Source organism: Erwinia sp. INIA01, assembly GCF_025947915.1.
GTDB classification, from domain to species: domain Bacteria; phylum Pseudomonadota; class Gammaproteobacteria; order Enterobacterales; family Enterobacteriaceae; genus Erwinia; species Erwinia coffeiphila.
The window spans coordinates 115,344-173,014 of sequence record NZ_JAPDNC010000008.1; the positions used below are offsets into that span (position 1 = coordinate 115,344).

Annotated in this window: 51 protein-coding genes and 1 tRNA gene (2 of these 52 cut by a window edge); 34 read left to right on the plus strand and 18 right to left on the minus strand. The window is 51.8% G+C overall.

What is annotated here, in order from left to right:
• Positions 1–343, minus strand: partial view of a kdo(2)-lipid A phosphoethanolamine 7''-transferase gene (gene eptB, locus OMR58_RS15290; RefSeq protein ID WP_264546331.1) — the start only. It extends 1,358 nt beyond the left edge of the window; 343 of the gene's 1,701 nt are visible here — the first part of the coding sequence; it begins with the start codon at positions 341–343; its stop codon lies beyond the left edge, outside the window.
• A 256-nt stretch (positions 344–599) separates the two neighbouring features.
• On the opposite strand from eptB, the gene OMR58_RS15295 reads away from it, so the two are divergent.
• Positions 600–1,181, plus strand: coding sequence for an HD domain-containing protein (locus tag OMR58_RS15295; protein WP_200560656.1), 582 nt, complete (start codon positions 600–602; stop codon positions 1,179–1,181).
• Positions 1,182–1,330: 149 nt separating this feature from the next.
• Positions 1,331–1,939 carry a hypothetical protein gene (locus tag OMR58_RS15300; RefSeq protein ID WP_200560657.1) on the plus strand — a complete coding sequence of 203 codons (609 nt, stop codon included), beginning with the start codon at positions 1,331–1,333 and terminating at the stop codon, positions 1,937–1,939.
• Between the two features lie 193 nt (positions 1,940–2,132).
• On the opposite strand, the gene OMR58_RS15305 is transcribed toward OMR58_RS15300, so the two are convergent.
• The 6 genes from OMR58_RS15305 to fepB form a co-directional block, all read right to left on the minus strand.
• Positions 2,133–2,567: a CaiF/GrlA family transcriptional regulator gene (locus tag OMR58_RS15305; protein ID WP_200560658.1), complete on the minus strand. Its 435-nt coding sequence runs from the start codon at positions 2,565–2,567 to the stop codon at positions 2,133–2,135.
• Positions 2,568–2,749: 182 nt separating this feature from the next.
• Complete coding sequence (locus OMR58_RS15310) at positions 2,750–5,944, minus strand: autotransporter outer membrane beta-barrel domain-containing protein (protein WP_264546332.1); 3,195 nt, start codon at positions 5,942–5,944, stop codon at positions 2,750–2,752.
• A gap of 577 nt (positions 5,945–6,521) precedes the next feature.
• Positions 6,522–8,630, minus strand: coding sequence for a TonB-dependent receptor (locus tag OMR58_RS15315; protein WP_200560660.1), 2,109 nt, complete (start codon positions 8,628–8,630; stop codon positions 6,522–6,524).
• Positions 8,631–9,001: 371 nt separating this feature from the next.
• Positions 9,002–10,051 carry a FecCD family ABC transporter permease gene (locus OMR58_RS15320; protein WP_264546333.1) on the minus strand — a complete coding sequence of 350 codons (1,050 nt, stop codon included), beginning with the start codon at positions 10,049–10,051 and terminating at the stop codon, positions 9,002–9,004.
• Positions 10,048–11,058, minus strand: a complete 1,011-nt coding sequence (locus OMR58_RS15325; RefSeq protein ID WP_264546334.1) for a FecCD family ABC transporter permease — start codon at positions 11,056–11,058, stop codon at positions 10,048–10,050. The genes OMR58_RS15320 and OMR58_RS15325 overlap by 4 nt, the downstream gene beginning before the upstream one ends.
• On the minus strand, positions 11,055–12,020 hold the full coding sequence (gene fepB / locus OMR58_RS15330) for a Fe2+-enterobactin ABC transporter substrate-binding protein (RefSeq protein WP_105593676.1): 966 nt from the start codon (positions 12,018–12,020) through the stop codon (positions 11,055–11,057). Before fepB ends, OMR58_RS15325 begins: the two co-directional genes overlap by 4 nt.
• Positions 12,021–12,159: 139 nt before the next feature.
• Between fepB and OMR58_RS15335 the strand changes: the two genes are divergently transcribed.
• From OMR58_RS15335 to OMR58_RS15345, 3 genes are all read left to right on the plus strand, one after another.
• A complete protein-coding gene (locus OMR58_RS15335; protein WP_105593675.1) occupies positions 12,160–13,464 on the plus strand; it encodes an NtaA/DmoA family FMN-dependent monooxygenase in 1,305 nt (434 codons plus the stop codon).
• 126 nt (positions 13,465–13,590) lie between these two features.
• Positions 13,591–14,571: a metallophosphoesterase gene (locus OMR58_RS15340; protein WP_200560664.1), complete on the plus strand. Its 981-nt coding sequence runs from the start codon at positions 13,591–13,593 to the stop codon at positions 14,569–14,571.
• Between the two features lie 56 nt (positions 14,572–14,627).
• On the plus strand, positions 14,628–16,064 hold the full coding sequence (locus OMR58_RS15345; RefSeq protein WP_444861320.1) for a DNA cytosine methyltransferase: 1,437 nt from the start codon (positions 14,628–14,630) through the stop codon (positions 16,062–16,064).
• Between the two features lie 96 nt (positions 16,065–16,160).
• Here OMR58_RS15345 and OMR58_RS15350 read toward each other — a convergent pair whose 3' ends face one another.
• Positions 16,161–17,411, minus strand: a complete 1,251-nt coding sequence (locus OMR58_RS15350; protein WP_264546335.1) for a flavin-containing monooxygenase — start codon at positions 17,409–17,411, stop codon at positions 16,161–16,163.
• A 323-nt stretch (positions 17,412–17,734) separates the two neighbouring features.
• Here OMR58_RS15350 and OMR58_RS15355 point away from each other — a divergent pair, with 323 nt between their 5' ends.
• The 4 genes from OMR58_RS15355 to argE are packed head-to-tail and all read left to right on the plus strand — an operon-like array spanning position 17,735 to position 21,438.
• The gene (locus OMR58_RS15355; protein ID WP_200560667.1) at positions 17,735–19,141 is read left to right on the plus strand and encodes a purine-cytosine permease family protein; all 1,407 of its coding nucleotides are present in this window, start codon (positions 17,735–17,737) and stop codon (positions 19,139–19,141) included.
• A 56-nt stretch (positions 19,142–19,197) separates the two neighbouring features.
• Complete coding sequence (locus OMR58_RS15360; protein ID WP_264546336.1) at positions 19,198–19,626, plus strand: RidA family protein; 429 nt, start codon at positions 19,198–19,200, stop codon at positions 19,624–19,626.
• The gene (locus OMR58_RS15365) at positions 19,623–20,297 is read left to right on the plus strand and encodes a DUF1028 domain-containing protein (protein ID WP_264546337.1); all 675 of its coding nucleotides are present in this window, start codon (positions 19,623–19,625) and stop codon (positions 20,295–20,297) included. Before OMR58_RS15360 ends, OMR58_RS15365 begins: the two co-directional genes overlap by 4 nt.
• Positions 20,290–21,438 (plus strand): acetylornithine deacetylase, encoded by a 1,149-nt coding sequence (gene argE, locus OMR58_RS15370; RefSeq protein WP_264546338.1) that lies wholly within the window; start codon positions 20,290–20,292, stop codon positions 21,436–21,438. The genes OMR58_RS15365 and argE overlap by 8 nt, the downstream gene beginning before the upstream one ends.
• Before the next feature lie 17 nt (positions 21,439–21,455).
• Here the strand turns inward: argE and OMR58_RS15375 are convergent, their stop codons facing one another.
• Entirely contained in the window at positions 21,456–22,364 is a 909-nt protein-coding gene (locus OMR58_RS15375; protein ID WP_200560671.1) for a LysR family transcriptional regulator, read from the minus strand.
• A gap of 225 nt (positions 22,365–22,589) precedes the next feature.
• Between OMR58_RS15375 and OMR58_RS15380 the strand changes: the two genes are divergently transcribed.
• Positions 22,590–23,780 carry an MFS transporter gene (locus OMR58_RS15380; RefSeq protein WP_264546339.1) on the plus strand — a complete coding sequence of 397 codons (1,191 nt, stop codon included), beginning with the start codon at positions 22,590–22,592 and terminating at the stop codon, positions 23,778–23,780.
• Positions 23,781–23,923: 143 nt separating this feature from the next.
• On the opposite strand, the gene OMR58_RS15385 is transcribed toward OMR58_RS15380, so the two are convergent.
• Complete coding sequence (locus tag OMR58_RS15385) at positions 23,924–25,375, minus strand: DASS family sodium-coupled anion symporter (protein WP_444861321.1); 1,452 nt, start codon at positions 25,373–25,375, stop codon at positions 23,924–23,926.
• Positions 25,376–25,528: 153 nt separating this feature from the next.
• A complete protein-coding gene (locus OMR58_RS15390; RefSeq protein WP_200560673.1) occupies positions 25,529–26,869 on the minus strand; it encodes an MFS transporter in 1,341 nt (446 codons plus the stop codon).
• Positions 26,870–27,198: 329 nt separating this feature from the next.
• Here OMR58_RS15390 and OMR58_RS15395 point away from each other — a divergent pair, with 329 nt between their 5' ends.
• Positions 27,199–28,452: a PAAR domain-containing protein gene (locus tag OMR58_RS15395; RefSeq protein WP_234471866.1), complete on the plus strand. Its 1,254-nt coding sequence runs from the start codon at positions 27,199–27,201 to the stop codon at positions 28,450–28,452.
• Positions 28,445–28,834, plus strand: coding sequence for a DUF943 family protein (locus OMR58_RS15400; RefSeq protein ID WP_264546340.1), 390 nt, complete (start codon positions 28,445–28,447; stop codon positions 28,832–28,834). Before OMR58_RS15395 ends, OMR58_RS15400 begins: the two co-directional genes overlap by 8 nt.
• Positions 28,835–28,940: 106 nt before the next feature.
• On the opposite strand, the gene OMR58_RS15405 is transcribed toward OMR58_RS15400, so the two are convergent.
• Positions 28,941–29,035, minus strand: a tRNA-Sec gene (locus OMR58_RS15405).
• A gap of 176 nt (positions 29,036–29,211) precedes the next feature.
• Here OMR58_RS15405 and OMR58_RS15410 point away from each other — a divergent pair.
• Entirely contained in the window at positions 29,212–29,754 is a 543-nt protein-coding gene (locus OMR58_RS15410; RefSeq protein ID WP_200560675.1) for a cysteine hydrolase family protein, read from the plus strand.
• Position 29,755: 1 nt separating this feature from the next.
• Positions 29,756–30,679: a GlxA family transcriptional regulator gene (locus OMR58_RS15415; RefSeq protein ID WP_200560676.1), complete on the plus strand. Its 924-nt coding sequence runs from the start codon at positions 29,756–29,758 to the stop codon at positions 30,677–30,679.
• On the opposite strand, the gene OMR58_RS15420 is transcribed toward OMR58_RS15415, so the two are convergent.
• Positions 30,676–31,671 (minus strand): acyltransferase, encoded by a 996-nt coding sequence (locus OMR58_RS15420; protein ID WP_200560714.1) that lies wholly within the window; start codon positions 31,669–31,671, stop codon positions 30,676–30,678. The genes OMR58_RS15415 and OMR58_RS15420 overlap by 4 nt on opposite strands.
• Positions 31,672–31,915: 244 nt before the next feature.
• On the opposite strand from OMR58_RS15420, the gene glyQ reads away from it, so the two are divergent.
• From glyQ to OMR58_RS15435, 3 genes are all read left to right on the plus strand, one after another.
• Entirely contained in the window at positions 31,916–32,827 is a 912-nt protein-coding gene (gene glyQ, locus OMR58_RS15425) for a glycine--tRNA ligase subunit alpha (RefSeq protein ID WP_105593659.1), read from the plus strand.
• Positions 32,828–32,836: 9 nt separating this feature from the next.
• On the plus strand, positions 32,837–34,906 hold the full coding sequence (gene glyS / locus OMR58_RS15430; protein WP_200560677.1) for a glycine--tRNA ligase subunit beta: 2,070 nt from the start codon (positions 32,837–32,839) through the stop codon (positions 34,904–34,906).
• Between the two features lie 133 nt (positions 34,907–35,039).
• Complete coding sequence (locus OMR58_RS15435) at positions 35,040–36,086, plus strand: NAD(P)-dependent alcohol dehydrogenase (protein WP_200560678.1); 1,047 nt, start codon at positions 35,040–35,042, stop codon at positions 36,084–36,086.
• 49 nt (positions 36,087–36,135) lie between these two features.
• On the opposite strand, the gene OMR58_RS15440 is transcribed toward OMR58_RS15435, so the two are convergent.
• Positions 36,136–36,432: an HTH-type transcriptional regulator gene (locus tag OMR58_RS15440; RefSeq protein WP_200560679.1), complete on the minus strand. Its 297-nt coding sequence runs from the start codon at positions 36,430–36,432 to the stop codon at positions 36,136–36,138.
• A 453-nt stretch (positions 36,433–36,885) separates the two neighbouring features.
• On the opposite strand from OMR58_RS15440, the gene OMR58_RS15445 reads away from it, so the two are divergent.
• Entirely contained in the window at positions 36,886–37,599 is a 714-nt protein-coding gene (locus OMR58_RS15445; protein ID WP_200560680.1) for a DUF3053 domain-containing protein, read from the plus strand.
• A 112-nt stretch (positions 37,600–37,711) separates the two neighbouring features.
• On the opposite strand, the gene OMR58_RS15450 is transcribed toward OMR58_RS15445, so the two are convergent.
• The gene (locus OMR58_RS15450) at positions 37,712–37,993 is read right to left on the minus strand and encodes a hypothetical protein (RefSeq protein WP_200560681.1); all 282 of its coding nucleotides are present in this window, start codon (positions 37,991–37,993) and stop codon (positions 37,712–37,714) included.
• 700 nt (positions 37,994–38,693) lie between these two features.
• Here OMR58_RS15450 and OMR58_RS15455 point away from each other — a divergent pair.
• The 14 genes from OMR58_RS15455 (at position 38,694) to OMR58_RS15520 (ending at position 54,127) form a co-directional block, all read left to right on the plus strand.
• On the plus strand, positions 38,694–40,622 hold the full coding sequence (locus OMR58_RS15455; RefSeq protein WP_200560682.1) for a PTS mannitol transporter subunit IICBA: 1,929 nt from the start codon (positions 38,694–38,696) through the stop codon (positions 40,620–40,622).
• An 88-nt stretch (positions 40,623–40,710) separates the two neighbouring features.
• On the plus strand, positions 40,711–41,859 hold the full coding sequence (mtlD, locus tag OMR58_RS15460; RefSeq protein ID WP_264546341.1) for a mannitol-1-phosphate 5-dehydrogenase: 1,149 nt from the start codon (positions 40,711–40,713) through the stop codon (positions 41,857–41,859).
• An 83-nt stretch (positions 41,860–41,942) separates the two neighbouring features.
• Positions 41,943–42,488, plus strand: a complete 546-nt coding sequence (gene mtlR, locus OMR58_RS15465; protein WP_200545941.1) for a mannitol operon repressor MtlR — start codon at positions 41,943–41,945, stop codon at positions 42,486–42,488.
• 72 nt (positions 42,489–42,560) lie between these two features.
• Positions 42,561–42,923 carry a YibL family ribosome-associated protein gene (locus OMR58_RS15470; RefSeq protein WP_200545905.1) on the plus strand — a complete coding sequence of 121 codons (363 nt, stop codon included), beginning with the start codon at positions 42,561–42,563 and terminating at the stop codon, positions 42,921–42,923.
• A gap of 540 nt (positions 42,924–43,463) precedes the next feature.
• A complete protein-coding gene (locus OMR58_RS15475) occupies positions 43,464–44,000 on the plus strand; it encodes a fimbrial protein (RefSeq protein ID WP_200545906.1) in 537 nt (178 codons plus the stop codon).
• A 79-nt stretch (positions 44,001–44,079) separates the two neighbouring features.
• Complete coding sequence (locus tag OMR58_RS15480; RefSeq protein WP_200560684.1) at positions 44,080–44,610, plus strand: fimbrial protein; 531 nt, start codon at positions 44,080–44,082, stop codon at positions 44,608–44,610.
• 117 nt (positions 44,611–44,727) lie between these two features.
• Complete coding sequence (locus tag OMR58_RS15485; RefSeq protein WP_444861323.1) at positions 44,728–47,253, plus strand: outer membrane usher protein; 2,526 nt, start codon at positions 44,728–44,730, stop codon at positions 47,251–47,253.
• Positions 47,254–47,266: 13 nt separating this feature from the next.
• Positions 47,267–47,998 (plus strand): fimbria/pilus periplasmic chaperone, encoded by a 732-nt coding sequence (locus tag OMR58_RS15490; RefSeq protein WP_200560685.1) that lies wholly within the window; start codon positions 47,267–47,269, stop codon positions 47,996–47,998.
• Positions 47,999–48,040: 42 nt separating this feature from the next.
• Complete coding sequence (locus OMR58_RS15495; RefSeq protein WP_264546343.1) at positions 48,041–48,688, plus strand: fimbrial protein; 648 nt, start codon at positions 48,041–48,043, stop codon at positions 48,686–48,688.
• A gap of 19 nt (positions 48,689–48,707) precedes the next feature.
• Positions 48,708–49,214 carry a fimbrial protein gene (locus tag OMR58_RS15500; RefSeq protein ID WP_200560686.1) on the plus strand — a complete coding sequence of 169 codons (507 nt, stop codon included), beginning with the start codon at positions 48,708–48,710 and terminating at the stop codon, positions 49,212–49,214.
• A 14-nt stretch (positions 49,215–49,228) separates the two neighbouring features.
• A complete protein-coding gene (locus tag OMR58_RS15505) occupies positions 49,229–49,795 on the plus strand; it encodes a fimbrial protein (protein ID WP_200560687.1) in 567 nt (188 codons plus the stop codon).
• Positions 49,796–50,256: 461 nt separating this feature from the next.
• Complete coding sequence (locus OMR58_RS15510) at positions 50,257–50,886, plus strand: helix-turn-helix transcriptional regulator (protein ID WP_200560688.1); 630 nt, start codon at positions 50,257–50,259, stop codon at positions 50,884–50,886.
• 11 nt (positions 50,887–50,897) lie between these two features.
• Positions 50,898–51,410, plus strand: coding sequence for a hypothetical protein (locus OMR58_RS15515; RefSeq protein WP_234471869.1), 513 nt, complete (start codon positions 50,898–50,900; stop codon positions 51,408–51,410).
• Positions 51,407–54,127 carry an FKBP-type peptidyl-prolyl cis-trans isomerase N-terminal domain-containing protein gene (locus OMR58_RS15520; RefSeq protein ID WP_264546344.1) on the plus strand — a complete coding sequence of 907 codons (2,721 nt, stop codon included), beginning with the start codon at positions 51,407–51,409 and terminating at the stop codon, positions 54,125–54,127. Before OMR58_RS15515 ends, OMR58_RS15520 begins: the two co-directional genes overlap by 4 nt.
• 73 nt (positions 54,128–54,200) lie before the next feature.
• On the opposite strand, the gene OMR58_RS15525 is transcribed toward OMR58_RS15520, so the two are convergent.
• Positions 54,201–54,461 carry a FaeA/PapI family transcriptional regulator gene (locus OMR58_RS15525; protein ID WP_200560690.1) on the minus strand — a complete coding sequence of 87 codons (261 nt, stop codon included), beginning with the start codon at positions 54,459–54,461 and terminating at the stop codon, positions 54,201–54,203.
• Between the two features lie 367 nt (positions 54,462–54,828).
• Between OMR58_RS15525 and OMR58_RS15530 the strand changes: the two genes are divergently transcribed.
• Entirely contained in the window at positions 54,829–55,677 is an 849-nt protein-coding gene (locus OMR58_RS15530; RefSeq protein WP_264546345.1) for a winged helix-turn-helix domain-containing protein, read from the plus strand.
• A complete protein-coding gene (locus OMR58_RS15535) occupies positions 55,674–56,156 on the plus strand; it encodes a hypothetical protein (RefSeq protein WP_200560692.1) in 483 nt (160 codons plus the stop codon). Before OMR58_RS15530 ends, OMR58_RS15535 begins: the two co-directional genes overlap by 4 nt.
• Before the next feature lie 65 nt (positions 56,157–56,221).
• Here OMR58_RS15535 and OMR58_RS15540 read toward each other — a convergent pair whose 3' ends face one another.
• Entirely contained in the window at positions 56,222–57,223 is a 1,002-nt protein-coding gene (locus OMR58_RS15540) for an ABC transporter permease (RefSeq protein WP_105593636.1), read from the minus strand.
• Positions 57,220–57,671, minus strand: partial view of a sugar ABC transporter ATP-binding protein gene (locus OMR58_RS15545; protein WP_264546346.1) — the 3' portion only. It continues 1,054 nt past the right edge of the window; 452 of the gene's 1,506 nt are visible here — the last part of the coding sequence; its start codon lies off the right edge, out of view; its stop codon occupies positions 57,220–57,222. The genes OMR58_RS15540 and OMR58_RS15545 overlap by 4 nt, the downstream gene beginning before the upstream one ends.

The following is a 57,671-nucleotide window of genomic DNA, read 5'->3' on the forward strand; positions in this document are numbered from 1 at the left end:
ACAAATCAACATCGGTAGTCATGACCGATGCGACAATCCCATAACCAATAACAACGTTGAAGAAGGTCATGTAATAGCTGGCCGAAACAGATATCAGCACCAGCAGGGTCGCGGTAACGCGATAGAACCATTTCCCACCCAGCGACAGCAGGCGCATCAGGAAGAAGGTGAGCAGAACCGCTGCGGTCACTTCAGCCAGTGCGGAGAGCCACTGCATAGGTTTAAAACTGGAGAATAGAGGGTCAAAACGTCGGTAAAATACTGAAATGTTGAGGAAAATACCGATATAAACGGCCAGCATCAGAGATAACTTTTGCTGGGTAAGCATTCTAATATAATTCATTGGGATTTTAGTCCTGGCGTGACCTAAACAATTTCTATACACATTCTGAACATTTATCAGACCCTGGTGCTGTCAGAGAGTTCGGAAAAAACCTATAAACCTAAATTCCCTTTTATAAACAAACTATTCTTACAGCATAAATGCCGACACAGATGACCATGGCCGATCGTTAACCATGCTGCGCGATGGCATTCTGTTAACTAACCATTCAGCCGATGCAATCGCCTCTTTTCGAAGCCAATCGGGGAAAATAACAATGCATACACTCGAAGAACGTGCCCGGCGCTATGCGACTAAAGCGCATGCGGCGGCTGGGCAGAGACGCAAGTATACCGATGAACCCTATATCGTCCACCCCGAAGCGGTAGTGGAACTGGTTCGCAGCGTTAGTGATGATGAAGAAATGCTGGCTGCTGCCTGGCTGCATGATACCGTTGAAGATACTCCCGGCACACTCGGTGATATTAAAGCGCGTTTTGGTGAACGGGTCGCTGCACTGGTTTCTATGCTCACCAACAGTGGAAATCTTCCCGGCCAGAACCGTGCCGCGCGTAAAGTCGCTCACTTTCGTCATACGGCTGAGGCGTCACCTGATGCCCAGACGATAAAGCTGGCCGACATTATCGACAATACCCGTTCCATTATTCATTTCGATCCGCATTTCGCCCGTATTTATCTGGTGGAAAAGCGCGTGCAGATAGCCCTGCTGACCGCTGGGAATCAAACGCTATGGCAGTCCGCCAATCAAATTATCGAACAGGGTATCCATCAGCTTGGCCAGCCACCTTACAATGTCCCCGCCAGCTGGTTTGTTCTTCAGGAAGCAAAATATCGGTAAGTATTGATAACCAGCGGACACAGGTTCTGTTTCTAAGCAGCCGGCTACCCTGGCATTCTGTGCCATTGTATGGTCCACGGCATAGAATGCCAGGAATCAAGATTTCACATCCTTATAATTGCCCGGAGATTAGTTTACCGGGGGCAATAATGTCTGAAGATCTGCTTACAATTAGAAATAAAATTGGTGTTTTTTTTATCTTTGCAGTATTTCTTAGTGCGATGATGGGGTTAGTCTTTATTGATGTAGTCTGGATGAGTGATGAGGTGCATGAAGCTTCATTTACGGAAATCACTCAGGAAGTAATACTGGGTGTGATCGTATTTTTGTTTATTCTTCATGCGAGAGATTCTGTAGATCAGCAGCCGATACGAATTCTGGTCGCTGGCTTTTTTGCCTGCATGTTGATTCGTGAGCTGGATTTTTTGTTTGATAAAATCAGCCATGGAAGTTGGTTTTGGTTCGCTCTGGCAGTAACGTTTGCTTCACTTATCGCTGCGCTCAGGCACCCTCGTTATCTGGTTTCGGGCCTGGCTGATTTTATGCGACATCCCGCGTGGGGAATGATGGTGGCCGGTATGCTCACTATCCTGGTGTTTTCACGCCTGTTTGGTATGAATGAGTTATGGCGGCATCTGATGCCAGACGGTTATAATCGCACGGTGAAAAACATGGCAGAAGAAGGGAGTGAACTGCTGGGATATACCCTGTGTCTTTTTGCCACGCTCGGGTATTTATTCACTGAAAAGAAAAAGTAAAAGAAAGATTGATCGCGCAATTAAGATGGTTTTTTAAACATGTTGCTTGTTAAATGTGCGATCAATTTTATCAGTGTAAACTTTATTGACTTGAACTGTAATTATCAAAAAACTCATATGAATTATGTTTTTTAATAATATACAACTATAAAATAGTGATAAATTTTCAATAAAGAACAAAGTAAGTTTATTTTTATGTCGCAAGCTGTTGAGTGTTTGCCAGGCATTCACTCCTGGTCTGACGATAGATACCTGATTGAGCCTTTACTTTTGATAATTTTTCAGTTTTACCTGAAATTCTAACCTCCTCAACCTTAATCTGATGGCATAAGCGGCGTGTACCCTGAACTTTTACCTTTCTTGTCTGGCAGATTATGACTTCTGCCTTGCGTAAAATATAAGATAATTGAAATGATGCCCGGCGCTCGGTAATGGCAAATACGGTAGAGACTTGTTTATGGCCAATCCAGGTTTTCTGCATCAGACCCCACAGTGCAATCAGGACATACAAAGGTTGATCTGCGTATTCGCTCAATTCAGCGGGTATGCGACCACCGTCATGATTACTCTGTTTTACAACCTTTGCTGTCCCATTACGCGGAGAAGTAACGTTTTCGAATTTACTCATAATCATGCCGTCCCTGTTAGATAAGAAATGTACAATGCTGATGAGATTCAAGGCTCATTTTTTTTATGTGAAAACGGGAAAAATGGGCAAAGAGTTTTTGCCCAACCCGCAGTGACACAGAAAAAATAGCTATGTGTAGCTAGAAAATATTTCCCCATTGCGATGAGCAATGGGGAGAGGTTTTACCAGGAGTAATTCACGCCCACATTTGCCTGCCATGGACGTTCAAGATTATCCCCAGTGGTGTAGTTGAAACTGGCATAACCACCCACATTCTTCATCAGCTGAACTTCTGCACCGCCGCCAATTTGGAATGCGGCGCCATCGATGCTGTTATTCATAATAACGTTGTTCAGCTTCATTTCATTGCTATCAGCAAATTCGTTGAGAGCGGCCAAATGCAGATAAGGTTTGATATAACCCTGGTTCAGATCGAACGTATAACCAACATCCGTACCGATTTCACCTACCACTGATTTGAAATCATCACCATTAACAACCATACCGTTATTCATGGTGTAGTGCGCGCCGTCAATGGCACGACCGGTCGCTTTGACGTACGGTTCAGCAAAGTAACCGCTGTCTTCCCAGGTGTAACCCAGTTTCATACCCAGGCCGTAGCCGTTGGTAGAAAAGTCAGAACGTGAACGCTGCCCATCCAGGGTACGGGCATCACCGCTGTTGCTGAAATGGTTATACTGCGCCGAGGTATCAACAAAGATGCCATTTTCGAAGCGACGGGACAGATAGAACTGTGCGCCGTAGCTATCCAGGTCGCCACTGCTGTTCATCACATTAAGGTCTGAACGCGCTGACGAGAACGCCAGGCCGGCCAACCAGCTGCCGCCGTTTTTCGCATCGAACAGGTTATCAACGCCCAGCATAACGCCGTTGGTGTCTAACTTATATCCCGCGCCGGCTGATGTCGTATTGTGATTTTTTCCACCGAAGTAAGAGATCCATACACCACCGTCATCCCTGGCGTGGCGTGAAGCATTCATATGCAGGTTTAGTGCATCGGACTCCATGCTGGCAACGTTAACCTGCGCGGCTGCCATGCTCAGTGCTGTTGCTGCGCTGTTTGACAGATGGCCGTTATTTTTAAAATAGACGTTACGCTCATCGTGTACTTTGTCATTCAGGATATCCTGAACGTCGTACTGGTAGACACCCAGCTCGGTGCGACCCGTGAAGTGTGCATCGCTGCCTTTATCCAGATAGTTAACGAAGCTATGAGGATTTACGCCGTTAATGCGGTCGCGATCGGCAACGTAGCCGTCTTTAACATAAGGTTCGACGCCAGAGTTAGCGATTTCCAGGTGGTATTCCCCTTTCGCTGTGCCTTTGACCTGCACTGAGCCATACGCGTAATCGCCACCCAGATTAAGCAGAGGTTCAGCCACGGCTTTACCGACGGTGATTACCGATGCCTGATAATGGCCCGTACTGTCTTTGTCCTGGTTCAGATTGCCATGAACAACAACGCGCGCAGCGCCGAGGTCTTCATAGCGTCCGCGATCGCCCAGGGTTGGGGTATCGTCTGCCAGATTGATCAAGTTCAAAGAGGAGGCGGACAGATTCATATCGTGTACGTCGCTGATTGCCAACCCACCGTCAGCTGTTGCAGCAGCGTTCCACACCGCACCATTTTTGACGTTGATGCCCGGGTTCCATGAAGAAACCAGGCTACCGTCAGGGCGGCTCACGTTGGTGATGCCGCCCACTTTACCGTTCAGCGTGCTGTGATTCAGGCTGACGTTGACCGGTGTCCATGCATTGCTGGCATTAGCCAAAATGGTATTACTAACGCTGCTTACGGCATTGTTATAGATAGAGGTTGCAGACAGTGAGGCATCGATTGCACCCTGGCCCAGAATAACCGGCGCATTAGCATCTGTTACGTCAGTCAGCTGCACAACGTAGCCGGTCGTACCGCGTGCGGTGATATCCCCATTCAGCACGGTATTATTGGTCAGATTTAGCGTCGTGCCGTTGTGCTCACGGTCCATCACCTGTGGGTTCGTAATGCTGGCACCGCTTGCTACATAATCGCCGGTCTTTGCATCGCGAACCACGGTGACGTTGATCGTCGGAATATAGCCATCATGGGTCAGATTGACGTTACCATTCAGCGTTGAGTGATTCACATCTACGCGGTTAGCATGGCCGGACAGGTTCAGTGCGGAACCGGCGTTGTTTACCCCTCCGGTCAACGTTGAGTTATTGGCCACCGACACGAATAAACCGGAACCGGAGATGGCCACTGCGGTTGATTTGCTATCAGCGTCGCGGCTGTAGTTGCCGTTATTTTTATGGCTGCCGTCATAATTATCGTCTTCACGAACGGCGGCAATGTTTTTAGCCGTAATCTGAGCATTGTCTAAAATAACGTTTGGTGCCTTCGCCACCTGATGGGTCAGCGTTTGACTGGCCGCAATATGATTGCCTTTGCTGTCAACGGCATAATTTACGCTGCTGCTGTTAATACTTAAGCCGGTTGCGGAAGGGCGTTGGGTATAGACATGCTCTTCCCCGGATACATTCCCTGATGGATTAACCGCTACGGAATCCGTATTGAGCGTGTTATCGATAGTGGTGTTTTTAATGATCAGAACATCGCGAGCGCGGTCATGGGTGGCGCTTTCCTGCAGATTACCGTCGACGGCGACTGCTGCGACACTTTGATTCAGACTTTTCACCTGGGAATAAATAGCCGCATTTTGCAGGCCAAAAACACCGCCGGTGCTAGCGACTGGTTCGATATAAACATCAGAGTTCCGGTCAAGAACAATCGCTTTACTGACGGTTAATGGAATTTTATTTCCGGTAGTATCGAGCACAAAGGTGCCATCGGATTTTTTCTGATACTGAATAGCGCCGCTGGCATCACGCTGATAAATCGTTGCGGTTTGCGTTTTCTGATAACGATTATTTGCGGTGCCCATTTTCAGGCCTTCAACCACACCAACCGGAACCGAATAACCGTTCGCTGCTGTCGCTTTTGCCAGGCGCTCACCGTGAACGGCGCGCTGATAGTCTTCGAAAATAATATAGTTAGCATCACCGGGCAGGCTGGGAACGGTGGCATTAAGATACGCTTTGTAGCCGCTGCTGTTTACCAGTGCGTTAAAGCCTTGAGTATCCGTATTAATCGCAACCCATTCACTGCCGGTCACGGTGTTATTAATAATGGGCAGGTCGCTGCCACCAATAAATACGGCACCACCACCGGTATAATGTCCCTGGGTGTTATGGCTCAACGCGGCTTTGTCTTTCACTGCGATGGACGATGACGCGGTGGCGGCAAATGCTGGAGTACTAAGGCTGACGATGACTGAGGCCGCCAGGACACTCAGCTTAAAACTGTTTTTTTTCATCACTGCAATTCCTTTTATAATAAACAATTAAACAGTTCGCCTCACTGGCTCCTGTTTTACTTCATTAATTTTTAAGCATAAAATCTCGCGCCAGAAATAAATGAAATTATCTCAGCGAAAACTAATTACAGAATTAACTCAGAAGAAAATAAATTCCTTCAAATCATCCCCCATAAAAATTAACTGAATATTACAAATCCTGTTGATTGCAGCTAATAAGAGTAAAGCAAAAAATAGTTATCATCTTGATAGAAATCTCTTATCGATGCGATGAGGGAATATGAATGATAAAATCAACCTAAAAATCACTAATCAGACGTTTTTTATGAAAATGATATTAAGGTCTCATGGCGGTAAATTAATGAAATTAAATATCGAATTGGCGTTGATTTAACGGTTTCTTTGTTGTTCTCGGCGGTAAATTCACTCTTTTTTATGCGGTTACGATAGTCTGATTATTTTAAATAATCGGTTAATGAAAAAAGATTTCAACGGGAGGGGTGTTTTTCGGAGGGGGAGAGGTGAAAAATGTCGGAGAGTCAACAACTCCCCGACATCAGGGTATGCTCTAAAAATATTAGAAGTTCAGTTCCAGCGTGGTTCCAATTGCGCGCTCACGAAGCGTAATTGGCGTATTTCTGTCGTTGGCGCTAATACTCAAACTGTGATCGTTATCAAATAAGTTCTGCGCATACAGCGTCGCGCGACCATATTTGAAGGTATAAGCCAGCTGCGCATTAGAAACCCAGTATGGGGAAATCCGGCCACGATTGTCATTATCATAGGCTGAGTAATAAGATCCGCTGAATTTCACGTTACCGCTCAACTCAACGCCCGGCAGCAGCATATATTTCGCGCCCACGTTAGCCGTATAGCCCGGTGCTCGTGGCAGAACATTGCCTTCGTTGGTGCTGCCGTTAAACTCTTTGATCTTGGTTTTCAGCAGGCCAACGGAGGTATTCATTTCAAAATCAATGCTCGGCTTCCAGATAGCGCCAAACTCTGCACCATAGGTCACCACTTTGTCCGCATTGTCGATAATCGATGAGCCTGATGACAGCGTATACGGCAGCTGCATGTTTTTGTAATCGTTATAGAACACGTTACTGGTCAGATCGAGGTCGGCCGCATCAATGTGGTGACGGGTATACAGTTCATAGTTCCAGACGTATTCCGGATCGTAGGTGTAGGTGACCACCGGCGTGGCGAAGGTGATGCCCGCACCACCGGCGTTATAACCGCGAGCGATTTTGGCACCGAAGGTCTGGCCTTCGATCGGCTTCCATGCCACGTCCAGTTTCGGCAGGAAAACGTTGTAGGTTTCATCGAAATTCACTGCGGATGCACCACCGCTACCAACGCGGCGGCGATGCTCGCGTTCCAGGCGGCTGGAGGCGGTGACATCAACCTGTTCGGTCAGCGCATAGGTCAGTTCGGCGAAGGCCGATGAAGTTTTGGTTTCATCCTTGAAGAAGCTGCCGCCGTAAAGGTACACATCCTCATCCTGGCTGGCGGTGAAGTAGTTCAGTCCGGCCAGACCGCGCCAGACGTTATCTTCGGTGGCAAAGTTCACCAGTGGTGACATCTGGAATTCATGGCCATCGACGTTAGCACTGACGTTGCTGGCGTAGGTATGGCGATGCTGATTGAACGCGGTATACAGCGCTTTGTTCGACAGACGCAGCTGTTCCGACTGATCCCAGGAGATATCCCAGATCGTGCTGTTGTACTGATTCTGGAAGACCGGACGGCGGCGATCGTAGCGGGCAACGGTGTTGGTTTCCGGGCTGAGCGCTTCGTTCTGTGGTGCGATGCTGTCAAAGTGGTTGACTGTCAGCTTGGTGCTCAGTTCGCGTAGCGATGACGGGTTATACAACAGCTTCATACGCGCGGTATTGGTTTCAACCTGCTTCACTTTCCCCGGATAGGGATCGTAATCAATCAGGTCGACGGTGCTCTGGCGGCGCTGGCGATCGAGGCTGACGCGGAAGGCCAGTTCATCTTCGATCAGTGGCCCGGAAACCATGGCGGCTGTTTGCGAGGCGTGTTGATTACCGATACCGCCTTTTACCGCACTTTCCCATTCAAACGACGGATCGCGCGTGGTCATTACCACCGCACCGGCAATGGCGTTACGTCCCTGCACATAGCTCTGTGGGCCGAGGAAAACTTCGGTACGGTCCACATCCCACAGCGACTGGCTGCCGAATGCCATTTCGTTATAGCTCAGCGAACGGCCATCGACGGACATGTTGATACGCGGGCGTGAACCGGTGAAGAATGCGGTCGCACCGGTTGCCGGACCGGAACCGTCCAGGCCGCGAATGGTAGGCAGATCGTTACCCGGGCCCACATCGGTAATGTTCGGGATCATCTGCATGATGTCGCGAATTTCCACTGCGTGCGGCAGGGAATCGATTGCGTCTTTGTCGTAAACTTTGACGCTGGAGCCGGTGTCATAGATCGAGCGGTTGGTCTTCTCACCGGTGACGATCATCGTGTTATCAACGGCGGTTTCGGTTTCTTTTTGATTACCTTCTGCCACTTTGTCATCAGCCACTTTCTCTTCAGCTGCCGCGGCATTACCTGCGCCTAACACGCATAAGCCAATTAACAGCGATGAAAATGTCCGTTTGAAAACCCGTCCTGCTTCGGGCTGACGTTGAGCCTGAGTCTGCTCGGCCATGTGTCTTTCTCCTTTCCCAGATGCGCACTGCTTTTATTGTTTTTACGAGGGTGAAACGACAATAACATTCACATTACTAATGACTTTATCGGCCATCCTGGCTTTTGGTTATGTAATACCTACGCTGACTTTCTGCGAAAATAATAGTCACGCTGGTAAATTATGCTTTTTAACCATGATGTTAACGCGCCATCAAGAGATTCAGCTGAGAAGTGGTCACTATGAGGTAAGTAATACCGCGCTAAAAAATCGTCAAAAATAATAATGATTTGCACATGTTAATGCAAATCATTATCAAATGTAACAAAAGTAAATTTTGGTTTTATATGCCGGGGAATGATTCTGTTGCAGTTATTTGTACTGGAGATGGTTTAAATTTGTCGGGTACGGGTCAGCAGCCAAAGCAAATAGATCCCGCCAATAATTCCGGTCATGCGTCCAACGGGAACGGTGATCCCTACAGGCATTAGCTGGGTGAATAGATCGGCCAGAATCAGCAGGCAGGCACCCATTAATGCGGCCCCCATCACCGGCACTCCCCGCCCGGCGGTCAGGCGAACCACCAGTTGTGGAGCGGCCAGCGCCACAAAGGCTATCGGTCCGGTAGCGCTGGTTGCCACTGCCGCCAGCATTACGCCGGCAAACAGCATCAGTAAGCGCATACGTTCAACCGGAACGCCTAACTGACGGGCCAGGTCATCGCCCATCTCCATTAAATTCAGACGATGTGCCCCAAGCAGGACCAGCGGCAATAGTACGATCACACCGACAATCACCGGAATAGCATGATCCCAACTGCGTGCGGCGGTAGTACCTGAGAGCCACAGATTTGCCATGATGGAATTATCGAGATCGCCTTTAACCAGCAGTAATCCGTTGAATGCACTGAGGATCGCGCCTACGCCGATGCCGGTAAGAATCAGCCGGTAGCCCCGTACCGCGCCTCCCTGGCGTGCCAGCAGGTAGACCAGCAGTGCCGTCAGCATCCCGCCCGCCAGCGACCAGATCACGACCTGTAGCGTTCCGCCATCAAACAGCACAATCTGCATGATAGCCCCGCTGGCTGCCCCCGTGGTAAAGCCGATAATGTCAGGCGAACCCAGCACATTGCGTGAAATCGACTGGAAAATTGCCCCGGAAACACCGAGTGCCGCCCCGACAAATAGCGCCACCAGTACTCTCGGCAGGCGAATATTGCGGATAACGTGGCCGAAAATCCCCTCATCACCGCTGCCGGACAGTGCAGCAAGCACCTGCGGAATGCCAATCGGCAGGCGGCCGACGGTCATGGCGTAACAGCCCAGTATGAGCGCCAGCACCAGCAGGCAACAACACACCAGCAGATTGCGCAGTGACAAGCGGAGTGAAAACCGTCGCCACTGCCAGACGCGGCCCGTAATCGGCAGATCCTGATACTTCATGCCTGTACCCTCTTCCAGCGTCTCACCAGCCAGATAAATACCGGTCCGCCAAGCAGCGCGACCATAATGCCTACGCTGACTTCTCCGGGATATCCCACCAGACGCCCAAGCGTATCTGCCGCCATCACCAGAATGGCCGAAATCAGCATCGCCCAGGGCAGCAGCCAGCGGTGATCCGCGCCGGAAAATGCCCTGGCGAAGTGCGGCGCGGTCAGTCCGATAAACCCGATCGGTCCGGCGGCGGCGGTTGCCGATCCTGCCAGCAACACAATCGACAGCGCCGCCAGCAGCCAGATGCGCAGCGGATTCACTCCGAGGGATTTGCCCAGGTCGAGGCCGAGAGCCAGCGTATCCAGTGCCGTCGCAAGGATAAGCGCCAGCACCACGCCGGTTAAAACCAGTAATGACACTGGCAGCAGCACCACATAGCCTCGCCCTTGTAATGAGCCGACAACCCAGTGGCGAAACTGGTCAAATACGGCCTCATCGCTATTAACGGTAATCAGCTGAGTCAGTGCCAGCATCACAATCGACAGCGCAGCCCCGGCCAGCACCATCCGCACCGGGTTGTTGCCGCGCAGGCCACCCAGTGCACATACCGCACCGCCGGTCAGTGCAGCACCTCCCAGGGCGAACCAGATGTACTGATTGATATCGGACAGCCCGAGAAAGGCGATCGCCATAACGCTGGCGAGCGTGGCTCCGGCATTCACGCCGAGGAGACCCGGGTCGGCCAGCGGATTGCGGGTTAGCGCCTGCATTACCGCACCGGCCGCGCCCAGCGCCACACCGACAACCAGCCCGAGCAGCGTGCGCGGTACCCGTAAATAGTGCACCAGCAGATGTTCACTATTACGTGGATCAAAATGTACCAGCGCCTGCCAGGTGGTCGCAGGCGAAATCGCCCGGGTGCCGATAAACATGCTGCAGATGGTCAGTAAAACCAACAGCAGCATGCCCCAGAGCAAACCGCTGCGGCGAAAATCCGGACTGAAAAGTTGATTCATTGCCCGCTGGCTGCCGGGGTTTTAGCGAAGTTTTTCACCACGTCACGCACAATCTCACTGGCACTGTAGTAGTCAATACGGAAGGAGTTGATCCCCAGACTGTAAACCCGCTTCGTTTGCACCGAAGGCAGATTCGCCAGCATCGGATCGCGAAGAAAAGCATCGACCCGCTCCTGCGGCGCGCGCAGCAGGAAGGTGGTGGCCGCAGTCAGCTGGGTCAGATTCTCGTAGGTTGCCCAGACAAAATCATTCTGCGCTTTGACCGTGGTTTGCCAGGCCGGGTTCGGATCTTCCATTTTAAAGCCGAGTGATGCCAGCAGGCTGCTGTGCACGCCTCTTGCCGTCGCGATCGGATTAGGGATACCGGGGCCGTTATAGCTGATGATATTGGCCTGGCCCGGCGGGACGGTGATTTTTTCCCGCGCCTGCTGCACGAGGCTGTCAAACTCGCTGATACGTGCGCTGGCTTCTTTTTCCAGTCCGCTGGCTTCACCGAGCAGCGTCGCCAGTTCCTGCCAGGTTTGTCCACCGTAGTCAACGACGATCGTTGGTGCAATCTGGCGGAAGTCTGCCAGCTGCGCCTTGGCGGAATCCGCTCCGCCCGTGGAAACCACAATCAGATCCGGGGTGACTGCGTACGCCTGTTCCAGATCGACGGTGCCCGCCGACCACAGTTTTTCCAGCTTGCGCTCTGCCGCTACCGGCTGCCACTGCGCGTACCAGTCGCCGTTCACGCCGGTGGCGCTGCCCGCCAGCGGCGCATCAATGGCCAGCAGCGTACCCGTCACGGTGACCGATGTGGAAAGAATACGCTTTGGTTTCGCCGGGATGGTCGTGGTCGTGCCATCCGCATTGTGGAACTGGCGCGGCCAGCCTTTTTCACCTTCAGCCTGGCTGGAAAAAGCCGTTATCAACAGCACCAGAGATAATAAGTATCGCAAATTTAGTTTAATTTTTTTCATATATCCCTTCATTTGTAAGGACTATTTTGCACAGCACACGCTGCCCTGCGCCATTGCGTATTCATAAAACGACGGGCAGTATATTCCGCACGCACATCCACAACAACATCAGTAAATGCAAGGATATAAGGAGAATGGAGTGAATAATAACAGGCAGCTCTGCGTCGGGTTATCGCTTGCTGTAACCTGGCTAACCGGCAATGGATGGCGCCGAAATGACAGTGACGTAGAGTCAATTTACTCAAGCGAATTTTATGTTGATATCGCCCGGCGCGCCGAAGCAGCAAAGCTCGATTTCCTGTTCCGTCCCGATGCGATGTGGCTATCACGCCAGGCTGTGGTTGAATCTCCAGCCTTCAGCAGCGTTGATCCTACTCTGCTGATGGCATCCATTGCCGCGCACACCAGCCGCATCGGGCTGGTTTCCACCGCCTCAACGACGTTTATGCCGCCCTACGTGGTGGCGCGCCAGTTCCAGTCGCTGAACCAGCTCAGCCGGGGCCGCGCAGGTTGGAACGTGGTGACCTCACTGGCCGGGAATCTGAATTTTGGCCTCAGCGAAATGCCTCCGTCGGCGCAGCGCTATGCTCAGGCGCTGGAATTCACCGAGGTGGTGCGCAAACTTTGGCGCAGCTACCCGGCAGAGGCGCTGCGCATCGATCGTGAAGCGGGCGTGTATGCCGATTTTGATAAAGTGGTGCCGATCGATCATCAGGGTGAGCACTTCAGCGTTCAGGGCCCGCTTAACGTGCCTGAATGGGACGGTCCGCGCATTCCGCTGTTCCAGGCGGGGGCTTCCGATTCCGGCCGTGACTTTGCAGCTCGTACCGCCGATGCCATTTTTGCCGCTACGCCTGATATCGCTGCGGGCGTAGAGCTGCGCAACGATCTGCGGCGCAGGGCGGTGGCGCACGGGCGCAGCGCTGATGATATCCGCCTGATGCCGGGCGTCAGTCTGTATCTGGGCAATACCCGGGAGGAGGCGCAGGAACTTTACCGTGCCACGCAGGAAGGGCTGGACCCGGAGCGCAAATTCGCCCGCGCCAGCGAGCTGCTCGGCATTAACCTGCGCGAGCTGTCGCCGGATACCCGTATTACGCCGGACATGCTGCCACCACCGGGTAAAGTGTTCAGCCAGACTCACGCCAATCTGCTGCGACGGCTGATCGAGCGCGAGCAGCCGCTGCTGCGCGATCTGATGACGCGGCCGGAGGTGGTTGGTTCCGCCTACTGGCAGGTTATCGGCACGGTGGAAGATGCGGTACGCGAAATTCGTGAACGCTTTGAGGCCGGTGCGCTGGACGGTATCATCGCCATTCCGGGCGGCTCGCCGGGCTGTATGGATCTCACCCTCAGCCAGCTGATGCCGCGCCTGAGTGAAGAGGGCCTGCTGCGCCGCGAGTATTCATCCACAACGCTGGCCGGGCATCTTGGGATTGGCTGAGTGTTATCGGACTGTCGCTTCCCGGCAGTCCGTTTTTTGTCGTATAAACGTCACGTTTCGGCAATAAAAACGTCATTCCGCACGGCGAGGATAGGGCTCTTATTTATTGCCTGGATCTGCTGCACGATGTCCCTTAAAACGTTGCCAAATCCGCTTTCCCAGCCGCAGCGACTGGCGCTGGGCGAGGCCGGAATTCTTTATCAGCCCCCTGCCTTACGCTCGCCTAACCCCGCCGACAGCACCCTGCGATTTGGCTTGATTGCCGATCCTCAGTATGCGGATGCCGATCCCGATGTGGAAAATAACCTCTATTACCGCCACGGGCTGTGTAAGCTTTCCTCGGCCATTAGTGCGCTGAACGATCTGTCACTCGATTTTGTTGCCACCCTGGGCGACCTGGTCGATCGCCAGTGGTCAAGCTACAGCGAGCTGCTGCCGCGCTATGATGCCCTGCACCATCCGCATGTCGCGGTGATCGGCAATCATGATGCGCAGGTGATTTCCGAACATCTGGCCGCGCACACTCCGCCGCTGGGCCTGCCGAAAAGCTATTACCACTTCCGCCTCAGCGGCTATCGCTTTCTGGTCATCGATGGCAACGACATCAGCCTTTACTGCAACGCGGGCAACGGTGACGATCTGCAGCAGGCTCGTGAACAGCTTGATGAACTGATTGCGCAGCAGCAGCCGCAGGCCCAGCGCTGGAACGGTGCGGTCGGCGAGAAGCAGCTGGCGTGGATTGAGCAGAATCTGCAACAGGCGCAGGCGCTGGGTGAAACGGTTATTGTGTTTGGCCACTATCCGCTGGCTCCGCTAAAAAAACACATTCTGTGGAATGGTGAAGCGGTGGCGGATCTGCTGTGCCGCTATCAGGTTCGCGCCTACTTCGCCGGTCACGATCACCGTGGCGGCTACTACCGACGTGGAAATACCGATTTTATTACTCTGAAAGGGATGCTCGACGGCCCGGATAACGTGCCTTTTGCCGTTGCCGAACTCAACGGGAACAGGCTTATCATCACCGGTTTTGGTGGTGAAATCAGCCGTATTCTGCCACTAAGCCACAGCGAGCCGCTGCACGAGGTGGATAGCGAGAGCCGTCTGTAAAATCCGGGTCAATTATGTGATAGCCTGTCACGAACTTAACCCGGAATATTATCGTCATGAAAGAATTACCGCCTGCCGTGCAGCCGCTGATGGCCGGTTCCCGTGAAGGATTACAGGCCCGCATCGCGGAAGATCTCGCACTGCTGCTGCGGGTGTTGGAAATTTACGATCGACGGACCGTTGCCGAACATTTGCAATCGGTCGGCGGTGACGGCTGGACGCGTGAGTCGGTAAGCTGCTGGATAAGCGGAAAATCCGCCGCACAGGCATTAACCGCAGCGGAAGTCAGCGCGCTTGAGGCCATGCTGCCGCAGCCACCGTCGCATCATCCCCACTATCCGTTCCGCTTTATCGATCTCTTCGCCGGTATCGGGGGTATTCGTAGCGGCTTTGAGGCGATTGGCGGTCAGTGTGTGTTCACCAGTGAGTGGAATCCGCACGCGGTAAGAACCTACCGGGCTAACTGGTTTAACGATGAGCACGAGCACACGTTTAATACTGATATCCGTAAGGTCACGCTGAGCGATAAACCCGAGGTGGCCGAAGCGGAAGCCTATGCCCATATCGATCGGCAGATCCCCCAGCACGATGTCCTGTTAGCGGGCTTTCCCTGCCAGCCGTTCAGCCTGGCGGGCGTCAGCAAAAAGAATTCCCTCGGCCGCGCGCACGGTTTTGAATGTGATACGCAGGGCACACTGTTCTTCGATGTGGCGCGAATTATCGCCGTCAAAAAACCGGCAATCTTCGTGCTGGAGAACGTAAAAAACCTGAAAAGCCACGATAAAGGCAAAACGTTTCGCGTAATTATGCAAACGCTGGATGAGCTGGGCTACGACGTCGCTGATGCTGATGTTAACGGTGCGACCGATCCCAAAATCATCGACGGCAAACATTTTTTACCGCAGCACCGCGAGCGTATTGTGCTGGTGGGATTCCGCCGCGATCTTGGCCTGGCAAAAGACTTTACCCTGCGCGATATTGCGAAGTTCTATCCGCCGCAGCGCCCCGCCTTTGCCGATCTGCTGGATAAGCAGGTTGAGAGCAAATATATCCTGACGGTAAAACTGTGGGAGTACCTCTACAACTACGCGAAGAAACACCAGGCTAAAGGGAATGGTTTTGGTTACGGACTGGTGTCACCCGCCGATCGGCAGGTTGTTTCGCGCACCCTTTCCGCGCGTTACCACAAAGATGGTTCTGAGATCCTGATCGACCGGGGGTGGGATAAAGCGCTGGGCGAGAAAGCGTTCCACGATGCAGCCAACCTTGAACACCGCCCGCGCAGGTTAACGCCGCGTGAGTGCGCTCGCCTGATGGGCTTCGAAAAGCCGGGGGAAAAGACGTTTCGTATTCCGGTGTCGGATACCCAGTCCTATCGTCAATTTGGGAATTCGGTGGTGGTGCCCGCTTTTGCTGCCGTGGCCCGGCTGCTGGAGCCGGTGATTTTGCAGGCGGTGAAGAAAACTCGCGCTGCGGAGAAAACGGCGGGATAAACGGCCGGAAAGCGGGGGGCATCCCCCTTTCCGGCAAGCGCTATCTCATCTTCATCGTGGTTCTGGCGTTATGCTTTTCGCTTTGGCTGCAAGGGCTTACTGCCAGGTAAGGTAGTTGCGCTGAATGGCAATCTGGTCAGCGATATATTTGGCGTCGTGCCATACGCCCCAGATAAATGACGAACCGCGCCTGGAGAGCCACGGTAAACCGAGGAAATAAACCCCGGGTTCCGATGATACGCCGCGCTGATGCTGCGGTTTGCCCTGTGCATCACAGGCATTAACGTTCAGCCAGCGATAATCCGAGGTAAAGCCCGTCGCCCAGATAATCGTGGTGATGTTGTTTGCGGCCAGATTCAGCTGTAGATCCGGTGAGGTCATACAGGCAGGCGCCGGGCGAATGATCCGCGCCTGCGGCTCTTCCGGAAAATCCTGACCATTGCGTGTGACCCACTCATCTGCAGCATCAAGCAGGGAGAGATAGTTTTCATCCCCGCGCACGATGTTCTGCGCCAGATCGTTTTCAAATTCCACCACACCGTTGGCAAAACGCTTCGTGCGGCCAACCAGCCTGACCCCTTCCTCCGCCAGCTTGCGGAAATCAACCGTATGGCCGCCGTTTGCGCCGCTGACGGCGATCGTCACGTGTTCTTTACCCGGCTCCGTGGTCGCTTTATCCCACAGGCCAAGCACCCCTAACCACCAGCAAAAATCGCGCCCGCGATAGCTGCGCGGCGGCCGGTCGTGCGGACCAACGGAAAGATAGACTTCTTTCCCGGCGCGATTCAGTTCCTCGGCGATCTGCACACCGGATGAACCCGCACCGACAATCATCACGGCTCCATCCGGGAGCTGCGCGGGGTTGCGATAATGTGCCGAATGCAGCTGCGTCAGTTCTGCGGTCTGCGGTGCAATGGGCGGAATGGCCGGGCACTGGAACGGGCCGGTAGCCACCACCAGATGGCGGGCTTCAAACACCCCGGCGGAGGTTTCTACACGAAAGCCGGGCTTGCCAATGTTGCGATCGACCCGCCGTACCTCTACACCGGTGCGAATGGGGGCATTGAAGCGGCTGGCGTAGGTTTCCATATAGTCCGCCACGCGCTCTTTAGGTACAAAGCCATCAGGGCTGATACCGGAAAACTCCATGCCGGGAAAGCGATCGTGCCAGGCGGGGCCATTGGCGACCAGTGAATCCCATCGGCCGGTGCGCCAGGCTTCAGCAATACGATTTTTTTCTAACACAATGTGGGGGATGTCCAGCCGCGTCAGGTGTTCGCTCATTGCCACACCTGCCTGACCGGCACCGACAACCAGCGTATCAATGAAGGTTATTTCTGGCGTCATCTCTCTATCCTCAGGCTTATGGAATCGTCAAATGCAGCCTAGGGAGCGAATCAGAGACGGTAAAATATTATTAAGTTCATCATTGACGATAAATTAACGATTCAGGCCGCGGGAGTTCGTTCCTGCTCAATGTTATCCATATGTCTCAAGTGTTGAAATTTCGTTAAATCACCACTGGTTTGCCCTGCCAAGTTTTTTCATTCTCTCTGACCATAAACTTACTAATTTACCCGTCGAAAAAAGAGTGCGCATTATCGCCTCAATAAAAAAACGATGCGTCGACGCCTCGAAATCCCCTGCACTTTCTGACATTGGAGCCTGCTATGTCGCCAACAGAAACATCGCCCCCGCTGATTGAGAAACACACTATTGGCTATGTTCCCCCGGCCGATCGTCACGGTAAAACCCGCGATCTGTTTACCCTGTGGTTTGGCGGAAATATCGCTCCGCTGCCGATTGTCACCGGCGCACTGGCCGTTCAGCTGTTTCATCTGAACTTGTTGTGGGGCGTGGTGGCCATTCTGGTCGGCCATCTCGCTGGCGGTGCGCTGATGGCGCTGCACTCCGCACAGGGGCCGCAGATGGGGATTCCGCAAATGATTCAGAGCCGTGCGCAGTTCGGCTCGCTGGGTTCCTTGCTGGTGGTGTCGATTGCCGGAGTAATGTACGTCGGCTTTTTTACCTCGAATATCGTCCTGGCCGGTGAGTCGCTGCACGGCATCGCTCCCGGCGTACCGCTGCCGGTCGGGATTGTTATTGGTGCCGTGGGGTCCGGGATAATCGGCATTATCGGCTACCGGTTTATCCACGTGCTGAACCGCATCGGGACCTGGGTGCTGGGGATCGGTATCGTGCTGGGCTTCGGCTATATCTTTAGCCATATCCATACGGCGGATTTCCTGACGCGCGGCGGATTTTCACTTTACGGCTGGCTGGCAACGGTATCGCTGGCGGCACTGTGGCAGATCGCTTTTGCCCCCTATGTTTCCGATTATTCCCGCTATTTGCCGGAAAATGTGTCCGTAGCAGGTACGTTCTGGGCGACTTACTGGGGATCGACGCTCGGCTCCAGCCTGTCATTTATCTTTGGTGCCGTGGCGGTGCTGGCGACCCCGCCGGGCCTGCAAACCATGGACGCCGTCAGGGCTGCCACCGGTGCGATTGGGCCACTGATGCTGGTGCTGTTTCTGCTGAGTGTGATCAGCCATAACGCCCTTAACCTGTACGGCGCGGTGATGTCGTTAATTACCCTGGTGCAAACCTTTTTCTGGCGCTGGATACCCGGCAGTAAAAGCCGGGCCGTGCTGTCGGCAATCGCCCTGGTGATCTGCTCGGTGGCGGCGATCTTTGCCTCGGCGGATTTCATCAGCCACTTTGTGGATCTGGTTCTGGCGCTGCTGGTGGTGCTGGTGCCCTGGACTGCGATCAACCTGATCGATTTTTATGCCATCCACAAAGGCAACTACGACATTAGCTCCATTTTCCAGGTGGATGGTGGGATTTATGGCCGCTATAACCCGCAGGCACTGCTGGCTTACGGCATCGGCATTGTGGTGCAGATCCCCTTTATGAACACCCCGCTCTATGTTGGCCCCGTTTCCGCGTGGATTAACGGCGCGGATCTCTCCTGGCTGATCGGCCTGCTGGTGACCTCACCGCTTTATTACTGGCTGGCCAGCCGCAACAGCGCGTATCGCCGCAGGCAGCAGAGCTACTGCCGACCCGCCTGAATTTTCCACCGGCCGCGTTATGCGGCCCCATTTACCCGTTTTACAGGAGTTAAAAGATGAGCAAACCGACGCATACCCGTATTCGCATGTTCAATACCAAAGTGACCTATCCAAATCAGAGCTTGGATAACGATCTGTGCCAGGCGGTACGTGCAGGTAATACCGTTTACGTGCGTGGCCAGGTGGGTACCGATTTTTCCGGGGCGCTGGTGGGGCTGGGCGATCCGCGCGTGCAGGCGGAGCAGGCGATGAAAAACGTGAAACAGCTGCTGGAAGAGGCGGGAAGCGATCTGTCGCACATCGTCAAAACGACCACGTATCTTATCGATCCCCGCTACCGTGAGCCGGTCTATCAGGAAGTCGGAAAGTGGCTGAAGGGCGTTTTCCCCATCTCTACCGGGCTGGTGGTGTCTGCACTGGCGCAGCCGCAGTGGCTGATGGAAATTGATGTCATAGCCGTTATTCCGGATGAGGAGGCGCTGTGACCTTCTCAATCGCGGCACGCTGTAGTGAAACCGGGCAATTTGGCGTGGCCGTCAGCTCCTCCAGCATGGCGGTGGGTGCCCGCTGTCCGTGGGTACTGAGCGGGGTCGGTGCAGTATCCAGCCAGAACATCACCCTGCCCGCTCTTGGCCCGGAAATCCTCGCGGCACTGGATCAGGGGGCGACCGTGTCGCGAGCGTTAGATGATGCGCTGGCCCGTGACGCACACTGCCAGTATCGCCAGGTGACGGTGATTGGGCGCGATGGCCACACCGCCATATTTAGCGGCAGCCAGACGCTGGGTGTGCATCATGCGGTTCAGGGGAGAGCGTGCGTGGCTGCGGGAAATATGCTGGCAGGGAAACAGGTGATCGTCGCTATGATCAGCGCATTTGAAAAAAGCCAGGGTTCACTGGCAGAGCGCCTGATCCTTGCGATGGAAGCTGGGCTGGCGGAGGGAGGAGAAGCTGGCCCGGTCCATTCCGCCGCGCTGAAAGTGGTGGGCGATCAAAGCTGGCCGCTGGTTGACCTCAGAGTTGACTGGGCGGATGCTGCTCCATTGGCCCGGCTGAACGATCTCTGGCGCGCCTGGCAACCTCAGGCGCAGGACTATCTGACGCGAGCACTCGATCCGCGCCAGGCCCCCGGCTATGGGGTTCCCGGCGATGAGTAGCCCGGTACGCGATTTACTGGCGCAGCTGCTGGCGTTCGATACCACCAGCCGTGAATCCAATCTTGCACTGATTCACTTTGTTCAGAGCTGGCTGGCGGAACACGGCGTGGCATCCCGGCTGCTGTATAATGACAGCGGCAGCAAGGCGAATCTCTACGCGGTGATTGGCCCCGATACAGCGGGTGGCGTGATGCTCTCCGGCCATACCGATGTGGTGCCGGTCGAGGGTCAGACGTGGAGCGTGCCGCCGTTTGCGCTGACGGAACAGGAAGGCCGCTATTACGGGCGCGGTAGCACCGATATGAAGGGATTCCTCGCCTGCGTGCTGGCCTCGGTTCCGGCATTTGTTGCCGAACCGCTGCGACTGCCGCTGCACCTGGCATTCTCCTACGACGAAGAGGTCGGCTGCCTGGGCGTGCGCAGCCTGGCGGAGCTGCTGGCTGATGCGGCCAGTAAACCGACGTTGTGCATTATTGGCGAACCCACTGAAATGCGGCCGGTTTACGGCCATAAGGGCAAAGTGGCGATGCGCTGCGACGTGCGCGGCCACGCCTGTCATTCCGCCTACGCACCGCAGGGGGTGAATGCGATTGAGTATGCTACCCGGCTGATTACCCGGCTGATGGATGAGGGTGACCAGCTGGCTGAGGTGCAGGACAGCCGTTTCGATCCGGCATTCAGCACCCTGCAGGTTGGTACGATTTCCGGCGGCACAGCGTTAAATATCGTGCCGCAGTCCTGCCAGTTTGACTTTGAAATCCGCCATCTGCCCGATGCCCCGGCTGACGCGGTCATTGAGCGGATCGCACAGTATGCGCAGTGCGAGCTGTTACCCGCTATGCGGCAAAAAGCCGACGGCTGTAGCATCACCTTTCAGCCGCTCAGCCAGTATCCCGGTTTGCTGACCGATCCCACGTGTCGGTTCGCCAGCCTGCTGGCCGAATGGTGCGGCTGCGACCGTTTCAGTACCGTTGCTTTTGGTACGGAAGGCGGATTATTTCAACAGGCGGGTATGACTACGCTGGTTTGCGGTCCGGGTAGTATGGAACAGGGGCATAAACCGGATGAGTTCATCAGCGTGGAACAGATCGATGCCTGTATGAAAATGCTGGGTAATCTGACCCAATGGCTGCGCGCCTGAACGGCGCGCTGATCCGTTTACAGCATGCCCGGTAGTTCGGCTTTGCAGTATTCCACGAACAGTCCGGCGGGTTTGGTCAGCCGATCGCCAGCCAGCCAGGCGGCGGCCAGCCCGGAACCCTCCACCTCATCTTTCAGCTCCACCATGGCCAGCGGCTTCCCGTCGTAGCTGAACTTGCCGCTCGGGCGGGTTACCAGCACGGCAAAACCAAAACCGTGGCCAACCATACCGCGCACCATTTCAATCGATGGCGAGCTAAAGACAATATCCGGCGTGATGCCTGCGCGGGTAAACAGGCTGATAAAGTAGTTACGGCTGGGCTGTACATCCAGCAGGATCATCGGTTCATCGGCCAGTTCAGACAGGGAAACCGCACTCTGCTGCGCCAGTCGGTGCGCCGCAGGCAGCAGAATGTACGGTTTCCTTGGTGCGACCAGCGGTTCCACGCTCAGGCTGTTGTCGAGATCGTGCTGATAGAGCAGCGCCACGTCGAAGCGGCCTGCGGCCAGTCCCTGCAACAGTTCGTGCTGCTCGCCGTCGCGGATCATAATCTCCACGCCGGGATACAGAGCCTTAAAGCCGTGGATCAGCTTTGGCAGAATCAGTGGAGCGACCGTTTCAAAGCAGCCGATATCGATTTTACCCGCCACAATGTCCGTATCGGCCAGCGCATTTTGCTCAAACTCATGGGCCATTCGCAGCAGCCTGACCGCCTTACGATGAAAACGGGTACCGGAAGGCGTTAGCGACACGCCCTGTGCGTGATGGCGAATAAAAAGCTGTACGCCAAAGCTCTCTTCCAGAATCTTTATTGCCGTTGAGATCGACGGCTGTGCGATAAATAACTTGCGGGAAGCTTCCGCCACGCTGCCACATTCAACCGTCGTGACGAAATACTTCAGCTGGCGCAATGTGTAGTTTGCCATAGACCATCCTTATTCGTTCTCAGGATCATATCCGGCAAAATGGCGGCGATAAAGCGTTTATCTGTGTTGAACTTCACGTATTTTGCAGTCAGTTTTAGCGATTTGTATGAGTGCGTGATTGTCAAGGACAACTCCTGACATTGCGGCGGCGGCGACATTATTGTTATCTGATAAGCGGATAAATCATGCCCGGGACTGGGCATTTAACTTGTGCAAAGAGACTCAATGAACGCTGAAATAACCCTGCCCCTGCGGCAGCAGAATAGCAATATTCTTCGCCTTGCCACCGCTCAGGCGCTGGCGGGTGCGAATGCGGTGGTGTTCTATACGACGGGGGCGATTGTCGGTAATAGCATTGCACCGGACAGCACGCTGGCTACCCTGCCGCTGACGATTTTTGTGCTGGGGATGGCCGCCTGTATTTTACCGCTCGGCGCGTTTGCCCGAAAATATGGCCGCAGAGCGGCCTTTCTGCTGGGCACCGGTACCGGGGTGATCACCGGCCTGGCCGCCGCACTGGCGGTGGTCATAGGTTCGTTCTCTCTGTTTTGCCTTGCCGCGTTTATGGGCGGAGCCTATGCGGCGGTGGGGCTGTCATTTCGTTTTGCGGCCACCGATGGCGTGGGCAAAGAACGGCGGGCACGGGCGCTTTCGCTGGTGATGGGCGGCGGCGTGGCGGCGGGCGTTATCGGCCCGATGCTGGTGACCGGCACGATGGATCTCTGGCCGCCGCATACCTTCGCGGTGACCTTTATTGCCCAGGCGCTGGTGGCTGCGATTTCCGCGCTGGTGCTTTCCGGCGTGAAGTCGGCCGAGCCGGTGGCGCAGAATAAAGCTGGGGCCGCTGGCCGCGCGCTGGCTGAAATTATTCGCCAGCCGGGTTTTGCCCGCGTGGTGTTTACCGGCGCGGTTGCCTATATGGTGATGAACTTTCTGATGACCGCCGCACCGTTGGCGATGCATATGCACGGCATCTCTCAGGAGGCATCTAACCTGGGCATCCAGTGGCACGTGATTGCCATGTACGCGCCGGGTTTCTTTACCGGCGGGCTGATTAGCCGCTTCGGTGCTTCTCGCGTTGCTGCTGCGGGGCTGGTGATTACGGCTCTTTCTGTGCTGGCCGGGCTGGCCGGAACGGAGATCGTACATTACTGGGTGTCGCTGATCCTGCTGGGCGTTGGCTGGAACTTTGGCTTTACCGGTGCTTCCGCGCAGATCGTTGATTTCCATCGCCCCGAAGAGAAAACTCAGGTGCAGTCGCTGAATGATTTCATCGTCTTTGGCGTGATGATTATTGGTTCATTTTCTTCCGGCGCGCTGCTGCATCTTTTCGGCTGGAATGCCGTACTGTGGGGATCGCTGGTGCCGGTAATAGTGGCGCTGCTGACGCTGATATCGATAAAAAAACTAGGATAACCAGGCATATACGGATAACGATTAAGTTGCAGACAGGCAGACAGGCAGACAGGCAGACAGGCAGACAGACAGACAGACAGGCAAGGCAGACCGGCGCTCAGCAGCAGACAGGCTGAGCGCCTGCCCGCTGGCGAACGTGAGTATTACCAGATGCCCACGATTTTCATCCATGCGCCGCCGGCCAGCAGCCAGATGGCGATAGACACGATCGATACCAGCAAGCTGACGCCCCACCACTGGCCGGTAGAGTTATAGCCGGAGCCGAACAGTGCCGGGCCGGGGCCGCCGGAGTACTGGGTCAGGCCCATCGACAGATTGGAGGTGTAGCCCAGCGTCAGCGCGGCCAGCAGCGGCGGCACGCCGACCGAAACGGATACCGCCAGGAAGGCCAGATACATCGCTGAAATATGCGCCATCGCCGAGGCAAAGAAATAGCGGGTGTAGAAATAAACCAGAATCAGCACCAGGAACACCAGCAGCCAGTCAAAGTGGCCGATGTAGCCCACGATGCCCTTAGAAATCCAGGCAATCATGCCGTATTTGTTCAGGGCGTTGGCCATCATCACCAGCACAGCGAACCAGAACATCGTATCCCACGCCGTTTTCTCTTCAATAATGTTCTTCCACGACATGATGTTGGAGAGCAGCAGGATCGCCAGGCCAATAAAGGCTGACAGCGTGGCGGGGATCTGGAAGAAGATATCGCCCGCGGTCCACAGCACGATCAGCAGCACGAAGTCGAACGCCAGAATTTTTTCGGCAAGGGACATCGGACCCATTTTGCGCAGTTCTTCCCGCGCGATGCCCGGTATTTCCGGCGTTTTTTTCAGTTCCGGTGGATAAATATAATAGAGGCACAGAGGAATAATCAGCAGCGTCAGCAGACCGGGTACGATGGCACCTAAGAACCAGATCCCCCAGTTAACCTGAATCCCCTGGCTGGCAGCCAGCTCGGCAATCAGCGGGTTCCCGGCCATCGCCGTCAGGAACATTGCGCAGATAATGGCATCAATCTGCGAAACGCAGATCATCAGAAACGCCCCGGCCTTTCTGGCCGTTGGCCCCGGCTCGGACTGGTATGCGGTAGCAATCGACTGGGTGATGGGATACATAATGCCGCCGCCGCGCGCCGAGGCGGAAGGAATGCCCGGGCCGAGTACCATATCGGACAGTGCCAGACCGTAAGCCACGCCGAGCATGCTGTGCCCGCATTTCGAGATAAACCACAGCGCGATGCGTCTGCCCAGCCCGGTTTTAATCACCGCGCGGGAGATAAACATGGCGATACCGATCAGCCAGATCGTGCCGTTGGCAAAGCCGGACAGCGCGGCTACTTTGCCGCTGCCACCGCCGGAGATCGGCGTCAGCCCGGTCATTGCCGAGACGACCAGCGCCACCATGGTTACCGCGCCCATCGGCATCACTTTTAAAATAATCGCCAGAATGGTCGCGGCGAAGACCGCAAACATATGCCACGCAACAATATCCAGGCCGGTGGGTGGTGGCATAAACCAGATTAGCAGGCCCACAAAGAGCGTTAAAACGCCCTTCCACAGTGGAAATGCCAGTTTTACCTGCACTTGTTCAGTCATCATTATTTCCCTTTATTTTCCCCTACCTCCTTTTTGAACAAAAACAGGCATGCACATCTTGATGGATATCAAGAATGGTAATTAATCCATCTTAATTTACTTATTACAGGGGGAGGTGAAGCTTATCCTGCCCCGGCGGGAGCAGGATAACGGGGTTTATGCAACGCTCAGATTCTGCGTTTTATAGCGCTGCAGCTTATACAGCGTGGCTGCCGCCGCGAGCAGTGCCGGCACGCTGAGGAACATCAGGATACTGTCGGCCTGCCATTGCTGAGAAAGCAGCTGTGCGCTCATCATGGTGCCTGCCACGCCGCCAAAGCGCCCGACGCCCTGCATCCACGCAATTCCCGTGGCACGGCAGTGGGTTGGATAAAAGGTGGCTGCCAGGGTTTGCAGGCCCGACTGCGCACCGTTCATGGTAATGCCCATCAGGAAGATCAGCCCGCCGAACAGGACGATATGGTTGTTCTCAAAGCCCAGCGCCAGCGCAAACAGCATTGTCAGGGCAAAACCGGTCATCACCACTTTGTGTGCTTCCCACCTGTCCATCATCCAGCCCGCCAGCAGGATCCCCGCCGTGCCGCCGAAGGTAAACAGCGAGGTCAGCCAGGCGGATTCCGCCAGTGGATAGCCCATCCCCAACATCAGTGTCGGCATCCAGCTCAGCAGCACGTAATAGATCACCAGCCCCATAAAATAGGTCATCCACAACATCAGTGTACCGGCCAGCCACGGCTGGCTGAACAACTGCGCCACGCTGCCTTTTTTGCCGGTGGTACGATCCTCGTCCAGATAAAAATGCGTCACCTGCGCCAGGTTCCCGGCAATAAACCGCTGGGCAATGCGCCGGATTTGCACAATGTCTTTACCGCGATGCACCAGAAATTTGACCGACTCCGGCAGGAACAGAACCAACAACACGGTGAGCGCCAGCGGCGCAATCGCTCCGGCCAGCAGCACGCTGTGCCAGCCATAGTTAGGGATCAGCCAGGACGAGATCGCCCCGCCGCCCGCCGCACCCAGCGGAAAGCCACAGTACATGGTGTTTATTGCCATAGAACGGCAGCGCTTCGGGGCAAACTCCGAGACGAGCGTAATCGCATTCGGCATCGCCGCACCCAGCCCGAGGCCGGTCAGAAAGCGCCACAGCGTCAGTGTATTCAGTGTTTGTGCATAGGCGGTACCCAGGCTGGCAAGCCCGAAGAACAGGCAGGAGAAAACCAGCACCTTTTTACGCCCCAGCCTGTCCGAGGCCGGCCCGGCGATTAGCGCACCGATGGAAAGCCCGAGCAGCGCGGCGCTTAATACCGGCCCGAGGTCCTGCCTTTTAATTCCCCAGTCGCTGGACAGCGTGGGGGCGATATAGCCCATCGCCGCCGTGTCGAACCCGTCGATGGCGAGGATCAGAAATCCCAGGATGATAATCACCCAGTGAAAGCGTGAAACCGGTGCTTCGTCGATTGCCTGCTGGATATTCACTTTACCCGAATAAACCATGTAACCCCCGCCCGTTGTGATGTTGCAATGTGTGTCTTCTGTTCATGTATTTTCCTGTATATACATTTGCAATCGACACAAAAAATTGTCAAATCGACTTAGCGTAAGTGTTAAGTAGTCGTTGTTTTTGGATAAAAAATGGACGGTTGATGAGGCTGGGGTTTTGAAGGGAAAGGGGGGATCTGAGGATGAGAAATAATGTGCTAATTAGACTGGCCCCATAGATCACAAGACGCTTGCGTCTGGATATATAGGGGCAAACCCAATTCAGTTCGGGTTGTGGCTTCTGTATGATGCTGGTTTTATAACCACTTAGGCCGTGAGGGATTATGGCAACGGGATTTTTTCTGTATCACCTGGATAAAACCACCTGCGGCGGGCGCATTCTTGCTGGCGCATCCGATGACACCTACGAAATCGGTGGCATCGAACGTCAGCAGGTCAGGGCGGGCGACCCTGTAACCAGCGGGAAGCATGAAGGTCGTTTCCGCGTCTGTGGCGGCATGGGTGACACTTATGAGGTCGGTGGCGAGCTGAAGGAGTGGGCGGGTTCGCTGGATAGTTACAGCTCCTGCCCGTGCCGCGCACGCTTTATCCCGTCAGTTCAGACGCATGCCTACGAAAGTAACTGTAATTCCGGCAGGATGGCAGAGCGGGAGAATACTGCCCGCAAGAAAAAACTGGCTGAGGCGAAGGAAAAGGGGCTTGAACCTATGCCTGTTCCAGCCCTGATTTATCAGACAAAGAACCGGATGGATGACTATCAGGCCAGGGACATGCATCACGGCGATCTGGATATCCTGACGCTCAGGAACCATTTTCGCATCGATGTTGATAATGTCTCAACAAAGGTTAATCCATACACCCTGACAGCAAAGGAGTTGTTTAACTCTTATCCATTTTTGTCCCCTTATGAGCGGGCCATGCTGCCGGATGAACCTGCCAGGACGGTGAGCAAGGAGGAAAGCGCGGGGCTGATGTTTGATGAATTCCGGGCGTTGGCGAAGGTGTTCTCCTTCCAGGGGGAATATCAGAACATCATTACGGAAATGATCGGTCATATGCAGGGCAACAGCGGCACACCGTACAGCAGTCCACTACTCGACAGGGCGCTGAAAGAGCAAATTCTGAATGACCGTTCCGAGCAAAGCTCTTTGCTACTAATTCGAGATATTCTGACGCCTGCTATTAACTACGAGTATGGATTTATTCCACTCGATAAAAAGGACAAGTTATTTGATGAGAAGGGCAACTTTAAGGACTTTAGCGGTGCTGTACTGCCTAAATTTGACCATCTTACAGATCGGACTAACGGGCTGGTGATTACCATCCATGATACCTGGTCGACGCATATTAGGCTGGAGTCGCTGGAAGTTGAGAGAGAGAGTTTCAGGGCAAAGGTGCATTATCGCATTCAGGATCACTTTGGCCTCGATGATGATGATGTACTGAACCCGCTATACCGGGAATTTCGTATCTTCCGGCTATGGTTCACGCTTCAGCGCTGGGATGAATACGGCTACAGACCGTTTATCACCGAGATGAATGCCACGGTAGAAATCAGCGGGAGGCGGGGTGAATAAGCGACTGATCGCGGGGGTTATCGCCACAGCTATCAGCGGTTGTCTACTCTGGCAGTACCTGACACCGGTTGAGATTGTGGCTGTACATAGAAACGTTATGCTTATCAGACATTTTCCGTATCTGAAAAGCCGTCAAATCGCCTGGTGGGAAGCTAACAAGGACATGATCCAGGCTAAATACGGTATACCGGGTAAAGGCGAAGCTGATTATTACAGTGTAGTCATTATGGACTTTGGTGAGGGGTATCGTATCGACAGAGGAACGGATGAAGATTCTGATCTACTGTGCTTTGATGAAATGTCCGTAGAGGCAAGATGTATCGAAAAACATCCCCGCCTGTGGATTCGGTTTAGTCAAAGTACAGGTCTGTTTTATCGTTAATCATATCCACTTCAAAAAGCATCTTCTTGAGATCCTTTTTTCGCGCGTAATCTCGCCCTGTAAACAAAAAAACCACCGCTACCAACGATGGTTCTTTTGCCGGAATTGGCGGAAGATCACAGGAGTCGAACCTGCCCGGGACCGCTGGCGGCCCCAACTGAATTTGAAGTCCAGCCGCCTCACCGGAGACGACGATCTTCCTTTTAATACAGAAGCGCGGCGAGTATACCATCGGTGATACCCTTATAAAAACCATGGTTTCATTAAATAAGATGTTTGATGTCCCGCAGCGGCAGCAACGTGTCCGTTTCTGACCTTCTTTCCCCCGCTTATCCTTGCCATCATAGGGTTATCCCTCTCAGGTAAGGAGTCCGAAAATGACCGATACCGTTTTACTGGTAATTGACGCGCAGCAGTCGTTCTATCATCGTGGCTATCAGCAAACCCCGGAAACGCCCGCATTTGAACAGGCGCTAAGCAGGCTCATTGCGGGCTGTCAGCAGAAAGAAATTCTGGTGGTGGACGTGCTGCATGTGGAAACGGAAGGCCCGTTTTCACCGGCGTCCGGCCTGGTGGTTCGCCTGCCGTTTCTGACCCATCAGGCGGCGCACAGCGTGAAAAAAACGGTACATAATGCGCTGACGGAATCCGGTCTGCTACAGTGGCTGGAGCAGCGGCAGGTGAAGCACGTGATTGTGAGCGGTATCCGTACCGAGCAGTGCTGTGAAACTACCGCGCGCGTGGCGTCGGACCTCGGCTACCGCGTGACGTTTGTGACGGAAGCGACGCTGACGTTCCCCATTACCCATAACGGCATTACGCTCAGCGTGGCGGATTTGCGCCATCGTACCGAAAGCGTGCTGATCGATCGCTTCGCCGCGATCCGCACGGTGGAGGAGTGCCTGCAGGAGCTTGCATAATATGACGATTCCGGTGTGGTTTTTGACTCTGCCCGGTGTGATGACCCTCGATCTGACCGGCCCGGCGGAGACGCTGAAGCTGGCCGATGGGGCCTTCAGCCTGCACTATATTGGCCCCGATGAAACCGTGCTGAGCTCCACGGATATGGCCATCAGCCGCATCCAGCCGCTGCCGGAAACGTTACCCCCCGGCAGCCTGTTGGTGGTGCCGGGCGTGCAGGACTCCTCGGTATGGTTTGACACCCCGCAGGCGATTGCCGCCCGTAACTGGCTGATGCGCATCCAGCCCGCGATTCATGCCCGGCATATTACCCTGATCTGCGTCTGCTCCGGCTCCCTGCTTGCCGCCCGCGCCGGGCTGATGCACGGCGTTGAATGCACCACCCATCATGAAGTGATTGCGCGTCTTAAAAACGCCGAACCTGCCGCTATCGTGCGGGAAAATCGCATCTTTATCGAAGATCGCGGTATCTGGACCAGCGCGGGGATTACCGCCGGTATCGATCTGTCGCTGCATCTGATTAACCACCTGTGTGGCTCGCAGATGGCGCTAAACGTGGCGCGGGAAATGGTGGTTTATTTCCGCCGCTCGGGGGATGATCCGCAGCTCTCGCCGTGGCTGCGCTACCGCAACCATATGCATCCGGCCATTCACCGCACCCAGGATCTGCTGATCCAGCAGCCGGAGCAGGAGTGGTCGCTGGATGATATCGCCGAGCGAGTCCATGTCAGCGCGCGCCATCTGACGCGGCTGTTCCGCCAGCATCTCGGCATCAGCGTACGTGAGTATCACGAGCAGCTGCGGCTGGCGATTGTCCAGCAGCGCCGCCAGCAGGGCGAAGGTAACGAGCAGGCGGCGCTGGCGGCAGGGTTCTCCTCCTCCCGCCAGCTGCGCCGCGCGCAGCAGCGCTGGCAGGCGGACTAGCTCACCAGGTGATGTTTATCGATGCGCTGCAGGCCAATGGCCAGCAGCAGACTGCCGCCGAGGGTGATGGCAAACACCAGCGGGATGTCGATCAACGGATGGTCGGTATTATCCAGCCCGTGGGTGCGCATATAGTGGATAAACAGCGCGTGGAAGCCGTAAATCGGCAATGAATAGCGCGAAATGGTGGCTAAAATCGGCAAAGGACGGTCGTTTAGCGTGTTTTTAAACAGCACCAGTAGACTAACGGCGGCAATAAACACCGCCGGGCCGCAGTAGAGATACCAGGTATCGGCGAAGGCCCCGTTAATCGCGAACTGGCGTTTGGTGCCGAAGGCAATCACCAGCACGCAGACGATAAAGGTTATCGCCGCCAGCCAGCTTACGCCCGGCCTGTCGGTTTTCATCGTGCCGATGGCCCGACCGGTCAGCGCGTACAGCAGATAGTAGATGGAATCCCCGTTGATATAGAGGTTTACCGGTAGCCAGTGAAAGCGGGCGATCGAACCGTCGACGGTATTCGGGTTCGCCAGCACAGCCAGCACCAGAATGACAATCGCCATATAGCCCGCGCTGACCGGCTTCACCTGAATCAGCGGTGAAAACATATAGATGGCGATAATCGCAAAGAAAAACCACAGGTGGTAAAAGATTGGTTTTTGCAGCAGGTTTTTCACCGAGGTGACTTCATTAATTGGCGTCAGCAGGGTGATATAGGCCAGCGCAATCGCGCTGTAGAACAGCAGGCACAGCACTACGCGCAGGAAATGGCGCTTCTGCGCGCTGCGCTCGCCAAAAAACAGGTAGCCGGAGATCATAAAGAAGATCGGCACGCACACCCTGGATGCCGAGTTCAGCAGGTTTGACAGATCCCAACTGTGCTCGCCGACCGACATCCCGGTGGTCACGTACCAGGTGGTGGTGTGGATCATTATCACCATCAAACACGCCACCGCGCGCAAATTATCTATCCAGCCAATTTTCTGCATTATTTCAATCCTGTTTGTCGGGAAAAAATCCGTATCGATGCCCGCTAAGCCTGGCCAGGGGAACGGACTTCAACAACCCGACGAGCAAAAACTCGGAACAGGACGAATAAAATGTGTGGCGTCGCCGACAAAAGCAGCGAATTCGATTAAATCACCGCCGTTATCATTACCATTTTGGTAATCAACCCGGTCAAAGGGTATACTGACGCCCACTTTTTTAACCACTCGTATCGCGTGCGAAATCAACATGCAAAAGTTTGATACCAAGACTTTCCAGGGCCTGATCCTGACCTTACAGGATTACTGGGCGCGCCAGGGCTGCACCATCATCCAACCGCTGGATATGGAAGTGGGCGCTGGTACTTCTCACCCGATGACCTGCCTGCGGGCGCTGGGGCCAGAGCCAACGGCGGTGGCCTACGTGCAGCCGTCACGCCGCCCTACCGACGGCCGCTACGGTGAAAACCCGAACCGCTTACAGCACTACTACCAGTTCCAGGTGATCATCAAGCCATCGCCGGACAATATTCAGGAGCTGTACCTCGGCTCGCTGAAAGAGCTGGGCATGGACCCGACCATCCACGATATCCGCTTCGTGGAAGATAACTGGGAAAACCCAACGCTGGGTGCCTGGGGTCTGGGCTGGGAAGTGTGGCTGAACGGCATGGAAGTAACGCAGTTCACCTACTTCCAGCAGGTTGGCGGCCTGGAGTGCAAACCGGTTACCGGTGAAATCACTTACGGTCTGGAACGCCTGGCGATGTACATCCAGGGCGTGGATAGCGTTTACGATCTGGTGTGGAGCGACGGTCCGCTGGGTAAAACCACCTACGGCGACGTGTTCCATCAGAACGAAGTGGAGCAGTCCACCTATAACTTCGAATACGCCGACGTCGATTTTCTCTTCGCCTGCTTCGAGCAGTACGAGAAAGAGGCGCAGAGCCTGCTGGCGCTGGAAAAACCGCTGCCGCTGCCTGCCTACGAGCGTATTCTGAAAGCCGCACACAGCTTTAACCTGCTGGATGCCCGTAAAGCCATCTCCGTCACCGAGCGTCAGCGTTATATTCTGCGTATCCGCACCCTGACGAAATCCGTGGCTGAAGCCTACTATGCCTCCCGCGAGGCGCTGGGCTTCCCGATGTGCAATAACAAGAAATAAGAGGCAGCCATGACTGAAAAAACCTTCCTGGTGGAAATCGGCACCGAAGAGCTGCCTCCGAAAGCCCTGCGCAGTCTGGCGGAGTCCTTCGCGGCTAACTTTACCGCTGAACTGGATGCCGCAGGCCTGGCCCATGGCGACGTGAAGTGGTTCGCCGCGCCGCGCCGCCTGGCGCTGAAAGTCGCCAGCCTGAGCACCGCGCAGCCGGATCGCGAAGTGGAAAAACGTGGCCCGGCGATTGCCGCCGCGTTTGATGCCAACGGCGTGGCCACCAAAGCCGCCGAAGGCTGGGCACGCGGCTGCGGTATCACCGTCGATCAGGCCGAGCGTCTGAGCACCGATAAAGGTGAATGGCTGGTGTACCGTGCGAAAGTGACCGGTGAAAGCGCGCAGGCGCTGCTGCCGGCGATGATCGCTACTTCACTGGCTAAGCTGCCGATCCCGAAACTGATGCGCTGGGGCGCGTCTGACGTGCAGTTCGTGCGTCCGGTGCATACCGTGACCATCCTGCTCGGCGATGAGCTGATCCCGGCCACCATTCTGGGCATCGACTCAGCGCGTACCATTCGCGGCCACCGCTTTATGGGCGAGCCGGAATTCACCATCGATAACGCCGACCAGTATCCGGCGATCCTGCTGGAGCGCGGTAAAGTGCAGGCGGATTTCGACGCCCGTAAAGCGACGATTAAAGCCGATGCCGAAGAAGCTGCCCGTAAAATCGGCGGCGTTGCCGATCTGAGCGACAGCCTGCTGGAAGAAGTCACCTCCCTGGTAGAGTGGCCGGTGGTGCTGACGGCGAAGTTTGAAGAGAAGTTCCTCGCGGTTCCGGCTGAAGCGCTGGTGTACACCATGAAGGGCGACCAGAAGTATTTCCCGGTGTACGACAACGCGGGCAAGCTACTGCCAAACTTCATCTTCGTGTCGAACATTATTTCGAAAGATCCGCAGCAGATTATCTCCGGTAACGAGAAGGTGGTGCGTCCACGCCTCGCCGACGCCGAGTTCTTCTTCAACAGCGATCGTAAGCGTCGTCTGGAAGATAACCTGCCGCGTCTGGAAACCGTGCTGTTCCAGAAAGAGCTGGGCACCCTGCGCGATAAAACTGACCGCATTCAAGCCCTGGCCGGTTGGATTGCTGCCCAGATCGGCGCGGATGTGAATCATGCGACCCGCGCTGGCCTGCTGTCCAAGTGCGATCTGATGACCAACATGGTGTTCGAATTTACCGACACCCAAGGCGTGATGGGCATGCACTATGCGCGTCACGATGGCGAAGCCGAAGACGTTGCGGTCGCGCTGAACGAGCAGTATCAGCCGCGCTTTGCCGGTGACGAGCTGCCGTCTAACCCAATTGCCTGCGCGCTGGCGATTGCCGATAAGATGGATACCCTGGCCGGGATTTTCGGCATTGGTCAGCATCCGAAAGGCGACAAAGACCCGTTCGCTCTGCGCCGCGCCGCGCTTGGCGTGCTGCGTATTATCGTCGAGAAAAACCTGCCGCTGGATCTGCAAACCCTGACGGAAGAAGCGGTGCGCCTGTACGGCAGCAAGCTGTCTAACGCTAAGGTCGTGGACGAAGTGATCGACTTTATGCTGGGTCGTTTCCGTACCTGGTATCAGGAAGAAGGCCACAGCGTGGATACCATCCAGGCCGTGCTGGCGCGTCGTCCGACCCGTCCGGCGGATTTCGATGCCCGTATGAAGGCAGTGTCTCACTTCCGTACGCTGGAAGCCGCAGCCACGCTGGCCGCCGCCAACAAGCGTGTTTCTAACATTCTTGCCAAGTCGAGCGAACCGCTGAACGACAGCGTGCAGGCCGTGCTGCTAAAAGAGAATGAAGAGATCAAGCTGGCGACCTATGTGTCTGCACTGAGCAGCAAGCTGCAGCCTTACTTTGCAGAAGGCCGCTATCAGGAAGCACTGATCGAGCTGGCTGAGCTGCGCGAGACGGTGGATAATTTCTTCGACAAGGTGATGGTGAATGCCGACGATCAGGCGGTGCGTATTAACCGCCTGACGCTGCTGGCTAAGCTGCGCGAGCTGTTCCTGCAGGTTGCGGATATCTCCCTGCTGCAGTAAGTCGCTACCCTAAGAGGCGGGCCATCGGTCCGCCTTTTTTATCGCACAGACACCCCGCCTTACAATTCCACCTTGCCCCTGAAGCTCCATTTCCTTACCCTGTGCGGTTTTTGCCATTCAGGTTAAGACAGTTATGCAATCCTTTGGATACGCTGCAAAGGCAGCCAACACCCCTCTCGAACCCTTCGAATTCAAGCGCCGCGACCTGCAGGCCGGTGATGTCCATATCGACATCCACTATTGCGGCGTCTGCCACTCTGACCTGCATATGGCGCGTAACGAATGGGGCGTCAGCCAGTTCCCGCTGGTGCCGGGACATGAAATCGTTGGGCGCGTTGTCGCCACCGGTAGCGACGTTACCGCGTTTAAAGCGGGCGATTTGGTGGGTGTGGGCGTGATGGTCGACTCCTGCGGCCACTGCGCTCAGTGCCACGGCGGTGAAGAGCAGTACTGCGAAGAAGGCTTTACCGCAACCTATAACAGTGAAGAGAAAACCATCGGCGGTATGACCTTCGGCGGTTACTCCGACAGTATCGTGGTCGACAGTAAATTTGTCGTCTCCGTTCCGGATAACCTGGAATTGAGCGCGGTAGCACCGCTGCTGTGCGCCGGTGTGACCACGTGGTCACCGCTTCAGCACTGGAACGTGCAGCCGGGCCAACGTGTGGGAATTATCGGGCTGGGTGGCCTGGGCCATATGGCGGTGAAGCTGGCGAGTGCACTGGGGGCCGAAGTGGTGCTGTTTACCACCTCACCGGCGAAAGGTGCCGATGCGCTGCGCCTGGGTGCCAGCCAGGTCGTGGTGTCGAAAGATGCAGAGCAGATGGAGAGCGTGAAGAACAGTCTGGATATGATCCTCGATTGCGTAGCCGCACCGCACGATCTGGACCCCTACCTCAATGCGCTGAAAACCAACGGTCATCTGGTTCTGGTCGGCATTCCTGACTCCCCGCATAAGTCACCCAACGTCACACCCATTGTGTTCAAACGCCTGAGTATTTCCGGCACCTCGATCGGCAGCATCAAAGAAACTCAGCAGATGCTCGATTTCTGCGGCCAGCACAATATCGTGTCGGATGTGGAGGTGATTCGTCTGGACCAGGTAGAAGATGCGTTTGAGCGGATGTTGAAGGGCGACGTGAAGTATCGTTTTGTCATTGATATGAAAGCGGGGCGCTAAGGTTTCCTGCATCAAACCCGCCCTGTGGCGGGTTTATTTTTTCGTTCTTTTATCTTTCCAGCAACTGTCGTCCCAGATACGGATTCGAATGAATCAACTGCATCAGCTTCTGCGCGCTGCCTGACGGTTTGGTGCGTTGTGCTTCCCAGCTTTTTACTGATGAAACGCTCACGCCCATTGCCAGGGCAAACTCATCAATCTGCATGCCGCTGATTTCCCTGATCCGTCTCGGTTCCGGCATCGCTGCTTCACTTTCTGTCATCGCGCCAGCCCGCACCACATCTCGCGTTAACACGATTTGTTCCAGGCTGGAGAGTAATTCAAGCATTGGATCTTTTGTTTCCATAAGCACACACCTCATTAAACTCACTTAATGTGAACAACCAGAGGAGTAGAGCCTCAAGCTCAGGCTCAGAATACTGGCGGACATCAACCGCTGGAAAACTGCGAGGCAGCACAGGGAAACGCCAGGAGCTTAAGTATTAGACTAATCCTGGTGATTCAGATCATATTTTTTAATTATTTTTTCGTTCTGCTTTGCAAAAAATGAAAGGCGTTATCTTAGTTGGGTTAGATGTCATAGGCTTAGGCACCATAACCGTGCTGGCCTGTCACAGTCTTGCCAATCTGCCAATCTGCCAATCTGCCAATCTGCCAATCTGCCCACCCGCATCGGCAATGATTGATACTGGACGGTCACATCAACGATCGCGCTATCCTTCGAAAACGAGTTCGACTATCCTTCATTCAGGATTTATCTTCTTCACAACCCGCAAGATAGTTAACAGGAGTTTTTTCCATGACCAAAGGACCTGCACGCATCTGGATGCGTTTGCTGGTGCCGTTTATGGCGCTGTTTCTGGTGCTGCAGCTGACCGGCTGCGGTGATAAAGAAGCCGACCAACGCAAGGCGTTTATCGATTTCCTGCAAAATACGGTGATGCGCAGCGGTGAGCACCTGCCTTCGCTGAGCGAAGATCAGAAGCAGAAGTTCGGCAACTACGTTAGCGACTACGCCATCATCTACGGTTTTTCTCAGCAGGTGAATAAAGCGGTTGATTCCGGATTAAAACCGGTTGTGGATGAGCTTTCCGCCATTCGTACCCCACAGGACTATCTGACTCGCCGTGATTCGCTGCGCCAGGCCAGCGGCTCTCTGGCCGTGCTGAATCAGCAGATTCAGACTGCTAAAACCCAGGCCGACAGCAGTAAAGCAACGCTGAAACAGCCGGAAGATCTGAAAACAGTCTATGACAACGTCTTTAATAAAGTGGTGACGCAGCCAGCGGATGCATTAATGCCTCTGCTGCCTACCCTACAAACGCTGAGCCAGGATGTGATTCAGGCGGGTGATTTCCTGCAGCAGCAGGGGACGCGCGTCACCTTTAACGGCTCGGCGGTGCAGTTCCCCACGCAGGAGCAGGCATCCGCTTACAACACGTTAATGAGCAATCTGAGCATGAATGCTCAGGCACTTAATCAGGCGCAAAGCGTACTGAACAGCGTTCAGTAATAGATGAGGTAGGGGAATCATCCTGCCCCGCTTAATTTTATTCTTCACGATATGAAAAAGGCCACATTGCTGTGGCCTCGATTTTTACCCATTCACGTGAATATAGTGAATGTTACCAGCAGCCGTTTGCCCATGCGTTAGCTGTTTCTTTACCACCGGCACCCAGATCGTCAACAATTTTGATCAGTGCGCTGCGTACACTTGGCTCTGTCGCAGCAACCATACGATAATCCATACCGCGATATCGTGGGTCGACTTGGGAATAAAGCTTGGCAACTTCCAGCAATGACTGAAGATGCGTTGCTGTTGCGCGCTCTTCATGCATGCCTATAACGCCGCATCCTGCACCGCTAACCTGTGAAAGTTCTGAAGTGGTTAGTTCACGAAGGCTCATTTTTTAATCTCCCTATTTTTTGATATTAGCGCTGACTTGGGGTCAACGCGCCAATATTAAATTGAATTTAATTTAAATAAATAGCATCGTATCCATAATTGGATGAAGTTAATGACTGATTTTTATTAAAAATGGATAGATGTTTCATAGCGGTTAATATCTAAATTTTAATGGAAATATTATGCACCTTATAGCACTAATTAGATTATCTAAAAAACGAGATTCATATTGTCAGATTTGGGATTAGCGTTTTCCTTTCAACATATCAAAGCATGATATTACCGCTTGCGGCGCTGTTTGCTACAGACCTGGCTCCGCTCCTGATGAGCTAAGCTTTTAAGTCGGAATAAGGGATTTTTGCACAAAAATTTCTTGTGATCTAAATCACACTTTGGAAACAAATATGGATTTTAACTATGTGATGAAAATCACATTTTTTAGCCGATTAAGGCTTTTAAGTGAGCCGTGCTCTTTTTTTACACAGTAAAAATGTGATCATTATCACCAAATAACCCCCCATTCCCATTCATTTATAGTGATCTTGATCACATATTATTGTGCGACTACGCAGCGTCATATTCGCGTGATAGAGTCCGCTTGCATACAGTGATACTGACGGCTTTTTCGCCGTAACCGTCTTCAAACAACATCAGCGCGCTCTCTTACATGGTCAGCGCGTACCAATAAGAGGTGTGCTTTTATGTCCTCATCAGATATCAAGATCAAGGTTCAGAACTTTGGTCGCTTTCTGAGTAATATGGTAATGCCAAATATCGGGGCATTTATTGCCTGGGGTATTATCACCGCGCTGTTTATTCCAACCGGATGGCTGCCAAACGAAACGCTGGCCAAGCTGGTTGGCCCAATGATTACCTATCTGCTGCCATTGCTGATCGGTTATACCGGTGGACGCCTGGTCGGTGGCGATCGCGGCGGTGTGGTTGGTGCCATTACGACTATGGGCGTGATCGTTGGTGCTGATATGCCAATGTTCCTCGGCTCAATGATTGCCGGCCCGCTGGGCGGCTGGGCAATCAAAACCTTCGACCGTCAGGTTGATGGTAAGATTAAAAGTGGCTTTGAAATGCTGGTTAACAACTTCTCTGCCGGTATTATCGGCATGCTGTTGGCTATCCTGGCATTCCTGGCTATTGGCCCATTGGTTGAAGGCCTGTCGCATATCCTTGCCGCCGGCGTGAATCTGATGGTGCAGAATAACCTGCTGCCGCTGACCTCTATCTTTGTTGAACCGGCAAAAATCCTCTTCCTGAACAATGCGATTAACCACGGTATCTTCTCGCCGCTGGGTATCCAGCAGGCCAGTGAAGCCGGTAAGTCCATCTTCTTCCTGATTGAAGCGAACCCGGGCCCGGGCATGGGCGTGCTGATGGCCTATATGTTCTTCGGCCGGGGCAACGCAAAACAGTCTGCCGGTGGCGCTGCGATTATCCACTTCCTGGGTGGTATTCATGAGATTTACTTCCCTTATGTGCTGATGAATCCGCGCCTGATCCTGGCCGTTATTCTTGGCGGTATGACCGGTGTCTTTACCCTGACCCTGCTGAACGGTGGGCTGGTTTCACCGGCATCTCCGGGTTCAATCCTTGCCGTACTGGCGATGACGCCTAAAGGGGCCTACTTCGCTAATATCGCGGCGATTGTAGCTGCCTTCGCCGTGTCCTTTGTGGTTTCAGCCGTTCTGCTGAAAACCAGCAAGGTTAAAGAAGAAGACGACATCGAAGCGGCAACACGTCGTATGCAGGAAATGAAAGCTGAATCAAAAGGCCAGTCAGCAACTGTCGCCGGTGCCGATGCACTGCACTCTGATTTATCCCACGTGCGCAAAATCATCGTTGCCTGTGATGCGGGTATGGGTTCCAGCGCGATGGGTGCGGGCGTACTGCGTAAGAAAGTGAACGATGCGGGTCTGAGTAATATCTCGGTGACCAATACGGCGATTAACAGTCTGCCGGGTGACGTCGATCTGGTGATTACTCATCGCGATCTGACGGAACGTGCGATGCGCCAGGCGCCTCATGCGCAGCATATTTCCCTGACCAACTTCCTCGACAGCGGCCTGTATAACGATCTGACCGCACGTCTGGTTGAAGCCAACCGCAGCGCTGAACATCGCGAAAAAGTGAGCACCACCCTCAGCGACAGTTTTGATGAAGGCCAGGAGCATCTGTTCCAGCTGACCGCCAGCAACGTGTTTCTCGGCAATCATGCTAGCGACAAAGAGCAGGCCATTCGCTTTGCCGGCGAGCAGCTGGTGAAAGGCGGTTACGTTGAGCCGGAATACGTTGAAGCGATGCTGGAACGTGAAAAACTGACGCCAACCTACCTGGGTGAGTCGATTGCCGTGCCGCACGGTACCATTGCCGCTAAAGACCGCGTGCTGAAAACCGGCGTGGTATTTTGCCAGTATCCGGAAGGCGTACGCTTCGGTGAGGAAGAAGACGACATCGCTCGCCTGGTGATTGGTATTGCTGCCCGTAACAATGAGCATATCCAGGTAATTACCAGCCTGACCAATGCCCTTGACGATGACAGCGTGATTGCCCGACTGGCGACCACGACCAGCGTGCAGGAAGTGTTGGATCTGCTGTCCGGTAAGACCAGCGCCTGATTCAGCGAGTGGTGATGTATTTCCGTAAGGGCCGGGCATGCCCGGCCTTTTTTGGATCGATTCCTGAATAATTTAAGTGGGTAATATCATGAAAGCTTTACATTTTGGCGCGGGTAACATTGGCCGGGGATTTATTGGTAAGCTGCTGGCCGACGCCGGTATTCAGCTGACGTTTGCTGATGTAAACCAGGTTGTACTGGACGCAATTAATGCTCGCCATGAGTACCCGGTTCACGTGGTGGGTGAACAGGCACAGGTTGAGGTAGTAAAAGGTGTGAATGCAGTTAACAGCACCAGCGACGATATTGTCGACCTGGTGGCTGAGGTTGATATCGTTACCACGGCGGTTGGTCCACAGATCCTCGAACGCATTGCCTGCGGCATCGCAAAAGGGTTGGCCAAACGCAGTGATAACGCTAATTCCCGTCCTCTGAATATTATCGCCTGTGAAAACATGGTTCGCGGTACTACACAGTTAAAAGGCCACGTGCTGAAAGCGCTACCCGAGCAGTATCATGCCTGGGTTGAAGCGAACGTGGGCTTTGTGGATTCCGCCGTTGACCGCATCGTTCCGCCTTCTGAAGCGGGCAGCAGCGATCCGCTGGAAGTGACGGTAGAAACCTTCAGCGAATGGATTGTCGATCAAACCCAGTTTAAAGGACCACTGCCTGCTATCCCGGGTATGGAGCTGACTGACAATCTGATGGCATTTGTTGAACGTAAACTGTTCACGCTCAATACGGGGCATGCCATTACCGCCTACCTTGGACAGCTGGCGGGGCATAACACCATTAGTGAAGCGATTCTTGACCCACAGGTGCGTACGGTGGTTAAAGGTGCAATGGAAGAAAGCGGTGCGGTGCTGATCAAGCGTTACGGATTTGAAGCGGATAAGCACGCGGCATATATCCAGAAAATCCTGGGCCGTTTTGAAAACCCCTACCTGAAAGATGACGTTGAGCGGGTGGGTCGCCAGCCGCTGCGTAAACTCAGCGCCGGGGATCGCCTGATTAAGCCAACGCTGGGTACGCTGGAATATCAGCTTCCTCATGAGAACCTGGTAACCGGAATTGCCGCCGCGCTGCGTTATCACAGTGAGCAGGACCCGCAGGCGCAGGAACTGGCAGAGCTCCTTGCGAAGCAGGATGTCGCGACCACGCTGGCGCAGATCTCTGGCCTTGATGCCAATAGTGATGTGGTTAAGGCCGTAGTGAAAGTCTGGAGCGCTATGGCATAATGCCGGTGAACGCGCTCCTCAGGGACGAACAATCAGGGCACAGCTCCACCGCTGTGCCCGCGCTGGCATTACTCCGCCATACGATGAATGATATGCAGGCACTCATGGAACAACCTCAGGCTTTTGAAAACAGAGTGCTGGAGCGCCTTAACGCCGGGCGATCGGTAAGAAGTTTTTTGATCGCTGCCGTCGAATTGCTGGCAGAGGCGATTAATATTCTGGTTATCCAGGTGTTCCGTAAAGATGACTATGCCGTAAAGTACGCGGTAGAGCCGCTGTTACACGGCGATGGCCCGCTCGGTGAGCTGTCTGTTCGTCTTAAGCTGATTTATGGCTTAGGGATGATTAATCGTAGTGAATATGAAGACTGTGAGCTGCTCATGGCGCTGCGTGAGGAGCTGAACTATGATGGCCATGAATACCGTTTCACTGATGATGAAATTCTGGGTCCTTTTGGTGAACTGCACTGCGTAACCCCCCTTCCTCCTCGCCCTGACTTCGCCATCGAAGATGCGGAACTACGCAATATGCAGCAGTTGCGCTACCAGCAGGTGGTGCGCTCAACTATGGTCCTGTCGCTCACCGCGTTGATTTCGTTGATAAGCCAGAAACAGGCCTTCAAAAAATAACCTCTCTTTACCCGCTTTACACCGGTTTGGTGTATCCTTTGCAGCAATGAATCATTGTTACGGTTAATCGTTATGAAAGAACAAGTACAGTCAGAAATTAAAATCCTTAGTGACAAGCTGGATGCTCTTAATCACAAAGAACCTGGCCTGCTGGCATCGGGCGACAGCGAAAAACTGGGTGAACTACTGAATGAGAAAGACAAACTGACCGCTGAGATCGAACGTCTGCGTAATGTGCGGGCAGAGAAGCTGAGTAAAGAAGCTCAGCAGTTGAAAAAACTGCCCTTCAGCCGGGCTATCACCAAGAAAGAGCAGGCTAATATGGGGGCGCTGAAAAAGAGCGTACGTGGCCTGATTGTCGTACATCCCACTACTGCTTTGGGCCGCGAAATGGGCCTTAAAGAGATGACAGGGTTTGCGAAGTCTGAGTTTTAAGAACACTGCCCGGACTTAGCTCCGGGTATCTTAAGTCATCGGTTTTTTCATCTAAAACAATTGGTTGATGAAATCAAACTTCCTTAAATATCCTCATAAACTCTCACCTTTTGCGCTTTTGTATTAAAAAATTTCCTCATTAGCCCATTTTTTCTCAAAAACCAGTTTCATTATCTGTTAACGGTGTTTTCCATAGTGCTAAATTCTGCCAAACGTCATCTGTACGGTTAAAGGACATCGCAAATTAAATGCATAAAAGAGACTAAATCCGAAATTATTATTTCGTTTTTAAAGTTCCAGAGAGATATATCGAATTCTGGTGAATGTATTTTTTCTCTTCAAATGAAGAACTGGATTTGCAATAATTCTTTTCAACGAGCAACCACTGGTGGTTATTTATCCGTGACTATAGATGTCATGTAATATTAGTCATGCATAGGTTCGTTAAATATTTTCTCTGAAAGAATTCAGTGCAAGATGTTTTTTTGCATTCTTGAAAACGGACAAAAGATATCTTCATATCAATAAAGGAATAGTGTAATGGAACTGAAAAAAATCGTACTTGGCGTTGCTTTAGCTATGGGTGCTGCTACTTTTGCTCAGGCTGCTGAAGAGCCAGTAACTCCAACCGACCAGGGTAGCGGTACTGTAACCTTTAAAGGTTCTATTATTGATGCACCTTGTTCTATCGTTGGTAATAAAGATCAGTCTGTTGAAATGGGACAGATCTCTAACTCAGCGCTGGCTAATGGCGGTACTTCAGTCCCTGCGAGCTTCAAAATCGAACTGGCAAACTGTAATCTGGCAGATAAATATAAAACTGTTAGCGTTACCTTTACCGGTGCCGAAGGTAAAATTGAAAACTCTCTGGGTATGAGCAAAGCGACTGGTGCCAGCATCATTATGCAAGATGGCGCGAGTAACAAAATCAAGCTGGGTACCCCTACTGCACTGCAGACTTTGGCAAACGGTTCTAACACCCTGGCCTTCTCCGCTTATGTACAGGGCAACCCGGGTGAAACCGTTCAGCTGGGTCAGTTCGATAGTATCGCTAGCTTCACCCTCGCTTATCAGTAATATTCATTATTGATGAAGAGTACATGTGGGGGATAACTCCACATGTACTGATTTAATCTGCGATTGTTGGATTTCCTCTATGTTCAAGAAAATAAGCATTTTAGTTTTATTGTTGAACATGAGTGCTGTCAGCCAGACTTGGTCCTCTGATATGGGATCTGGGCACGTAAAGATGGCTGGTAGCATCATTGATACGGCCTGTGCAATTGATATTAACAGTATCGATCAGACACTTGATATGGGCGTAGTCCCGATTGGCCGAATTATTCGAGATGGTTATAGCTTAAAAAAAAGTATCACTATAAATCTGGTAAAATGCATTTTAAATAAAAATGATGAAAATTTAAATCAGTGGAAATATTTCACGATAACTTTCGATGGTATGAATGATGAAGGATTATTTAACATCGAGGGCGATGCAAAAGGTATTGCATTAAGAATAATTGACAGTGATGGAAACGTTGCAAAGCCAGGAGCGCCGCTTCCTTCTGGTGAGCTTAAGTCGGGAAAGATGTCACTTAACTATTCTATTCAGCTTGTGAGCAACCATAAAGCACTGCACGCTGGTGAGTACAATTCCATAGTTAAATATAAAATGGACTACTACTAATCCGCGTTATCCTTTCGATAAATTAATCCTTTGCTGAAATGAATATTCGGCATGGCGCAGAACCATTGATGTAGATGACTCTATGGCGCTGAATGGAATAAAAAAGGTCAGGGAATGATGACGCCATATTATTTTAGGTCTTTTTCTACACGCCCGCATATTCTGGGATTAATCATTAGTTGCATCATCAGCGGCGCTGTCTTTCCCGCTAAATCCCAGGACTTCAATTTTAACGTCGATGTACTCGATGTTAACGATCGTAAAAATATCGACCTCAATCAGTTTTCCCGTGCTGGTTTCGTTATGCCGGGTGATTACATCATGTCCGTCAATATTAACAAGCAGCAGCTGAGAGAACAGCCAGTTAGCTTTTATGCTCCGGATAACGATCCTAAAGGCAGTGAAGCCTGTATTACACCAGAGCTGGTAGAGCAAATTGGCCTGAAGCCACCAATGAAGAACAAACTGACCTGGTGGCACAATGGACGCTGCCTGGTTGCTGACAGTCTGAAAGGAACGGTGGTTAAAAGCGATCTGTCCGTATCGACGGTTTATCTCAGCATTCCGCAGGCTTACCTGGAATATACCTCTGATGACTGGGACCCGCCCTCGCGCTGGGACAATGGTATTCCAGGGCTGTTGTTCGACTATAACGTCAATGCTCAGGGACAACGCCAAAGTAAGGGCGGAGAAAAGAGTTATGATGTTAGTGGCAATGGTACCGTAGGTGCCAACTTTGACGTATGGCGTTTTCGTGCCGATTGGCAAAGCCGTTACAATCATCAGTCAGGTAATGGAGCATCTAACAAGATGACCTGGGACTGGAGTCGTTATTACGCCTACAGGACCATAGCTCGTCTTGGTGCAAAACTGACGTTGGGTGAGAACTACCTCAACTCTGATATTTTTGACAGCTTCCGTTTTACCGGCGCTTCGCTGGCAACCGATGATGCGATGCTGCCGCCCAATCTACGTGGCTATGCGCCAGAAGTTACCGGCGTAGCGAAAACTAACGCAAAAGTCATTATCACTCAGCAAGGGCGTGTGTTACAGCAAACTCAGGTCGCATCTGGTCCATTCCGTATTCAGGATATTAACGATGCGGTTACCGGTAAATTAGATGTACGCGTTGAAGAGCAGGACGGAAGCGTGCAGGAATTTTCGATCAATACGGCGAACATTCCTTATCTGACTCGTCCAGGAACAATCCGTTACAAAATTGCATCTGGTCGCCCTACAGACTGGCGACATCATGCTAATGGACCGATGTTTGGCTCCGGAGAGTTCTCTTGGGGTATTAATAACGGCTGGTCTTTATATGGCGGTGGTGTATCCGACGGCAGATATAATGCTCTTGCATTAGGTATTGGTCGCGATCTGTTATTCCTTGGCGCTCTTTCATTTGACGCAACGCAATCCAGGGCAAAATTGCCTCATAGTGATGAGCTATACTCGGGCGGTTCATATCGCTTGAGCTATTCGAAGCGCTTTGATGACTATGATAATCAGGTGACCTTTGCGGGATATCGCTTCTCGCAGAAAAACTACATGAGCATGAGTGAATATCTCGATGCCAGAATAACCGGAGTCCACACGCAAAACAGTAAAGAGATGTATACCATCTCCTTTAACCAGCAGTTCCGTGATACTGGCGTTAGTGCGTACCTTAATTATAACCATCAGACATATTGGGACAGACCAGATAACGATCGCTACGATATGACAGTGTCAAGCTATTTTGACTTAGGTCGCTTAAAAAACTTAAGTCTGTCATTAACTGCTTTCCGAAATAAATATAACGGTCATACTGATGACGGGATGTACTTGTCGCTATCATTACCGATCGGCACCGATGCCAGCCTGAGCTATAACGGCAGTTGGGGGCGTTCTGAAAATACAAATAAAGCGAGCTATTACAGACGGATCGATGAACATAACAACTATCAGGTCAGTAGTGGACTATCACACAGTAAGGCGCTGGCAAGTGGTTATTATACTCATGAAGGTGATATTGCCCAGATTGATGCTAATGCCACTTATCAGGAAGGAGAATACAGCTCGGTGGGATTGAGCGTCCAGGGTGGGGCAACTGCAACACTGAAAGGTGCAGCATTGCACAGAACCAGTATTATTGGGGGAACCCGTATTCTTCTGGATACCGATGGTGTGGCGGATGTTCCAGTTAGTGGTTATGGCGCAACGAGCTCGTCTAACCGCTTCGGAAAAGTTGTAATAGCTGACGTGAGTAATTATTACCGAAACAAACTTAGAATCGATCTCAATAAGTTACCAAAGAATTCTGAAGCTATTCGTTCTGTCACTCAGGCGACCCTGACTGAAGGCGCAATTGGTTATCGTAAATTCGAAGTTATTTCTGGGGAAAAAGCGATGGCGGTACTCCGTCTGGCAGATGGGTCTACACCGCCATTTGGTGCCACCGTCAGAAATAGCAGAAATCAGAGCGTCGGGATTGTTAATGATGGCGGTAGCGTATATCTGTCTGGCATTAAAGCAGGTGAAACCATGAAAGTATTCTGGGATGGCAAAGAAAAATGTGAATTGTCACTGCCTAAGAATCTGTTAATCAGCGAAGAGACAAATTTACTGTTGCCATGCCACATGGTGGCTGGTAATAAAAAATAGATGAGATGAGAAAATGAAACAAAAAATTATTATGGGGCTGGTACTGGCTCCATTGATGATCCAGTCTGCATTTGCGGCTATTGCGTTAGATCGTACCCGCATTGTATTTGACGGTGGCCAAAAATCGGTGAGTCTTAGCGTCAGTAACGAAAATAAACAGCTGCCCTATCTGGCTCAGGCATGGCTTGAAGATGAGAAAGGTAACAAAGTATCTTCGCCATTAACTGTATTACCACCAGTTCAGCGCATTGAGCCTGGTGCTCAAAGCCAGGTTAGGATTCAGTCGGTGGGCGCAGAAAAGAGCCTGCCCCAGGAACGCGAATCGCTGTTCTATTTTAACCTGCGAGAGATTCCACCACGCAGCGATAAGCCAAATACACTGCAAATCGCACTCCAGACACGTGTAAAACTCTTTTACCGTCCTGCTGCGCTGATGATTCAGAGCAACAGCATACCGTGGCAGGAAAAACTCACGCTGACTCGCCAGGGAGATCGTTATGTGGTTAATAATCCGACGCCATACTATGTCACTCTCGTCGATGCCAGTAGTCGCGTGAAGGGACCGTCTGCAAAAGATTTTGAAGCCGTAATGATTGCTCCAAACGGCCAGGCTCCGATTAAATCTGGTGCAGCAGTATTAGGCGATAGTCCGGTATTAACTTATATCAATGACTACGGTGGGCGCCCTCAGCTGAAATTTACCTGTAGTGGCATTACCTGCAAGGCGACGCCGATTAAATCTTAATAACGGATATAAAGAATAAACTGCGGGATAAGGAGATCAGGTGTGCAAAAACAGCAGAGAAAAATAAATTGCAGCCCGTTGGTACAGAATGAAAGGCCCTCTCATTCAATCAGGTGCGCCGTTGCGTCTGCAATTTTTGCTGCATGTACTTTATATCATCCTGCCATTCTGGCCGCGGATAACTGGGAGGTAGACGGTGCACATGGCGAAATACACGTTCATGGTTCGCTAACGGAAAGTGCCTGCCGTTTGGCTACCAGCTCTGCCTGGCAAGATATCTCCATGGGAAATATAGGAACTGCACAGCTACGACATATTGGTGAACGTGGTAAAGCCGTGAGGTTTGAAATAAAGCTGGAGGATTGTGCATCTTCTGCTTCAAGAGTGAGTGATAGCTTCACGGGCAACGTCAACTGGAGCAACAGGCAACCATCCGTTTCCATTAGCTTTAAGGCTCCTTTGGACCCTGATAATCCGGAGTTGATTCAGGTCAACGGAGCCAGCGGATTGGCATTGCGACTTAAGGATATGCTCGGAAGAGATGTCCGTGTTGGTGGCCATGCCACTCCTTTACAACTCACACCGGGGAATAATCAGTTAGTCTATATAATCGCCCCCGAGCGTACGCGTGCAAGCTTAGTTGCCGGTAACTGGTGGTCACTGATTAATGTTGGACTGGATTACCAATAATCAGATAACAAGGAAAGTAATGATGAATTTATTGAAAAATGGCACCGCATTCGCACTGGCTATTTTATTATGTAATCAGGTTAACGCTGCAGATAATTTGAAATTTACCGGAACGTTAGTTATTCCACCACAATGTACTATTGGTGTGGATGAAACCGGATCACAGATCGTTATTGCGTTCCCAGGTCGTATGCCTATTAGTAAAATCGATGGGGTTAATTTTATGCAGCCTGTTCCTTATAAACTAAAATGTGGTGACGGTACTTCAGGTCTGGATCTACAGTTAACGCTGGTTGGGAGCGGTGCCTACGGTGATGGTGTCATTAAAACCAATCTTGGCGATCTTGGAATTCAAATTTACTATGGTAGCGGTGGTTCGAAGACTAAATTTAGCCTGAACAAACCTATTGATATTAATTATAATAGTCAACCGGAAATATGGGCTGTTCCTGTGAATAAATCCGGAGGAACATTAACGGATGGTACTTTTGAAGCAACGGCTACATTAAAGGCTGAATATCACTAACAGGAGCTGGCTGGATGAAAAGATATCTCAGACTTAGCCGATCTTTTTTATATACCAGCCTGCTGATATCGACCTTATCAGCTGGTTCATCTGCATATTCTGTAGAGGATAGTAGTGGTGCAGACAATCTGCGCTTTTCGGGGCAGTTAGTTGCTCAGCCCTGTATCATAGATCAGGGTAATGAGTCGCTTAGTCTTAATTTTGATTCAGTTATTGAAAAGTCACTTTATATTTACGGGCGATCATACTCTCGCCAATTCAGTCTATTACTGTCTGAGTGCGATTTGAGCGTAGGCAAGAATGTAAGAATATCTTTCGATGGACAGAGAAGCATTGCACTGCCTAACCTCCTTGCGATAACGGAAGGGGGGAAAACATCAGGTATTGCGGTTGGGCTTGAAACGGCTGATGGTTCATCTCTTCCGCTCGGTAAAAAGACTTCGGATTACCAGCTGAAAGAGGGAAGCAATGAAATTTACTTTAAAGCATACGTTCAGGCGGAACCGGAAGCCATAACTAAAAAAAACATTGTGTTGGGTCCATTTACCGCTGTTGCAACATTTTATCTCGAATATGAATAATCTAATTATTCAATGATTTTGGTAATGACATGACAGTAGAAATGAAATCCCTTCTGCATTAATTATTCTTTCTAAGTTGTGTGTTGGCTGAGTGTCTTGACATTGATTTTTAAAAACATTAAAAAGATGCTCAGCAACACTTTCCTTTTTAACGGTTGATTTTTCCAGTTAAAACAGTAGGTTTCACTCAGTATCCACAGATGGCTTCTTACTTAAAAATATGTCATTAAGTAAGAAACTAAACATCGCCATTAAAATAAAAAATAACCTCTTGCGACGATCTAAACCATCAATAAAATATGTGCGATATATTATATCGCAGTTTATGTATTAATGACGGCTTGCTTTTTTTATTAAATGCTCTGAGATACAATCCCAACGATTGCCATCAGGAGATAGCGGGGTAGTTGTTGAGATTAAATAACAACTTCTCGGGTTAGGGATAACATCAGGATCTATTTATGAAAAGAAACCATTTAACAGTTGTCATCAATGACCCTAATCGCTTTTTTGCTGAAGGGCTAATGAATTGCATCAGTGATAATTCATCATCAATGGGGCTGAACGTAGAGTTTACCGACTGCGTTTTTAACAGTCGGGCCAAACTAATATTTTTGTCTGCTGACACAGTATCGGTTGCGAATCTTCACTATTTGAATCGTAGATTGGCTTCTCGCGCATTAAGCGTGTTTATCATTCATGATGCTGCATCGAGTAATACAGCAAACACACTGAAAATCAGCAAGTTAAATCAGTATACTTCGTTATACAGAGATCAGGCCGTTGATGATGTTGCTAAAGCTATCCGTAATCACCTTGAGCCACAATCTGATTTGCGCAACATTTTAATACCACCGTGTTCAGTACGATCTAAAAACAATCTTACCAGGCGTGAAACGGAGATACTTCGTTATCTCGCTCGGGGTATTAGTAATGGTGCGGTGGCCCGTTTTCTTCACATCAGTGAAAAAACAGTAAGTGCCCATAAACGAAATATTATGTCTAAGCTGAACATGATTCGTCCTGCCGAGCTGAACTATTGGCTTCTTCAGGAAGGGTGGTGTGAATCATGGCGTGCCCGTGAAAAATAACTGAGATATTCATGATTAAAACATCTTCCAATTTATTTTTGTATGCAAGAAATAATGCAATATTATTTTTTGCATTTTTTTTATTGGGTTGTCAGACCACATCAAATACAGGTAAATCGATGGTCCGTTCATCATCCAATACTGCACAAGTGCAATCTGCCACTGCGGGTGCTGTATCTGCTTCCGCTGCTATTGACAGCGGAAAGCCGGTGCTTGCCCGGCAGAATAGCAATGCGGAGACGCACAGCGAAAAATATCAGACGGAAAGTGAAAAGCTACAGCAGTGCCAGTCTCAGTTGGAGGCACTGAAAGTGATGAGCCCGGCGCAGTACACGCGTATGCGTAATTCTTTCGACTACCTGATGAATGGCGCTGCTCAATACGCTAACCTCCGCCAAAAGATTAATGCCGATACGCAGGACACAGTAGATGCCCTGTATCGTTATCGAGCTAATCTGCTTTGTGCTCAGATCGCTCAAACATTATTGGATGGACTGACGCGCCGAGGTGAGGCTCGTCCATGAACCGTAAGCCAGGCGCATTCCCTTTCGTTCATTCCCAGATTGCGTTGCTCATATTTAGCCTGACGGTTGTTGGCAGGCCAGCCTATGCCGAGCCAAATGAAGCACCTGCGGTTCTTCAGTTTGCGCGTAAGTATCAGCAAGAACAGATCGACACTCCGCGGTACAAACCCGCCAAAAAAGCGCCTAAACCGAAGCGTAATGTGTCGTCTGTACCTAAAAAACCTGTGCCTGCACCCGTAGTCAATCAGGCTCTGATGACTGAGTCTGAACGGCGTCAGCTATTCCAGTTAAAGGGGCATGTTGTCCAAAAAGAGCGTGAGATTGCGGCGCAAAGTCAGACCATTCAAAAACTCGAAAAGCAACTTACTACACTCAAGCAGGCAGCTGAGAAAGCGTCTGCGGCAGTAGCTGCTGTTCCAGCGGCTTCACCGCAAGATGTGAAGATGGTTCAAAATATGATTGAGAGCCTCTACAGGACTTTCACTTTACGCCCTGCACCTGACGCTCTTGCTGAAAATCTGAAGCAGGCTAATCAGCGGGCGGCAGATGCCCGGCTGGCAGAAGCTGCGATGCAAGAAAAGCAAAAAGAGCTGAAATTACAGCTTGATGATTTACAAAACAAAACCGTGGTTCTCAAGAAGAACAATGCTGAGTTGCACGGCGTACGTGAAACATCGCTGAGTGCCAGGCTTGAAAAGCTGAACAAGGAAAAAGACCGGCTGGAATCGGACCTTGCTGCAAGCCGCCAGAAATCATCACAGGCGTCGGCACAGGTTCAACAACTTGAAGCTTCCATGCGCAAGTTAGAGAACGAAAACAAGCAGTATGCTGACGATAATAAACAGCTTATGTTGCAGATCTCCGGGCATGGCAGCGTAAGTGAAACGCTTGAAAGAGTCAAAAAACAGCAGAATAAACTTGAGGAAGAGCTGGCTTCCCGGCAGCAGCAACTCACTGATTTAGAAAACGAAAAGCAGCAGCTGCAGCAACAGCTGGCGGCGGCTCCTACGCCTGCCCAACTTTCCGATAGTCAGCAGCAGGTTATTAAGCTGAAAAATCAGCTGGATGCCCATACCCAGCTGCTACAGAAACAAGAACGCAGCGCCGCTGAGCAGGCTAAATCGAGCAGCGAAATGCTAATCGCTGAGAAAAAATCAGCGGAAGATAAGATTAAAGCGCTACAGGAGAAGCTGGCCGCATCCCAAATTCAGCAAGCGGCTCTGGAGTCAGAACAGAAACAACTTCAGCAAAAGCTGCAAAACAATCTGCTTAGTAAAGAAGCAAATAGCGCAGCGATAGCCGTGCAGCTTAAAGAGCTGCAGGATAAATTGACCACCGCCCAGCAGCAGCAAACGGTTTTGTTGGCAGATAAAGAAAAACTTCAGCGTCAGATTGAACATGCCCCCACCCCTGCGCAGTTGGCCGACAGCCAGCAGAAGGTGAAGGCCCTGCAAAGTGAGCTGGATGCCAGCGCTATACAGCTGCAGAAAAAGGAAATCAGCGCCAGCCAACAGGTGAAAGCTAGCAATGTCATTCTGCTGGCAGAGAAGCAATTGGCTGATAATACAATTAAGGCGCTTCAGGAAAAATTGGATGCATTACAGGTTCAGCAGACGGCTCTGCTTGCTGAAAAACAGGAATTCCAGCAGAAGCTACAAAGCGATCTTAAGGGTAATGAGGCAAGTCATGCCGCTCTTGTTATGCAGTTAAAAGAGCTGCAGGGCAAACTGGTTTCAGCCCAGGAACAGCAAAGCGCTATTCAGTCAGAGAAAGATAAATTACAGCACCAGTTAGATAACGCACCTGGTGCGGCTCAACTGGCTGATAGTCAGCTTAAAATAAAAGCCCTTCAGGGGCAGTTAGATACTGCGTTGATGCTGCAGAAAAAAGCTGTTACTACCGGCGGAGAGGCGGTCAAAACTGATGATTCAAAACTCACCGCAGAGAACAAGGCGGCAGAGAATAAGATTAAGGAGCTGCAGCTAAAACTGGATGCAACTCAGGCCGAGCTTACCGAAGCGACAAAACAGAATGTTTCATCCAAAGCTAAAGGCTTGCTGGAGATTAACTCTGAAACGCTGAAGAAGAAATCAACCCGTGAGGCATATGCAATAGGTGTTTCTCTTGGAACAGAGATTCTCCAGCTCCAGGCCGAAAACCGTAACTGGGCATCAACGGATAGTGATAAACCGAGCGTTCTTGCTGGGATCATCGATTCCTTCCAGGGGAAGGAAAAGCTTCCTCCAGCTGAGTTGCATAAGGCATTAATGAACATCAGCGAACGGGTAAAATCGGGTCGTGAGAAGTACATGGGCGATTTAGACAAGTCGACTAAAAACTTCATGGCTAATTTTACCAAACAGAAGAATGTCAAAAAAAGTGAATCTGGTTTTTGGTATCGTCTCGGGTATACGGGAGATACGCCTATTCCTTCGGGCGCAACAATTGATGTCGTTGTAAAAGAGAGTCTGGCCAATGGCATGGTTATTGAGGATATGGATGCTAAAGGTATTGTGCTGACTCAGCCGATATCAGCATTCCCGCCGGTATTCCGCGAAGCGTTGTCAAAGCTTAAAAACCATGGGTCTATTACCATTGTTGTTCCGCCTGCGCTGGCGTATGGTGATAAAGGATATCCGCCTAAAGTACCGCCTAATGCAACTATGGTTTATGATCTGCGCGTTTCAGATGTTTATCCAGAAAATGCGAAAAAGTAATGTTGGTGCAGATTTTTTAATTGGGTATATAAAAACGCATTCAGTAGAACTGAATGCGTCATTTTGTTTTGAGTTAACCCGTGAATGAGTCGGTTTTATTCCAGTAAAGACTCTTCCGCAGTTTAACGGAAGTAATAACGCCTTCTTTTTCCAGCTTGATTAAAATATGCCGTGCATTATAGATGCTGAGTTCAGATCTGTCGGCGATATCTCTGGTACTGGCATATGCCGTGGCATCATCATTTGAATCACTTTCTTTAAAAAAATCATGAAGTGCATTGATAACACGTTCTACGGATGTTGCTCTTTGAAAACCCCTGGTGGATTCAATCATTTTATAACTCCTTCTTAGTAAACCCGGCTCCTGCCGATTAATAAAAAACAAACCCCCTGATAATCAAGTGGTTCAATGATAACTTTTGTTTTCATAAATCAAAACTTAATATCAATTAGTTAAAAATTACATAACAATAATCCAATTTTTTAATTTATTTCAGCATTATATTCTGTCTTTTGGTTAAAAATGTAATTTATTAAGAACATTAGCTCGCAAAATTAAGATGTGGCATTACTTAAAAACCTAATGATTAAATGAATGATCCTTATAAGTAAGGCGTTAAGAATGTCAGATGAGATTGTTTTGGTCCTGAAAGAAATGATACTCATGAATATATCAATGAACCCTCACATACAGATACCTAATGAAATACTCAATAAATAATTTGGTGGAGTTTGATGCTTGCACTGGAATGCTGATTCTGTTAGGGGAAGAAAATATCCCAGTACAGCTTTCAAAACCGGGCTGCAGGCTTTTAAATGAACTGGTTACTCATTCGGGTATTACGTTAACACGTGATGAGTTACTACAAAATGTTTGGGGAAATCACGGATTGAGCCCCTCCAGTAACAATCTTAGTAATCATATCAGCTTTCTGAGAAAGATTTTTTCACAGCTGGGGATGGAGGATATCATCATTACCTCCCCAAGAGAGGGGTTCAGGCTTGAAGCTGAGGTTCTGATAGTCATCGACAGTCAGTGTAGGCAAGAAGAAAGAATTGAGGAGGAGGAGGAGGAGGAGGAGGAGGAAGATAGTTTTACGGAATTAAAGCCTGATACCAGAGAAGGTAAAATAAAAAGATTTCAACGCTTCATAAATATTTTCATTAGACGAGAAATTTTTAATATCAATTTCATTATTCTGGCAGTCATTTTATTCTCGTTGGTTATTATCACGTCCCGTTTCCCGAATGGTTTTTTCTCCAGAGATAAAAGCGCATTTTCTTCAGTTGGGCTGTGCCATGTTTTTGATTTAGAATCAGGTAGGGAAATTGTCGATAAGAATAAAATGGATATCGTTAAGAAAATCATCAATCAAAAAAACATTAACTGCGTTAATAAAAAAAGTCACATTTATCTCAAGACGACTCAATTTACAAATGATGCAGAGCATAATCAGCGGGCGGCTTTTCTTGTGCAATGCTTCTCTGACCAGAGAGAAAATAAATCGAAGTGTGAGAACTATCTTTCACTAACCATACATAAACCATGAAGAAAATACTTTTTTTCTGCTTCGCTGCTCTATGTTTAATTGCGGGAGGCATTATCATCCCGGGCAAAAAAAATACCTATTTTGCTAATAATAAGCTGGTGCTTTCCTGTAGCGCGAAGGTGGATATTGAGATAAGACAGCCTGATGCATTGGCACATATGGAGGGGCGTCTGAGCCTGACCACGTTGGGCAGCAAAAGGCTGGCATTACTGTATACCGGTCGTCTGGTTGCACCTGAGGGGCGCTTCATATTGAGCAGAACACTGCTAATGGATTACCGTTATCATCCTGAAAACCACGCACTGGAACTGTCCTGGGGCCAGAGTATTGTCAGTGAGACAGATACGGTTCCGGATGAGGTTTTTTATCGTAACCTGATGAAGAGCCGATCTTTTATCCTGTATCTGACGCGATTTAATCAACATGCATGGCTGGTTTCGGGGCTGACTACCCCACTGTATGTTTGTAATGATGAATGAAAAAACGGTTTACTGCGCAAGGCATATAAACCGTTTTATTCGGGCCAGGGTGGGTCCGGCAGTCGTTACTGCCGACGCTGAACGTAGGTTATCGCCAGCGCAACCGCCAGCACCAGGCCTTTAATAATATCCATGGCATAGTAGGGAACGGATAGCATCACCAGGCCGTTTTGCAGCACGCCGAGGATTACCGCTCCAAGCAGGGTTCCCAGCGCGTTTGGCTTCCCGGCCCCGGCCAGAGAAAGCCCAATCCACGCTGCGGCAACGGCATCCATTAAGTATCCACCGCCGGCGTTAACCTGCGAAGAACCGATACGGGATGCCAGCAGAATACCGCCCAGCCCGGCCAGCAGCGAGGCGATAACGTACGCCACCACGCGATAACGGTTGGTACGAATACCGGACAGGCGTGCAGCCTCCGGATTACCACCGATGGCGTACATACGGCGTCCGTGCTTGGTAAGGGAGAGCAGCAGCTGCGCCAGCACCGTCACCACCAACATTACGATAACGATAATTGGTACCTGGCCCAGCAGCGAGAACACCGCCGGAATGGTGCCTTCGGCCATATCACCGCTTGGTAACACCATGTTTTCGGTAATGGAGCCGCCAAAGCTATAGGTCATCGCCACACCCTGCACCACAAACAGACTGGCGAGCGTGGCCAGCATGTCAGGGATCTTTAGCACGACGATCATAAAGGCGTTAAACAGGCCAACCAGCGTACAAAGCAGCAGCGTCAGTGCAATCGCCGCCGTGGGGCCGAATCCGTACCAGACGAAAAAGGAGATCACCAGCGAGTTGGCCAGCGATGCGGTTGAGCCGACGGAGAGGTCAAAACCGCCGATAGTCAGCGATATCGATACGCCAATTGCAATCACCGTCACGATAGCGATAGATCGCAGAATATTGATGATGTTACTCGGTTCCAGGAAACTGTCTGACGCCAGGCCAAAACCGATAATCAGCGCCGCTACCGTCAGCAACATTCCCCACTTATAGAGAAAATCAAACAGCTGGTGCCGGACAGATGCTGTCGGCTTGAGGGAAATTTCTTTGCTGCTCACGCAGGTGTTCCTCCGGTGGAATAAAGTAAAAGTGTTTCTTCGTCGGTTTCACTGGCGGCCATTTCGGCCACAATGCGCCCGTCCCACAGTACGCAGATGCGGTCGCACAGTCCGACCAGTTCGGCAAATTCGCCGGAGGCATAAATCACCCCTCTACCCTGGCGAGCCAGTCCGTCGATCAGTTCAAACAGGTCTGTTTTTGCTTTGATATCAACGCCCTTTGTCGGCTCGTCGAAAATCAGCACGTCGGCATCGTTTCGCAGCCATTTACCAATCGCCACTTTCTGCTGGTTACCGCCGGACAGGCGGCGCAGCGTTTGTCGCGGGCCGGTGGTGCGAATACCCAGCCTGTTGATGACCTCTTCCGCCCAGCGCCATGCCTGGCGATGGCCGAACAGGCTCCAGCGGGAAAAGCTGTTGTCGGCGCTGACGCTAAGATTCATCACCA

Excerpts from the sequence above, each read along its gene's own strand:
- OMR58_RS15480 (WP_200560684.1), top strand. The coding sequence starts at position 44,080 with ATGTTCAAGAAAATAAGCATTTTAGTTTTATTGTTGAACATGAGTGCT.
- OMR58_RS15445 (WP_200560680.1), top strand. The coding sequence starts at position 36,886 with ATGACCAAAGGACCTGCACGCATCTGGATGCGTTTGCTGGTGCCGTTT.
- OMR58_RS15380 (WP_264546339.1), top strand. The coding sequence starts at position 22,590 with ATGAACGCTGAAATAACCCTGCCCCTGCGGCAGCAGAATAGCAATATT.
- OMR58_RS15375 (WP_200560671.1), bottom strand. The coding sequence starts at position 22,364 with ATGGCAAACTACACATTGCGCCAGCTGAAGTATTTCGTCACGACGGTT.
- OMR58_RS15435 (WP_200560678.1), top strand. The coding sequence starts at position 35,040 with ATGCAATCCTTTGGATACGCTGCAAAGGCAGCCAACACCCCTCTCGAA.
- OMR58_RS15415 (WP_200560676.1), top strand. The coding sequence starts at position 29,756 with ATGACGATTCCGGTGTGGTTTTTGACTCTGCCCGGTGTGATGACCCTC.
- OMR58_RS15500 (WP_200560686.1), top strand. The coding sequence starts at position 48,708 with ATGATGAATTTATTGAAAAATGGCACCGCATTCGCACTGGCTATTTTA.
- OMR58_RS15490 (WP_200560685.1), top strand. The coding sequence starts at position 47,267 with ATGAAACAAAAAATTATTATGGGGCTGGTACTGGCTCCATTGATGATC.
- OMR58_RS15410 (WP_200560675.1), top strand. The coding sequence starts at position 29,212 with ATGACCGATACCGTTTTACTGGTAATTGACGCGCAGCAGTCGTTCTAT.
- glyS (WP_200560677.1), top strand. The coding sequence starts at position 32,837 with ATGACTGAAAAAACCTTCCTGGTGGAAATCGGCACCGAAGAGCTGCCT.
- OMR58_RS15525 (WP_200560690.1), bottom strand. The coding sequence starts at position 54,461 with ATGATTGAATCCACCAGGGGTTTTCAAAGAGCAACATCCGTAGAACGT.
- OMR58_RS15535 (WP_200560692.1), top strand. The coding sequence starts at position 55,674 with ATGAAGAAAATACTTTTTTTCTGCTTCGCTGCTCTATGTTTAATTGCG.
- OMR58_RS15355 (WP_200560667.1), top strand. The coding sequence starts at position 17,735 with ATGTCGCCAACAGAAACATCGCCCCCGCTGATTGAGAAACACACTATT.
- OMR58_RS15530 (WP_264546345.1), top strand. The coding sequence starts at position 54,829 with ATGAAATACTCAATAAATAATTTGGTGGAGTTTGATGCTTGCACTGGA.
- OMR58_RS15390 (WP_200560673.1), bottom strand. The coding sequence starts at position 26,869 with ATGGTTTATTCGGGTAAAGTGAATATCCAGCAGGCAATCGACGAAGCA.
- OMR58_RS15475 (WP_200545906.1), top strand. The coding sequence starts at position 43,464 with ATGGAACTGAAAAAAATCGTACTTGGCGTTGCTTTAGCTATGGGTGCT.
- OMR58_RS15395 (WP_234471866.1), top strand. The coding sequence starts at position 27,199 with ATGGCAACGGGATTTTTTCTGTATCACCTGGATAAAACCACCTGCGGC.
- OMR58_RS15305 (WP_200560658.1), bottom strand. The coding sequence starts at position 2,567 with ATGAGTAAATTCGAAAACGTTACTTCTCCGCGTAATGGGACAGCAAAG.
- fepB (WP_105593676.1), bottom strand. The coding sequence starts at position 12,020 with ATGAAAAAAATTAAACTAAATTTGCGATACTTATTATCTCTGGTGCTG.
- OMR58_RS15520 (WP_264546344.1), top strand. The coding sequence starts at position 51,407 with ATGAACCGTAAGCCAGGCGCATTCCCTTTCGTTCATTCCCAGATTGCG.
- OMR58_RS15470 (WP_200545905.1), top strand. The coding sequence starts at position 42,561 with ATGAAAGAACAAGTACAGTCAGAAATTAAAATCCTTAGTGACAAGCTG.
- OMR58_RS15295 (WP_200560656.1), top strand. The coding sequence starts at position 600 with ATGCATACACTCGAAGAACGTGCCCGGCGCTATGCGACTAAAGCGCAT.
- argE (WP_264546338.1), top strand. The coding sequence starts at position 20,290 with ATGAGTAGCCCGGTACGCGATTTACTGGCGCAGCTGCTGGCGTTCGAT.
- glyQ (WP_105593659.1), top strand. The coding sequence starts at position 31,916 with ATGCAAAAGTTTGATACCAAGACTTTCCAGGGCCTGATCCTGACCTTA.
- OMR58_RS15325 (WP_264546334.1), bottom strand. The coding sequence starts at position 11,058 with ATGAATCAACTTTTCAGTCCGGATTTTCGCCGCAGCGGTTTGCTCTGG.
- OMR58_RS15505 (WP_200560687.1), top strand. The coding sequence starts at position 49,229 with ATGAAAAGATATCTCAGACTTAGCCGATCTTTTTTATATACCAGCCTG.
- OMR58_RS15350 (WP_264546335.1), bottom strand. The coding sequence starts at position 17,411 with ATGACGCCAGAAATAACCTTCATTGATACGCTGGTTGTCGGTGCCGGT.
- OMR58_RS15320 (WP_264546333.1), bottom strand. The coding sequence starts at position 10,051 with ATGAAGTATCAGGATCTGCCGATTACGGGCCGCGTCTGGCAGTGGCGA.
- OMR58_RS15440 (WP_200560679.1), bottom strand. The coding sequence starts at position 36,432 with ATGGAAACAAAAGATCCAATGCTTGAATTACTCTCCAGCCTGGAACAA.
- OMR58_RS15340 (WP_200560664.1), top strand. The coding sequence starts at position 13,591 with ATGTCCCTTAAAACGTTGCCAAATCCGCTTTCCCAGCCGCAGCGACTG.
- mtlD (WP_264546341.1), top strand. The coding sequence starts at position 40,711 with ATGAAAGCTTTACATTTTGGCGCGGGTAACATTGGCCGGGGATTTATT.
- OMR58_RS15515 (WP_234471869.1), top strand. The coding sequence starts at position 50,898 with ATGATTAAAACATCTTCCAATTTATTTTTGTATGCAAGAAATAATGCA.
- OMR58_RS15360 (WP_264546336.1), top strand. The coding sequence starts at position 19,198 with ATGAGCAAACCGACGCATACCCGTATTCGCATGTTCAATACCAAAGTG.
- mtlR (WP_200545941.1), top strand. The coding sequence starts at position 41,943 with ATGAATGATATGCAGGCACTCATGGAACAACCTCAGGCTTTTGAAAAC.
- OMR58_RS15510 (WP_200560688.1), top strand. The coding sequence starts at position 50,257 with ATGAAAAGAAACCATTTAACAGTTGTCATCAATGACCCTAATCGCTTT.
- OMR58_RS15315 (WP_200560660.1), bottom strand. The coding sequence starts at position 8,630 with ATGGCCGAGCAGACTCAGGCTCAACGTCAGCCCGAAGCAGGACGGGTT.
- OMR58_RS15300 (WP_200560657.1), top strand. The coding sequence starts at position 1,331 with ATGTCTGAAGATCTGCTTACAATTAGAAATAAAATTGGTGTTTTTTTT.
- OMR58_RS15450 (WP_200560681.1), bottom strand. The coding sequence starts at position 37,993 with ATGAGCCTTCGTGAACTAACCACTTCAGAACTTTCACAGGTTAGCGGT.
- OMR58_RS15310 (WP_264546332.1), bottom strand. The coding sequence starts at position 5,944 with ATGAAAAAAAACAGTTTTAAGCTGAGTGTCCTGGCGGCCTCAGTCATC.
- OMR58_RS15455 (WP_200560682.1), top strand. The coding sequence starts at position 38,694 with ATGTCCTCATCAGATATCAAGATCAAGGTTCAGAACTTTGGTCGCTTT.
- OMR58_RS15345 (WP_444861320.1), top strand. The coding sequence starts at position 14,628 with ATGAAAGAATTACCGCCTGCCGTGCAGCCGCTGATGGCCGGTTCCCGT.
- OMR58_RS15385 (WP_444861321.1), bottom strand. The coding sequence starts at position 25,375 with ATGATGACTGAACAAGTGCAGGTAAAACTGGCATTTCCACTGTGGAAG.
- OMR58_RS15485 (WP_444861323.1), top strand. The coding sequence starts at position 44,728 with ATGACGCCATATTATTTTAGGTCTTTTTCTACACGCCCGCATATTCTG.